The sequence below is a fragment of the Chromobacterium sp. LK11 genome (assembly GCF_001043705.1).
Taxonomy (GTDB): domain Bacteria; phylum Pseudomonadota; class Gammaproteobacteria; order Burkholderiales; family Chromobacteriaceae; genus Chromobacterium; species Chromobacterium alkanivorans.
On the sequence record NZ_LDUR01000006.1, the window covers coordinates 1 to 56742 of the forward strand.

Annotated in this window: 55 protein-coding genes (1 of these 55 only partly in view); 22 read left to right on the forward strand and 33 right to left on the reverse strand. The window is 65.1% G+C overall.

All coding sequences use genetic code 11. The features are described 5' to 3' along the window. Positions 1-208 precede the first annotated feature (208 nt). On the reverse strand, positions 209-1501 hold the full coding sequence (locus VK98_RS03265) for an MFS transporter (RefSeq protein WP_048412677.1): 1293 nt from the start codon (positions 1499-1501) through the stop codon (positions 209-211). After that, entirely contained in the window at positions 1498-2691 is a 1194-nt protein-coding gene (locus tag VK98_RS03270) for a M20 aminoacylase family protein (RefSeq protein WP_048412678.1), read from the reverse strand. Before VK98_RS03270 ends, VK98_RS03265 begins: the two co-directional genes overlap by 4 nt. Positions 2692-2846: 155 nt before the next feature. Between VK98_RS03270 and VK98_RS03275 the strand changes: the two genes are divergently transcribed. Next, positions 2847-3794: a LysR substrate-binding domain-containing protein gene (locus VK98_RS03275; protein WP_048412679.1), complete on the forward strand. Its 948-nt coding sequence runs from the start codon at positions 2847-2849 to the stop codon at positions 3792-3794. A gap of 162 nt (positions 3795-3956) precedes the next feature. Here VK98_RS03275 and VK98_RS03280 read toward each other — a convergent pair whose 3' ends face one another. The 10 genes from VK98_RS03280 to VK98_RS03325 form a co-directional block, all read right to left on the reverse strand. Further along, positions 3957-7769, reverse strand: a complete 3813-nt coding sequence (locus VK98_RS03280) for a translocation/assembly module TamB domain-containing protein (protein WP_048412680.1) — start codon at positions 7767-7769, stop codon at positions 3957-3959. Positions 7770-7782: 13 nt separating this feature from the next. Then, on the reverse strand, positions 7783-9525 hold the full coding sequence (locus VK98_RS03285; protein WP_048412681.1) for an autotransporter assembly complex family protein: 1743 nt from the start codon (positions 9523-9525) through the stop codon (positions 7783-7785). 315 nt (positions 9526-9840) lie between these two features. Continuing rightward, a complete protein-coding gene (gene lpdA / locus VK98_RS03290; protein WP_048412682.1) occupies positions 9841-11637 on the reverse strand; it encodes a dihydrolipoyl dehydrogenase in 1797 nt (598 codons plus the stop codon). Positions 11638-11751: 114 nt separating this feature from the next. After that, on the reverse strand, positions 11752-13398 hold the full coding sequence (gene aceF / locus VK98_RS03295) for a dihydrolipoyllysine-residue acetyltransferase (RefSeq protein ID WP_048412683.1): 1647 nt from the start codon (positions 13396-13398) through the stop codon (positions 11752-11754). A gap of 120 nt (positions 13399-13518) precedes the next feature. Continuing rightward, a complete protein-coding gene (gene aceE / locus VK98_RS03300; protein ID WP_048412684.1) occupies positions 13519-16182 on the reverse strand; it encodes a pyruvate dehydrogenase (acetyl-transferring), homodimeric type in 2664 nt (887 codons plus the stop codon). Between the two features lie 312 nt (positions 16183-16494). Continuing rightward, complete coding sequence (locus VK98_RS03305) at positions 16495-17931, reverse strand: M48 family metalloprotease (RefSeq protein WP_048412774.1); 1437 nt, start codon at positions 17929-17931, stop codon at positions 16495-16497. A 57-nt stretch (positions 17932-17988) separates the two neighbouring features. Then, positions 17989-19713, reverse strand: coding sequence for a SulP family inorganic anion transporter (locus tag VK98_RS03310; protein ID WP_048412685.1), 1725 nt, complete (start codon positions 19711-19713; stop codon positions 17989-17991). Further along, positions 19710-20138, reverse strand: coding sequence for a DUF6691 family protein (locus VK98_RS03315; protein ID WP_048412686.1), 429 nt, complete (start codon positions 20136-20138; stop codon positions 19710-19712). Before VK98_RS03315 ends, VK98_RS03310 begins: the two co-directional genes overlap by 4 nt. 2 nt (positions 20139-20140) lie before the next feature. After that, positions 20141-20572, reverse strand: coding sequence for a YeeE/YedE family protein (locus VK98_RS03320; protein ID WP_043589442.1), 432 nt, complete (start codon positions 20570-20572; stop codon positions 20141-20143). Next, positions 20572-20886: a helix-turn-helix transcriptional regulator gene (locus VK98_RS03325; RefSeq protein WP_043589439.1), complete on the reverse strand. Its 315-nt coding sequence runs from the start codon at positions 20884-20886 to the stop codon at positions 20572-20574. Before VK98_RS03325 ends, VK98_RS03320 begins: the two co-directional genes overlap by 1 nt. Positions 20887-21046: 160 nt before the next feature. Here VK98_RS03325 and VK98_RS03330 point away from each other — a divergent pair, with 160 nt between their 5' ends. The 5 genes from VK98_RS03330 (at position 21047) to rlmH (ending at position 24799) form a co-directional block, all read left to right on the forward strand. Next, on the forward strand, positions 21047-22084 hold the full coding sequence (locus VK98_RS03330) for a DUF2804 domain-containing protein (protein WP_231589196.1): 1038 nt from the start codon (positions 21047-21049) through the stop codon (positions 22082-22084). 262 nt (positions 22085-22346) lie between these two features. Beyond that, entirely contained in the window at positions 22347-22925 is a 579-nt protein-coding gene (locus VK98_RS03335; protein WP_048412687.1) for a carbonic anhydrase, read from the forward strand. 4 nt (positions 22926-22929) lie between these two features. Beyond that, positions 22930-23568, forward strand: a complete 639-nt coding sequence (gene nadD / locus VK98_RS03340) for a nicotinate-nucleotide adenylyltransferase (RefSeq protein ID WP_048412688.1) — start codon at positions 22930-22932, stop codon at positions 23566-23568. A gap of 174 nt (positions 23569-23742) precedes the next feature. Then, positions 23743-24111 carry a ribosome silencing factor gene (gene rsfS, locus VK98_RS03345; RefSeq protein WP_019101317.1) on the forward strand — a complete coding sequence of 123 codons (369 nt, stop codon included), beginning with the start codon at positions 23743-23745 and terminating at the stop codon, positions 24109-24111. Positions 24112-24328: 217 nt separating this feature from the next. After that, positions 24329-24799: a 23S rRNA (pseudouridine(1915)-N(3))-methyltransferase RlmH gene (gene rlmH / locus VK98_RS03350; protein ID WP_019101316.1), complete on the forward strand. Its 471-nt coding sequence runs from the start codon at positions 24329-24331 to the stop codon at positions 24797-24799. Between the two features lie 15 nt (positions 24800-24814). On the opposite strand, the gene VK98_RS24325 is transcribed toward rlmH, so the two are convergent. Next, positions 24815-24943 (reverse strand): hypothetical protein, encoded by a 129-nt coding sequence (locus VK98_RS24325; RefSeq protein WP_255360645.1) that lies wholly within the window; start codon positions 24941-24943, stop codon positions 24815-24817. 23 nt (positions 24944-24966) lie between these two features. Next, positions 24967-25263, reverse strand: coding sequence for a DUF2325 domain-containing protein (locus VK98_RS03355; protein WP_048412689.1), 297 nt, complete (start codon positions 25261-25263; stop codon positions 24967-24969). Positions 25264-25598: 335 nt separating this feature from the next. Here VK98_RS03355 and VK98_RS03360 point away from each other — a divergent pair, with 335 nt between their 5' ends. After that, positions 25599-26912, forward strand: a complete 1314-nt coding sequence (locus VK98_RS03360; RefSeq protein ID WP_048412690.1) for a Na+/H+ antiporter family protein — start codon at positions 25599-25601, stop codon at positions 26910-26912. A gap of 10 nt (positions 26913-26922) precedes the next feature. Beyond that, complete coding sequence (locus VK98_RS03365) at positions 26923-27144, forward strand: SlyX family protein (protein ID WP_048412776.1); 222 nt, start codon at positions 26923-26925, stop codon at positions 27142-27144. 13 nt (positions 27145-27157) lie between these two features. Here the strand turns inward: VK98_RS03365 and VK98_RS03370 are convergent, their stop codons facing one another. Then, positions 27158-27733, reverse strand: a complete 576-nt coding sequence (locus VK98_RS03370; RefSeq protein WP_048412691.1) for a GNAT family N-acetyltransferase — start codon at positions 27731-27733, stop codon at positions 27158-27160. Beyond that, complete coding sequence (locus VK98_RS03375) at positions 27730-28644, reverse strand: DMT family transporter (RefSeq protein ID WP_048412692.1); 915 nt, start codon at positions 28642-28644, stop codon at positions 27730-27732. The genes VK98_RS03370 and VK98_RS03375 overlap by 4 nt, the downstream gene beginning before the upstream one ends. Positions 28645-28692: 48 nt before the next feature. On the opposite strand from VK98_RS03375, the gene dapC reads away from it, so the two are divergent. The 9 genes from dapC to VK98_RS03420 all read left to right on the forward strand — a co-directional run bounded on the left by dapC (position 28693) and on the right by VK98_RS03420 (position 35463). After that, positions 28693-29895, forward strand: a complete 1203-nt coding sequence (dapC, locus tag VK98_RS03380; RefSeq protein WP_048412693.1) for a succinyldiaminopimelate transaminase — start codon at positions 28693-28695, stop codon at positions 29893-29895. Positions 29896-29980: 85 nt separating this feature from the next. Next, a complete protein-coding gene (dapD, locus tag VK98_RS03385) occupies positions 29981-30802 on the forward strand; it encodes a 2,3,4,5-tetrahydropyridine-2,6-dicarboxylate N-succinyltransferase (RefSeq protein WP_048412777.1) in 822 nt (273 codons plus the stop codon). Positions 30803-31135: 333 nt separating this feature from the next. After that, positions 31136-31954, forward strand: coding sequence for an ABC transporter ATP-binding protein (locus tag VK98_RS03390; protein ID WP_048412694.1), 819 nt, complete (start codon positions 31136-31138; stop codon positions 31952-31954). Beyond that, positions 31947-32732 carry a lipid asymmetry maintenance ABC transporter permease subunit MlaE gene (gene mlaE / locus VK98_RS03395; protein WP_048412695.1) on the forward strand — a complete coding sequence of 262 codons (786 nt, stop codon included), beginning with the start codon at positions 31947-31949 and terminating at the stop codon, positions 32730-32732. The genes VK98_RS03390 and mlaE overlap by 8 nt, the downstream gene beginning before the upstream one ends. Before the next feature lie 11 nt (positions 32733-32743). Then, the gene (mlaD, locus tag VK98_RS03400) at positions 32744-33217 is read left to right on the forward strand and encodes an outer membrane lipid asymmetry maintenance protein MlaD (RefSeq protein ID WP_048412696.1); all 474 of its coding nucleotides are present in this window, start codon (positions 32744-32746) and stop codon (positions 33215-33217) included. Between the two features lie 89 nt (positions 33218-33306). Further along, positions 33307-33936 carry a phospholipid-binding protein MlaC gene (locus VK98_RS03405; RefSeq protein WP_048412697.1) on the forward strand — a complete coding sequence of 210 codons (630 nt, stop codon included), beginning with the start codon at positions 33307-33309 and terminating at the stop codon, positions 33934-33936. Further along, positions 33936-34229, forward strand: coding sequence for an STAS domain-containing protein (locus VK98_RS03410; RefSeq protein ID WP_048412698.1), 294 nt, complete (start codon positions 33936-33938; stop codon positions 34227-34229). Before VK98_RS03405 ends, VK98_RS03410 begins: the two co-directional genes overlap by 1 nt. A gap of 16 nt (positions 34230-34245) precedes the next feature. Further along, positions 34246-35055 carry a VacJ family lipoprotein gene (locus tag VK98_RS03415; protein WP_048412699.1) on the forward strand — a complete coding sequence of 270 codons (810 nt, stop codon included), beginning with the start codon at positions 34246-34248 and terminating at the stop codon, positions 35053-35055. Positions 35056-35127: 72 nt separating this feature from the next. Further along, on the forward strand, positions 35128-35463 hold the full coding sequence (locus VK98_RS03420) for a zinc ribbon domain-containing protein YjdM (protein WP_048412700.1): 336 nt from the start codon (positions 35128-35130) through the stop codon (positions 35461-35463). Between the two features lie 71 nt (positions 35464-35534). Here the strand turns inward: VK98_RS03420 and murA are convergent, their stop codons facing one another. The 5 genes from murA to VK98_RS03445 form a co-directional block, all read right to left on the reverse strand. Then, positions 35535-36788 carry a UDP-N-acetylglucosamine 1-carboxyvinyltransferase gene (gene murA / locus VK98_RS03425; RefSeq protein WP_048412701.1) on the reverse strand — a complete coding sequence of 418 codons (1254 nt, stop codon included), beginning with the start codon at positions 36786-36788 and terminating at the stop codon, positions 35535-35537. 6 nt (positions 36789-36794) lie between these two features. Then, entirely contained in the window at positions 36795-37043 is a 249-nt protein-coding gene (locus tag VK98_RS03430) for a BolA family protein (protein ID WP_048407933.1), read from the reverse strand. Positions 37044-37063: 20 nt separating this feature from the next. Next, the gene (locus VK98_RS03435; protein WP_048412702.1) at positions 37064-37819 is read right to left on the reverse strand and encodes an ABC transporter permease; all 756 of its coding nucleotides are present in this window, start codon (positions 37817-37819) and stop codon (positions 37064-37066) included. Beyond that, a complete protein-coding gene (locus VK98_RS03440; RefSeq protein ID WP_048412703.1) occupies positions 37816-38721 on the reverse strand; it encodes an ABC transporter ATP-binding protein in 906 nt (301 codons plus the stop codon). The genes VK98_RS03435 and VK98_RS03440 overlap by 4 nt, the downstream gene beginning before the upstream one ends. Positions 38722-38807: 86 nt before the next feature. After that, positions 38808-39455, reverse strand: a complete 648-nt coding sequence (locus VK98_RS03445) for a TetR family transcriptional regulator (protein ID WP_048412778.1) — start codon at positions 39453-39455, stop codon at positions 38808-38810. A 196-nt stretch (positions 39456-39651) separates the two neighbouring features. Here VK98_RS03445 and VK98_RS03450 point away from each other — a divergent pair, with 196 nt between their 5' ends. Genes VK98_RS03450 through VK98_RS03460 form a run of 3 tightly spaced genes read left to right on the forward strand, consistent with a single transcriptional unit; the run spans position 39652 to position 45401 of the window. Continuing rightward, positions 39652-40842, forward strand: coding sequence for an efflux RND transporter periplasmic adaptor subunit (locus tag VK98_RS03450; protein WP_231589197.1), 1191 nt, complete (start codon positions 39652-39654; stop codon positions 40840-40842). Between the two features lie 19 nt (positions 40843-40861). Next, positions 40862-44008 (forward strand): efflux RND transporter permease subunit, encoded by a 3147-nt coding sequence (locus tag VK98_RS03455; RefSeq protein ID WP_048412704.1) that lies wholly within the window; start codon positions 40862-40864, stop codon positions 44006-44008. After that, entirely contained in the window at positions 44001-45401 is a 1401-nt protein-coding gene (locus VK98_RS03460) for an efflux transporter outer membrane subunit (protein ID WP_048412705.1), read from the forward strand. The genes VK98_RS03455 and VK98_RS03460 overlap by 8 nt, the downstream gene beginning before the upstream one ends. Positions 45402-45453: 52 nt before the next feature. On the opposite strand, the gene VK98_RS22640 is transcribed toward VK98_RS03460, so the two are convergent. The 11 genes from VK98_RS22640 to VK98_RS03510 all read right to left on the reverse strand — a co-directional run bounded on the left by VK98_RS22640 (position 45454) and on the right by VK98_RS03510 (position 54459). Beyond that, on the reverse strand, positions 45454-45747 hold the full coding sequence (locus VK98_RS22640) for a tail fiber assembly protein (RefSeq protein ID WP_053077194.1): 294 nt from the start codon (positions 45745-45747) through the stop codon (positions 45454-45456). 15 nt (positions 45748-45762) lie between these two features. Further along, complete coding sequence (locus VK98_RS03470; protein ID WP_048412706.1) at positions 45763-46506, reverse strand: hypothetical protein; 744 nt, start codon at positions 46504-46506, stop codon at positions 45763-45765. Positions 46507-46708: 202 nt separating this feature from the next. Beyond that, positions 46709-47008 (reverse strand): hypothetical protein, encoded by a 300-nt coding sequence (locus VK98_RS03475; protein WP_048412707.1) that lies wholly within the window; start codon positions 47006-47008, stop codon positions 46709-46711. Between the two features lie 11 nt (positions 47009-47019). Then, the gene (locus VK98_RS23590; RefSeq protein ID WP_156187745.1) at positions 47020-48243 is read right to left on the reverse strand and encodes a right-handed parallel beta-helix repeat-containing protein; all 1224 of its coding nucleotides are present in this window, start codon (positions 48241-48243) and stop codon (positions 47020-47022) included. A 311-nt stretch (positions 48244-48554) separates the two neighbouring features. Next, complete coding sequence (locus VK98_RS03480; protein WP_048412708.1) at positions 48555-49241, reverse strand: phage tail protein; 687 nt, start codon at positions 49239-49241, stop codon at positions 48555-48557. Continuing rightward, entirely contained in the window at positions 49238-49894 is a 657-nt protein-coding gene (locus VK98_RS03485) for a phage tail protein I (RefSeq protein ID WP_053077195.1), read from the reverse strand. The genes VK98_RS03480 and VK98_RS03485 overlap by 4 nt, the downstream gene beginning before the upstream one ends. Then, on the reverse strand, positions 49887-51032 hold the full coding sequence (locus VK98_RS03490) for a baseplate J/gp47 family protein (protein ID WP_048412709.1): 1146 nt from the start codon (positions 51030-51032) through the stop codon (positions 49887-49889). The genes VK98_RS03485 and VK98_RS03490 overlap by 8 nt, the downstream gene beginning before the upstream one ends. Before the next feature lie 113 nt (positions 51033-51145). Next, positions 51146-51739 (reverse strand): hypothetical protein, encoded by a 594-nt coding sequence (locus VK98_RS03495; protein WP_156187746.1) that lies wholly within the window; start codon positions 51737-51739, stop codon positions 51146-51148. A 22-nt stretch (positions 51740-51761) separates the two neighbouring features. Continuing rightward, on the reverse strand, positions 51762-53318 hold the full coding sequence (locus tag VK98_RS22645) for a phage tail protein (RefSeq protein WP_053077197.1): 1557 nt from the start codon (positions 53316-53318) through the stop codon (positions 51762-51764). A gap of 98 nt (positions 53319-53416) precedes the next feature. Continuing rightward, a complete protein-coding gene (locus VK98_RS03505; RefSeq protein WP_082158733.1) occupies positions 53417-54079 on the reverse strand; it encodes a phage tail protein I in 663 nt (220 codons plus the stop codon). Next, positions 54076-54459 (reverse strand): GPW/gp25 family protein, encoded by a 384-nt coding sequence (locus tag VK98_RS03510; RefSeq protein WP_048412710.1) that lies wholly within the window; start codon positions 54457-54459, stop codon positions 54076-54078. The genes VK98_RS03505 and VK98_RS03510 overlap by 4 nt, the downstream gene beginning before the upstream one ends. Before the next feature lie 396 nt (positions 54460-54855). On the opposite strand from VK98_RS03510, the gene VK98_RS03515 reads away from it, so the two are divergent. Further along, complete coding sequence (locus tag VK98_RS03515; RefSeq protein ID WP_048412711.1) at positions 54856-55305, forward strand: hypothetical protein; 450 nt, start codon at positions 54856-54858, stop codon at positions 55303-55305. Between the two features lie 228 nt (positions 55306-55533). Here VK98_RS03515 and VK98_RS03520 read toward each other — a convergent pair whose 3' ends face one another. Then, complete coding sequence (locus VK98_RS03520) at positions 55534-56346, reverse strand: nucleotidyltransferase domain-containing protein (RefSeq protein ID WP_048412712.1); 813 nt, start codon at positions 56344-56346, stop codon at positions 55534-55536. Positions 56347-56563: 217 nt separating this feature from the next. Here VK98_RS03520 and VK98_RS03525 point away from each other — a divergent pair, with 217 nt between their 5' ends. Next, on the forward strand, positions 56564-56742 hold the beginning of the coding sequence (locus VK98_RS03525) for a methyl-accepting chemotaxis protein (RefSeq protein WP_053077198.1). It continues 1804 nt past the right edge of the window; the window shows 179 of its 1983 coding nt (coding positions 1-179); its start codon is at positions 56564-56566; the stop codon falls past the right edge of the window.

Consider the following 56742-nt stretch of genomic DNA (forward strand, 5'->3'; position numbering starts at 1 on the left):
GCTCAAAATGCTCATGCACCACTAGTACACGCCGCTTTTTCGCTAGTTTTCGCCTTGTCTCGCCCTTGCTCGCGAGACTTTGAACAGGCTCTCAGACTCGCTAAGCAAACCCCCGATCCTGCGTCAGCGCGCCTTGGCTCCGCTTCTCTGCGCGGTGTTGTTGGCGGTTCCAAGCCCGGCCATGCAAGGCCGGGCCCGCCTTCCCAGCTCAGTCCAGCGGCCGGTTCGCCGTCTCCGGCACCATCGCCAGCCCTATCAGCGACACCAGGATGCACAGCGCCGCGTACAAGGCCGGCGCGTTGGGGTCGCCGGTCAGCCGGATCAGGCCGGCGGCGAAGAACTGGGCGAAGCCGCCGAAGATCATCACGCCGACGCAGTAAACAATGGACATGCCGCTGGCGCGGATGCGGCGCGGAAACAACTCCGGCAGCAAGGCGATGCTGGGCACCGAGGTATACACCAGCGGAACCGTCAAGGCCGCCACCACCAAGAGCAGCACCGGCCAGCCGGGCACCGCGTTGACCAGCATGAAACCCGGATAGATCAGCAGCAACAACACCAGCCTCGGCCACAGCAGCGACTTGCGCCGGCCTACGCGATCGCTCCAGCGTCCGGCCGGCACCGCCAACAGCACTTGCAGCAGGGCCGAGGTCGACGCCGCCCAGATCGCCACCGCCAGCGGCATGCCCAGCACCGTCACCGCGTGATTGGCCAGGTAGTGGGCGACGATGAAGGTGGGCGCGGTGCCGCCTATGGTCAGCAACACCCCGGCCAATAGCTGCCGTCCGTGCCGGCGCAGCAAGGAAGCGGCCGGCTCCGCCGCCGCCTGCGGCGCCAGCGCCGACGCCGCGGTTTCGTCCAGCTGGCTGCGGATGTACTCGCCCACCGGAATCGCCAGCACGCCGATGGCGAACACCAGCCGCCAGCCCCAGGCCTCCATCGCCGCCGCCGGCAACAGCGCGCTCAAGGCGCTCACCGTCAGCGTGCCGGCCAACACCCCCAGCCCCTGGCTGAACAACTGCCAGCTGCAGTAATAGCCGCGCGAGCGGTCGTCGGCATACTCCATCAGCATCGAGGTGGCCGCGCCCACCTGGCCGCCGACGGCGAAACCCTGCACCAAGCGGCCCAGCACCACCAGCGCCGGCCCTAGCAAGCCAGCCTGGGCATAGGTGGGCGCCACCACGAACAGCATCGAGCCTATCGCCATCAGCCACAGACTCAGCCGCAGCGCCGGCTTGCGGCCGCAACGGTCCGCGTACAGGCCGATGACGATGCCGCCTATCGGCCGGCTGACGAAGCCGGTGCCGAACACCGCGAACGACAGCATCAGCTGCAGCAGCGGCTCGTCGCTGAACGGGAAGAACAAGCGCCCCATCAGAGTGGCCAGCGCGCTGTAGACGATGAAATCGTAGAACTCCAGCGCATTGCCCACGGTGATGGCGGTGATCGCGCGCCGGCTGGGCGCGGCCGGCCGCGCCGCCGACAACTGGGCGGCCGTCATTGCCCGCCCCCGGCCGCGCCGCCCAGGTAACGCTCCACCAGCTTGACCCAGTAGCTGGCGCCCACCGGCAAGGCCTGGTCGTTGAAGTCGTAACCGGGGTTGTGCACCATGCAGCCGCCCTCGCCGTCGCCGTTGCCTATGATCAGATAACAGCCCGGCACCTGTTCCAGCCAGAAGGCGAAATCCTCGCTGCCGGTCAAGGGCTGCATCTCCGTCACCACCCCGTCCTCGCCCAGCCAGTCCAGCGCCACCTGCCGCGCCAGCGCGGTGGCCGCCGCGTCGTTGACCAGCATCGGGTAGCCGTACTGGTAATCCACCTCGGCGCGCGCGCCGAAACCGGCGGCCTGCGCCTCGGCCAGCGTTTCGATGCGCCGTTGCAGCAGCTCGCGCACCTCGGGCCGCAGCGCGCGTATGCTCAAGCGCATTTCCGCGCTTTCCGGGATCACGTTCGGCGCCTCTCCGGCCAGAATCGCCCCCACCGTCACCACCGCGGTCTCCAGCGGCGGCACATTGCGCGCCACCACGCTTTGCAGCGCCATCACCAGCGAGGCCGCCACCACCACCGGGTCCACCGCCTTGTGCGGCATCGCGCCGTGACCGCCGGTGGCGTGGATGCGGATCACCGCGGTGTCGGTGGACGCCATGAAGGGGCCGGAGAGAAACCCCAGCTTGCCCACCGGGAAGCCCGGCATATTGTGCATCGCGAAGATGGCGTCGCAGGGGAAGAGCCGGAACAGGCCGTCGTCCAGCATGCGCTTGGCGCCGGAACCGCCGTGCCCCTCCTCGGCCGGCTGGAAGAACAGATGCACGGTGCCGCGGAAGCTGTCGCGCCGCGCCAGCTCGCAAGCCGCCGCCAGCAACATCGCGGTATGGCCGTCGTGACCGCAGGCGTGCATTTTCCCGTCGATGCGGCTGGCCCAAGGCAGGCCGGTGTTTTCCTGAATCGGCAGCGCGTCCATGTCGGCGCGCAGGCCTATGCTCGGCCCCGCGCCGCGGCGCAGGGTGCCGACCACCCCGGTCACGCCCAGTCCTTCATGAATCTCGTAGCCCCAGTCGCGCAGACAACGGATCACATGACGGCGGGTCTCCTCCTCTTCGAAGCCCAATTCGGGATGGGCGTGGATCTCGTGGCGCAGCGCAATCATCGCCGAAGCGATGTCGCGGATGCCGGGCAGTATGCGCGTGTTCATGCTCTAGTCTCCTTTGTCTGCGCGCGCCGCTTGGCGCACACTATCGTCGGCCGCGAAGACCGCGGCGGCGATAACAGACTAGCGGCAATAGTTAATAAGTGAATAGCCGCGGGAAAGTGATCGAGAACACTTCTGGTTGTCTACTTGGAGCACAGATGAAACTGCAGCAACTGCAAGCGCTGATCGCGCTGGCCGACGGCGGCGGCATTCGCGCCGCCGCGCGCATGTTGGAGCTGTCGCAGGCCGCGGTCAGCAAGACGCTGCGCGAACTGGAGGAAGAACAGCGGCTGCCGCTGCTGCAGCGGCACGCCAGCGGCGCGCGGCTGACCGAGGCGGGTCAGGCCTTGCTGATCCACGCGCGCCAGGTGGCGATGCAGCTGGAGCGCGCCCACGGCGAGATGGAGGCGCTGCGCGGCCAGCGCGACGCCAGGCTGTGCATAGGCGTCACGCCCTGGTTGGTGCCCACGCTGTTGCCGGAGGTGGTGCTGCGTTTCCGCCAACGGCTGCCGGCGATCCGGCTGGAATTGTTCGAAGGCCTGCTGGCGGTGGCGCTGCCGCGGCTGCGCGACGGCCAGATGGATTTCGCCATCGCCCCGCTGTTCGAGCCGCTGGCCCAGGAATTCCATTGCCAGCCTCTGTTCAGCCACGGCGGTCGGGTGTTCGCCCGCAACGGCCATCCGGCGCTGAGCGCGACGTCCTTGTCCGCGCTGCTGGAACAGGACTGGGTGGTCAATTACAGCCCGGCCAGTTACCGCCACGTGCTGGACCGGCTGTTCAACCGCCACGGCCTGGCCATCGCGCCGGAACGGCTGATCTGCGCGCAGTCCATGGCCTTGCTGGCCGGCCTGGTGCAGGCCGGCATGCTCAGCTACGGGCCGGAGCCCTTGCTGCTGTGTCCGGAATTCGCCGGCAAGGCCCAGGCCTTGTCGCTGCGGGAAGAGATGGAAGAGATCGTCATCGGCGTCATCAGCCTGCAGGGCCAGGCCCACGGCTACGCCGCGCGCTGCTTCATCGACTGCCTGCGGCAGACGCTGCGCCAGCGCCTGCGCTCGGCCCGACCGGAGGACCGGGCCTTGGCGCGGATGCTGACGCTGCGGTTTTAGACGCTGTTCAAAGTCCGCTGCGCTTGGCGACAGCTATCACGGCGGCTACTCCCTCGAAATGCTCGCGCACCACGCGCGCACTCCGCGTTTTCGGCCGTTTTCGCCTTGCCCCGCCCTAGCTCGCGCGACTTTGAACAAGCGCTGGGAAACGCGGTGTCGCGCTCAGTCGAAACGCAAGGTGTAGCGCGACTCCACCGAGGCGTCGGTGCCGGCCCGCAACACCATGGACCAGCCCTTGCTCAGCTGATAAGCCAGCTTCACCGCCTGATTGGCGCTGGTCACGCCGTACTCGTAGCCCAGATACAGTTCGCGGGTCAGCTGACGGCCCACCGTCACCACCTGCTCCGCCGGGCTCACCGTGCCGTTGGCCAGGGTTTTTTCCTTGCGGCTGGACACGCCCAGGTCGTCGAACAGGCCGATCTGGTCGTTGAGCGAGCCGGCCAGCATCATGCCGGCGGAGGCCGCCAGATCGTTGTCGTCGCGCTCGCCGCTCGCCGCCCGGCCCAACACCAGCCAGGCCAGCTTGTCCTTTTCCGACATCGGCTCGTCGGCGACCAGCCTCACCTTGGGCATGGACACCGAACCGCTGACCTCCACGCCGGCGCCCACCGGCGACAAGCGACGCTTGGCGCGCACGTTCAGCAGCGGATTGTCCAGCGGGCCGTTGAAGGTGATGGCGCCGTACTCGATGTCCAGATCCTGGCCGTAGGCCTTGTAGCGGCCCTTGACCACGCGCACCTGACCCTTGGCGCCCGGCGCTTCGCCCGGGTTGGCGCTGACGCGCACCGAACCGGTCAGATCCACGTTCAGACCCTGGCCGGAGAAGCGGAAGCGGTCGCCCAGGTCCAGATCCAGCGCCACCGTCAGCGGCATGCTGGCGAAGGCCGACGGTTCCGGCTCCGGCCGGCCCTTGACCAGCACATCGTCGCTCAGGCTGGGCGCGCCGAACTTGGGCAGGCCGATGCGGCCCTGGTCGGCTCGGATATGGCCGGTCAGCGACAATTTGCCGGCCACCATCGCCAGTTCGGTGCGGCCGGACACCACCAGGCGGCGGTTGGGACGATCGAACACGCCGAACTTGCGCAATTCCACCGCCACCCTCGCGTCCGGGGTGTCGCCGCTCAGATCCAGCGCGCCGCTGGCCGCCACCTCGCCTTCGCCGCCGGCGAAGCGCAAGCGGTCCAGCACCAGCTTGCGGCCGTCCAGCCGCGCCAGCAGGCTGCCGTCGCCCAGGCGGATGCCGGTGCGGCGGTCGGCCAACAGCAATTTGTCGCCGCGTATCGTCCCTTGCGCCATAGGCTGGCTCAAGGCGCCGGTCAGCGCCAGATTGGCGCCGATCTGGCCGCCCAGCTCCAGCGAAGGGCCGGCGAAGCTGGCCAGCGTCGCCAGCGAGGGCACGCTGGCGCTGACGGTGGCGTTGAGCGGGGTCTTGGCGTCGATGGCGCCGCCGTTCCACGGCAGCGAGCCCTTGCCTTGCAGCTGGGCGTAGCGGCTATCCAGATTCAGATCGAACAAGACGCGACCGCCGTCCAGGGTCAGCGTGGCGGCGGCGGTCTTCAAGCCCAGCGCCGCGTCCTTGCCCTTGTCGCCCGGCAGCAGCACGTCGCCGCCGGCGCGCCGCAGCACGAATTGGCCCTTGGCGTTGGCTGCCAGGTTCAGATTCCAGTCGGAGTCGAAGCTCAGGTCCTGCTTCACCGGCAGGCTGAGCAAGGGCCCCAGCTCCGCCAGGCGCAGGCCGCGCGCGGAGCCGCGGGTGCTGAGCGCGCCGTTGGCGCCGCGATTGAGTTCGGCCAGGGTGATGCTGCCGCCCAGCGCCGCCAGCCGGGCGTTGCCCACCTTGATCTGCTCGCCCAGCTCCAGCGCCACCGGCGCCAGCAGGCTGAGGCCGGGACGGCCGCTCAGTTCCAGCTTGTTCAAGGTGCCGGCCCAGGGCCCGGCCTCGCCGCGCAGGCCGCCGTTGGCCGCCAATTGCAACGCGTAGGGGTGATCGGCCAGGCGGAAGCGGCCGTCCAGCTGCAGGCCGTGGCGCGCGCGGGTGCCGCTGGCGCTGGCGCGCAGCTGCTCGGCGCGGAAGCCGCCGGCCTGCAAAGCGGCCACATCCAGCTTGAGCTGGAACGGGCTGTTCTGATCGGCCTTGACGTTGCCGCTGAACTGCATGCTTTGCACCGCGATATTGCCCGGCAGCTTCAGGCGGTCGGCCTGCAGATTGGCGCTGATCAGCGGCGCCTTGGGCGTGCCGGCCAGTTCGCCCTGCCCTTTGACCACGCCGGAGAAACCGGGGCCGATCAGGCCGAGATTGGGCGCGTCGATCAAGAGTTTGAGCTTGTCGCCGGCGGCGCCGTAAGCGCCGTTGGCTTGCAGCCGGTTCTGCGCCAGCCTCAGATCGGCGCTCAGCGATTTCAGCCGTTCGCCCTGCAGCTGCAGGTCGGCGGCGCCGCTGAGCGGCGCGCCGGACAATTTGCTGGGCGCGAATTGCAGCTTGGCCGCCACGCTCAGCGGGCTGGCCAGCTGGCCCTTGGCCTGCAGACTGGCGTTGAGGTCGCCGCTGGGCAGGCCGGGCTTGAGTCTGGACGGATCGGCGCGATTGAGCTTGCCGCTGAAATCGAACAGCTGCTTGCCGTCCAGGCCCAGCTGGCCGGCCAAGGCCAGGGTGCCGACGCCGGCGGTCAACTCCGCCTGCCGAATCAGCAGCGCCGGACGCGGCGCCGGCGCGAAGCCGACGTCGGCCTTGGCCTGCAGGGTTTTGCCCTTGAGCTGGGCGAGGATGTTGGGCCCGCTCAGCGGGCCGTCCAGCATCACCCGGCCGTCCAGGCTGTCGTCCGGCGCGTCGGCGTGCAACTGCCGCAGGCCCAGCTTGGAAATGTCCAGCGCCAGCTTGAGCCGGTCCGGCCGCACCTGGCCGGCCAGGCCGATCTCGCCGCCGGCGATCCGGGCGTGGGTGTTGAACAGCTCCAGCGCCTTGTCGTCGGCGCGGAACTCGCCGGCCAGCAAGGACAGCGGCAGCCGCTGCTCGGACAGGGGGCCGGCCTGCTCGTTGAGCAGGGTCAGCCCGCCCTTGACGCGCTGGCCGGCGTCCGGCTCGGCGAACACCGCCAGGCTGAGCTTGGCGCGCGGCCATTCCGGCAGGATGGCTTGCGGATTGATGCCGGCCATGCGCGCGTCCAGCCGGGTGAAACTGTTGAACGGATTGCTGGCGAAGGGCAGCAGGCCGCCCTTGACGTCGGCCACCAAGTCCTTGCCGGACAGTTCGCCGTCGAAGCTCAGTTGCAACAGGCTGCCGCCCAGCGCCAGCCGCGCCTGATAGGGAATCTTGTCCAGCTCGCCGTCGGCGCTGAGCTTGCCCTGCAGCGCGAAGGGCTTGGCGTCGGCCAATTGCAGCGCCGCGGCCGCCTCGCCCCAGGGCGAGCCCAAACGCTTGAGCTTGAGATCGTGGCGCCGGCCGTCGTAGACGTAGCCGGCTTCCAGGCCGTAAAGCCGCAGCTTGGCCGGCTCCAGCGTCACGCTGGCCACGCTGAGACGGTCCAGACGAATGCTCAGCGGCAAGGCCAGCGATTCCGGCGCGCCGCTAGAAGGAGTGTCCGGCGTCGGCTTGAGCGCCACCTTGACGTGGCCCACCGCCAATTGGCGCAGCCACAGCTGGCGCTGCCACAGCGCGCTCGGCTGCCAATCCAACTTCACGGATTCGATGTCCACGTCGCTGCCGGCGCTGCGCACGCGCACATCGCTCAGCTTGAAGCCGTCCCACAGCGTGCCTTCGGCCTGCTTGACGCTGACGGCGTTGCCGCTGAGGCCGCCCAGCGACTGCATCAGCCAGGCGAAGCCGGCGCGGCTGCCGGTCAGCCAGGCGCTGGCGGCCAACAGCGCGGCGATCAGCAACAGCGGCAGCCACAGCAGCCAGCGCCAGCGACGGCGCTTGGGCTTGGCCGGCGGCGGCGGGGCGGTGTCGGGGACGGGGGAGGTGTCGGTTTCGCTCATGAATGCATTCGGGTCAGAAAGCCAGGCCCAGGCTGAGGTTCCAGCGGATCTTGCCGTCGCGCTCCGCCTTGGCGAAGTCGAAGGCCAGCGGCGCCACCGGACTCATCCAGCGCACGCCCACGCCGTTGGCGCGCTCCACTTGGAAGCCCTTCCAGCTCTGGCTGGCGTTGCCGGCGTCGGTGAACAGCGCCAGATACCAGTCCGGCTTGATCGGGATTTGATACTCCAGGCTGCCGGTGGCCACCACGCGGCCGCCCAGCACCGAGCCGTTGGGGCCCGCCAGGCCCAGGCTCTGGTAATCGTAGCCGCGCACGCTGTTGGCCCCGCCGGCGCGGAACAGGATGGAGGACGGCACCGCGTCCTGATCGTTGGCCCACACCTGGCCCAGCTCCAGCCGGCCGACGAAGGTGCCGTACTTGGGGAACGGCGACCAGTAGCCGACGGTGCGGGCGTAGCCGCGCACATAGGAGGTGGAAGACAAGGCGCTGCCGACGGTGCCGGACAGCTGGAAGTCCAGCAACACGCCGGAGCGCGGCCGCATCAGGTCGTCCACCGCGCGCTGGGTCCAGCCGTAGACCAGTTGCAAGGCGCGGGTGTCCTTATTGGACACGCCGCCGGCCTCTTCGCTTTCCATCAGGTATTGCAGACCGAGGCGCGCCTCGATATTGCCGCGGGTGCGGGTGCGCCAGCCGCCGACGTCGCTGCTGCGGGTTTTCAGGCCCTGCACGTCGTCGGTCTTGAAAGCGCTGGTGATGGAGTGGGAATAGCCGTCGGACTGGCGCGGAAAGCCCAGACCCAGCGACAGCGATTGCTGGTTCTTCTTCCAGTTGGTCACCAGCGAGCCGGTGTAGCCGCGGCGGAAGATATTGTAATGGTCGTAGCCGACGCGCACGCCGGGGCCGTCGCTGGAGTCGTAGATCAGGCCCAGCTCCAGCTTCTGGCGCGGCATCTCGGTGACGTCCACCTCCACCGGCACCCGATGGCTGTCCGGGTCGATATGGGCCATGTCGGCGCTGACCACCACATTGGAGAAATGCGGCGCCTGCTCCAGCGCGGACTGGTAATCGAAAATCTTCTGCAAGCGGTAGGCGGTACCGGGGGAGAAATCGGCCAGGCCGGTGGCGATCTTTTCCGGATAGCGCTTCATGCCCTTGACGGTGATGTCGCCGAACAGGATCACCGGCCCGCTGTCGATGTCCACCACCAGCTGCGCGCGGCGGGTGGCCGGGTCGATTTCCGCCGCGCTCTTGCTGATTTGCGCCTTGGGGAAACGGTCGGCGGTGATCAAGCGCATCACCGCGCGCTTGCTGCTGTCCCAGTCTGACTGACGGTAAGGCGCGCCCATGGGCAGCGACCAGGCCTCCAGCACCGCGGCGAAGCGTTGCTGGAAATCGCCTTCCTCGCGTATCGGTCCGGCGAGGCGGATGGTGACGTCGTCGATCAGCGTGGGTTCGCCGGGCTTGACCTCGATCACGTACTGCCGGGCACCTTCTTCGCGCACATTGACGCGCGCGTCGAAATAGCCCTCGGTCTCCAGCAGCTTGCGCGCGTCCTCCGGGGTGCTGCGCACCAGTTCGGCCAGCAGCGTTTCGTCCATTTCCTCTTCCAGACGGCTGGTGACCAATTCCAGATTGTCTTGCAGCAAGCCGGCCAGACCGGAAGGCGCGTCGACGCGCACGCTGTAATCGAGCTTGGCCCAGACGGGCGTCGCCGACAGCAATAAGATCAATGAAATAAGCAGGCGGGAGCTTGGCATGGTCCGATTCGTTTGGTGTCGAGGCCATGGTAACGAAACTTGCGGCGGCTGGCGAGAAGCGGCTGGGCGGCTTCAAAATCGCGGGAACAGACCGGCGTTTTCTTAAACCAAAAGCTTAATTTATATTCAACTGCAATTCAGGACATGCTGCGGAGGCATCAGTTTTGCTCATCGCAGCCCGGCAATGCGCGTCATGGCGGCGCAAGGCGGTGAGACCGGCCGCGCCGGCAATAGTTTTGCCGCCCCGTCATTTAAGACGATGCGCATAAAAAAGGCGAACCCTTTGGGCTCGCCTTTGTCCTCGCCGTGCCGCGCTTACTTCTTGCGCTGCGGCGGCAAATCGGTGCAAGTGCCGTGCGCCACTTCCGCCGCCATGCCGATGGACTCGCCCATGGTCGGGTGCGGGTGGATGGTCTTGCCGATGTCGGTGGCGTCGCAGCCCATTTCGATGGCCAGGCAGACTTCGCCTATCATGTCGCCCGCGTGCGGGCCGACGATGCCGCCGCCGATGATCTGGTGGCTTTCGGCGTCGAAGATCAGCTTGGTGAAGCCTTCGTCGCGGCCGTTGGCGATGGCGCGGCCGGAGGCGGCCCACGGGAACACGCCCTTCTCTATCTTCAGGCCCTGCTTCTTGGCCTCGTCCTCGGTGACGCCGACCCAAGCCACTTCCGGATCGGTGTAGGCCACGCCTGGGATCACGCGCGCGTCGAAGTAGGATTTCTGACCAGCGCAGTTTTCCGCCGCCACATGGCCTTCATGCACGCCCTTGTGCGCCAGCATCGGCTGGCCGACGATGTCGCCGATGGCGAAGATGTGCGGCACATTGGTGCGCTGCTGCTTGTCCACCGGGATGAAGCCGCGGTCGGTCACAGCGATGCCGGCGTTCTCGGCGCCCAGCAGCTTGCCGTTGGGCGCGCGGCCGGTGGCGTACAGCACCAGATCGTAGCGTTGCGGTTCTTTCGGCGCTTGCTCGCCCTCGAAAGTCACCCATACGCCGTCGTCCTTGGGCTCAACGGCCACGGTCTTGGTGTTCAGCATGATGTTGTCGAAACGGTGGGCGTTCCACTTCTGCCACACCTTGACCAGGTCGCGGTCCGCGCCCTGCATCAGGCCGTCCATCATTTCCACCACGTCCAGGCGCGCGCCCAGCGTGGAGTAGACGGTGCCCATTTCCAGGCCGATGATGCCGCCGCCGATGATCAGCATGCGGTTGGCCACGCCCTTCAGCTCCAGCGCGCCGGTGGAGTCCACCACGCGCGGATCGTCCGGAATGAACGGCAGCTTCACCACGCGGGAGCCGGCGGCGATGATGGCGTTCTTGAACTTGACGATCTTCTTCTCGCCGCTCTCTTCGCGGCCCTTGCCGGTGGTGGCGGCCACTTCGATGTGATGCGGATCGATGAAACGGCCGTTGCCGCGCACGATCTCCACCTTGCGCGCCTTGGCCATGCCGGCGAGGCCGCCGGTCAGCTTGGCGATGACCTTTTCCTTGTAGCCGCGCAGCATGTCGATATCCACTTCCGGCTTGCCGAACTTGATGCCGTTGGCGGCCAGGTGGCTGACTTCGTCGATCACCGCCGCATTGTGCAGCAGCGCCTTGGACGGGATGCAGCCCACGTTCAGGCAGACGCCGCCCAGGGTGGAGTAACGCTCGACGATGACCACTTTCAGGCCCAGATCGGCCGCGCGGAAGGCGGCGGAATAACCGCCGGGACCGCCGCCCAACACCATCACGTCGCACTCGATGTCGGCGCCGCCGCTATGGCTGGCGGCCACCGGAGCGGCTTGCGGCGCGAAGCCGGCCTGGGTGGTGGCGGAGGCGACGCCGGTGGTTTCCACCGGCTTGGGCGCGGCCGGAGCCGCGGCGGCGCCGGCGGCTTCGATGACCACGATCAGATCGCCTTCGGACACTTTGCTGCCGACGGCGACTTTAACTTCCTTGACCACGCCGGCGGCTTCCGCCGGCACTTCCATCGTGGCCTTGTCGGTTTCCAGCGTGATCAGGCTGGCTTCTTTGGCGATCACGTCGCCCGGCTTGACGAAGACTTCGATCACGTCCACGTTGCCGTGGCCGCCGATGTCCGGGACTTTCAATTCAATCAGATTGCTCATGGTTTTCCATCCGCAACGTAGGGCGGAAGCCCGGGGGCCTCCGCCGATATTCAGCAGAATCGTTCGCTTGGGCGACGCGCTCCGGCCAGGCCGGGGCGGCCGCCCGGCTGGCGATTACAGAATCAGGCGGCGCACATCGGACAGCAGTTTGCCCAGATGCACGGTGAAGCGCGCGGCGGCGGCGCCGTCGATCACGCGGTGATCGAAGGACAGCGACAGCGGGCACATCAGGCGCGGCGCGAATTCCTTGCCGTTCCACACCGGCTTGATCTGCGATTTGCAGACGCCGAGGATGGCCACTTCCGGCGCGTTCACGATGGGCGTGAAGCTGGTGCCGCCAATGCCGCCCAGGCTGGAGATGGTGAAGGTGGCGCCCTGCATGTCGGTGGGCTTGAGCTTGCCTTCGCGGGCCAGCTTGGACAGATCGGTCAGTTCCTGAGCGATCTGGCGCAGGCCTTTCTTGTCGGCGTCCTTGATCACCGGCACCACCAGGCCGTTAGGCGTGTCGGCGGCGAAGCCGATGTGGTAGTACTGCTTCAGCACCAGGTTGTCGCCGTCCAGCGAGCTGTTGAAGGCCGGGAAGGCTTTCAGCGCCTCGGCGGCGGCCTTGATGATGAAGGCCAGCGGGCTGATCTTCAGACCGGACTTTTCCCACTCCTTGCCCACGGTCTTGCGGAAGTCTTCCAGCTCGGTGATGTCGCACTCGTCGTTGAACGTCACGTGCGGAATCATCACCCAGTTGCGCGACAGATTGGCGCCGGAGATCTTCTGGATGCGGGACAGCGGCTTGGTTTCGATCGGGCCGAACTTGGCGAAATCGACTTTCGGCCACGGCAGCAGGTCCAGACCGCCGCCGGAGGAAGCCGCGGCGGCCGGAGCCAGCGCCGCCGGGTTCTGCATCACGCCCTTGACGAAGGCTTTGACGTCGGCGTCGGTGATGCGGCCCTTGCGGCCGTTGCCCTTGACCTTGCCCAGGTCCACGCCCAGTTCGCGCGCCAGACGGCGCACCGACGGACCGGCGTGGGCCTTGGAGAAGGAGGTTTCGTCGATGGCTGCGGCTGCGGCCGGCGCCGGAGCGGCGACGGGCGCTGCGGCTACCGGGGCCGGAGCGGCCGGGGCCGCGACCGGAGCCGAGGCGGCTGCTGCGGCCGGAGCGGCGGCGGCGACAGCGCCTTCCACCACCACGATCAGATCGCCTTCGCTGACCTTGTCGCCCACTTTCACTTTAACTTCCACCACGCGGCCGGCGGCGGAGGCCGGCACTTCCATCGTGGCCTTGTCGGTTTCCAGCGTGATCAGGCTGTCGTCGACGGCGATGTCGTCGCCAACCTTGACGGTGACTTCGATCACGTCGACGCCGTTGTGGCCGCCGATGTCAGGCACGCGGATTTCGCTGCGGCCGGAGGCCGCGGGCGCTGCAGGCGCGGCGGCCGGGGCGGCAGCGACCGGAGCCGGAGCAGCGGCCGGGGCGGCTGCGGGAGCCGGCGCGGCGGCCGCCGGGGCCGGAGCGGACGCGGCGGCGCCCACTTCCAGGATGGCGATCACGTCGCCTTCGGAAATCTTGCCGCCGACGACGGCTTTGACTTCCTTGATCACGCCCGCGGTTTCCGCCGGCACTTCCATGGTGGCCTTGTCGGTTTCCAGCGTGATCAGGGAATCGTCCACGGACACGGTCTGGCCCGGGACGATGAATACTTCGATGATGTCTACATTGCTGTGACCGCCGATGTCGGGCACTTTCAATTCGATCAGATTGCTCATGAGCTTTCCATTCGTAAGGCGGAAGCCCCTGTCGGGGCTTGCCGCCGGATATCCGCTACAGATTCGCTTGCCGTGCAAAGGCGGAAGGCCCCGGCCTGGACCGGGGCTTCCGCCCTGCGATTACACCTTCCAGCTCGGCAGCTTGTCGGTCTTGATGCCGTACTTGGCGATCGCCTCGGCCACCTTGGACGCTTCGATCTTGCCGTCGCGCGCCAGCGCGGACAAGGCCGCCAGCGCCACGTGGTAGCGATCCACCTCGAAGAAGGAACGCAGATTGGCGCGGCTGTCGGAGCGGCCGAAGCCGTCGGTGCCCAGCACCACGTAACGGCCCGGAACGTATTCGCGGATCTGGTCGGCGTAGTTGCGGATGTAGTCGGTCGCGGCCACCACCGGACCCTGACGGCCGGCCAGTTGCTGCGCCACGTAGGAGGCGCGCGCTTCGGCGGCGGGGTTCAGCAGGTTGTGGCGCTCGGCTTCCATGCCGTCGCGACGCAGCTGATTGAAGGAGGTCACGCTCCAGATGTCGGCGCCGATGCCGAAGTCCGCCTTCAGCAGGTCGGCCGCGGCCATCACTTCGCGCAGAATGGTGCCGGAGCCCATCAGCTGCACTTTCACCTGGGCGTCGCCGCCGTCCTGCAGCAGATACATGCCCTTCAGGATGCCTTCTTCCGCGCCCGCCGGCATCGCCGGGTGAACGTAGTTTTCGTTCATCAGGGTCAGGTAGTAGAAGACGTCTTCCTGCTCGGCGTACATGCGGCGCAGACCGTCCTGCACGATCACCGCCAGTTCATAGGCGAAGGTCGGGTCGTAGCTGATGCAGTTCGGGATCAGGCCGGCCTGGATGTGGCTGTGGCCGTCTTCGTGCTGCAGGCCTTCGCCGTTCAGCGTGGTGCGGCCGGCGGTGCCGCCCAGCAGGAAACCGCGGGCGCGCATGTCGCCGGCGGCCCAGGCCAGGTCGCCGATGCGCTGGAAGCCGAACATCGAGTAGTAGATGTAGAACGGAATCATCGGCTGGCTGCTGTTGGCGTAGCTGGTCGCCGCGGCGATCCAGTCGGCCATCGCGCCCGGCTCGTTGATGCCTTCCTGCAGGATCTGGCCGTCCTTGGATTCCTTGTAGAACATCAGCTGGTCATGATCCTGCGGCACGTAGTTCTGACCCTGGGTGGACCAGATGCCGTACTGGCGGAACATGCCTTCCATGCCGAAGGTCCGGGACTCGTCCGGCACGATCGGAACCACGCGCTGACCGATGTTCTTGTCCTTCATGATGGTGCCCAGCATGCGGACGAAGGCCATCGTGGTGGAGAACTCGCGGTCGCCGGACGCTTGCAGCTGCGCGTCGAACACGGACAGTTCCGGGGTTTGCAGCGCGGTGGTCACCGGCTTGCGCGCCGGCAGGTAGCCGCCCAGCGCGGCGCGGCGTTCGCGCATGTACTTCATTTCCGGGCTGTCTTCGGCCGGCAGGTAGTACGGCACGTTCGGCAGGTCGGCGTCGGACACCGGAATGCCGAAGCGGTCGCGGAAGTTGCGCAGCGAATCCAGGTCCATTTTCTTGGCCTGGTGCGCGATGTTCTTGGCTTCGCCGGACGCGCCCATGCCGTAACCCTTGATGGTCTTGGCCAGGATCACGGTCGGACGGCCGTTGGCGTTGTTGGACGCCTCGTGGTAGGCGGCGTACACCTTGTGCGGGTCATGGCCGCCGCGGTTCAGCGCCCAGATCTCGTCGTCGGACATATTGGCGACCATTTCGCGCAGCTCCGGGTATTTGCCGAAGAAGTGTTCGCGAACGTAAGCGCCGTCCTTGGACTTGAAGGTCTGGTAATCGCCGTCCACGCACTCGTCCATGCGCTTCTTCAGCAGGCCCTTGCTGTCCATCGCCAGCAGCGGGTCCCAACGCGAGCCCCAGATCACTTTCAGCACGTTCCAGCCGGAACCGCGGAAGTCGCCTTCCAGTTCCTGGATGATCTTGCCGTTGCCGCGCACCGGGCCGTCCAGACGCTGCAGATTGCAGTTGATCACGAAGATCAGGTTGTCCAGACCTTCGCGGGACGCCATCGAGATCGCGCCCAGGGATTCCGGCTCGTCCATCTCGCCGTCGCCGCAGAAACACCACACTTTGCGGCCCGGAGTCTTGGCCAGACCGCGGCTTTCCAGATACTTGAGGAAGCGAGCCTGATAGATGGCCATCAAGGGGCCCAGGCCCATCGACACGGTCGGGAACTGCCAGAAGTCCTTCATCAGCCACGGGTGCGGGTAGGAGGACAGGCCGTTGCCGTCCACTTCCTGGCGGAAGCTGTCCAGCTGCTCGGCGGACAGGCGGCCTTCCATGAAGGCGCGCGCGTACACGCCCGGGGAAATGTGGCCCTGGAAGTAGATCAGATCGCCGTCTTGCTCATCGTTCTGGGCGCGCCAGAAGTGGTTGAAGCCGACGTCGTACAGGGTGGCGGAGGATTGGAAGGAGGCGATGTGGCCGCCCAGCTCCAGATCCTTCTTACCGGCGCGCAGCACCAAGGCGGCGGCGTTCCAGCGATTGATCGAGCGGATGCGATGCTCCATCTCGTGGTTGCCCGGCGACTTCACTTCTTTGCCGAGCGGAATGCTGTTCTGGTATGCGGTGGTGGCGTCAAACGGCAGATGGGCGCCGCGGCGGCGGGTGCGCTCGACCAGTTTCTCCAACAGGTAATGCGCGCGTTCCGGGCCTTCGGCGTCCAGCACCGACTCCAGCGCTTCAGTCCATTCCTGGGTTTCCAACGGATCGATATCGTCAGGGAAAGTTGCAGCCATCTCTGGTCCTCACAGCAAGGTGGATCGGGGGCCGTATGTAGCACTGCGCGGCCCCGCGTTATTGCAATCGGCTCGAATTCGAACCTATTTATTAGCTTCAGATTATAAACGAACGCAATCGCAAATAAAAATGTTCATTTGCGAAAAGAGCGCCGTATCTTGAGCAAGTGTACGTCTTCCGGCTTTCACAAAGGAATAGGTCAAGCGTACTAACGCTTGTTTCGGGGCGGAAAACAGCGGTTATTGCGCCGCACCATGTTGTTTTTTTGCGATTTGCTGTCGCAAATTGAAACATTCGTTTCAGTTGCGCGCTTACTTCTTCCTCTCCTCGCGAACCAGGCGGTCCAGTTCGCGGATGCGCGCTTCGATTGAGGAGCGCAGGTAGAAATCGTCGCCCTTGGCCTTGCTGGCCAGCTGGAACTGCTCCATCGCCGGCTGGTAGCGCTGCTCATGATAGAAGGCGTTGCCCAGCGCCGCGTGGTAGCGCAGCGGATCGCGGTCGGCGTACAAGCTGGCCTGCCGCCGATACAGCCCCGGATTGTCCGGATGGCGGTTCAACTGAGTCTTGATCAGGCTCAGCGCGCCCTGGCTGTCGCCGCTGGCGACGGCGACGTCGATATCCAGCAGTTGCAGCGACAGGCTTTGCGGAAAACGGGCCAGCCCGGCGCGCGCCGCGTTGCGGGCGGCGGCCCAGTCCTTGCGTTCGCGTTCTATCGCCACGTCCAAACCCCACAGCATCGGGTGGTCCGGCAGCTTGGCCCGCGCCTTGGCCAGCGCCTGGCGCGCGCCGGCGACGTCGCGCTGACGCAGCTTGATCTGAGCCAGGCCATACCATTGCGCGCCCTCGTTCAGGTACAGGCCGCGGTCCAGCGCCGCCTCGTAATAGCGCTGCCCCTCGTCCGGCGTCAGCGTCGAGGCGCGCAGTTTCTCGCGCACCAGCAGATAATCGACGCTGTCGGCGCGCATCTTCACCGGATAGTCCAGCGCGCGGTTCTCCGCTTCGCTGATGCGCTCCAGCGTCACCGGGTGGGTGCGCAGAAAGGCCAGCGCCGCGTTGTCGCTGTAGCGCTCGTTCTGCTGCAAGCGCTGGAAGAAGGCCGGCATGCTGCGCACGTCGAAGCCGGCCTGGCTCATATACTGCATGCCGACGCGGTCGGCCTCGCGTTCGAAATCGCGCGAAAACGCCAATTGATTGGAAATCGACAGGCCCATGCCGGCGGAGACCACCCCCATCGCGCCCTGGCCGCTGCCGGCCTTGGCCGCCAGCGCGGCGGCAATGATGGTGCCCAGCAGCAACAAGGGGCTGGTGGCGCTGCTGGCCGCCTTCATCCGCGCGATGTGGCGCTGGGCGACGTGGGCGGTTTCGTGGCCCAGCACCGAGGCGAGCTCGCCCTCGCTCTGGGTCGCCAGCAGCAGGCCGATATTGATGCCGATGTAGCCGCCGGGCATGGCGAAGGCGTTGATGCCGCGATCGTTGACGCAGAAATAGGTGAAGCCGACGCCGGGCAGTTTGACGCCGCTGGACAGGCGGCCGCCGATATCGTTGAGGTAATCGTTGACCTCCTGGTCGTCGACGATGTCGCCGGCCTCCAGCATCGCGCGCCAAGCCTGGCGGCCGATGCGATTCTCGTCCGCCAGCGTCAGCGAGGCGTCCGACACCTCGCCCAGATCGGGCAAATCGGCGTAACTGACGGACGGGTGCAACAAGCTCAGCGCCAGCACGCCGGCCAGCAGGGTCTGTTTGGTCATCCGGCTATGATAGCCATGATCGGCCACAAGTTGCATGAGGCGGCGCAACATCAACTGTCAAAGAGTATGAGCTTCCCCGCCGTCCGGCGGCGTCGCGGCCAGCGCCTCCCACGCCGCCTGCGCGCTCAGGTGCACGCGCCCGGCGAAACCGGCCAGCAGACCGCCGCCCTCCATCCGCTGCGCCACCGGCCCCTTGATCTCGGCCAGGTGCAGCGTCACCCCGCGCGCCGTCAGTTCCGCGTCCAGCCGCGTCAGCATCAGCAAGGCGCTGGTATCCACGCGGTTGACCGCGCTCATGATCAACACCAGCCGCGTGATTCCGTCCTGGGCGGCCAGCCGGCGCAGCGCCTCGCCGCGCACCTGGCGGGCGTTGCCGAAGAACAGGCTCTCGTCGACGCGCAGAAACAACGCGCCGGGCAGGCGCTCCACCGCGAAGCGCAGCCGGTTGCGGAAATGATGACTGCCCGGCAAGCGGCCCAGTTCGGCGATGTGCGGCCGGCTGCTGCGCCACAGCATCGCGGCCAGCGACATCAGCACGCCGGCGACGATGCCGGAATCCACCCCCAGCCACAGCACCAGCATGAAAGTCAGCGCGAAGGCCGCCGCGTCGGCGCGGTCGACGCGCCAGGCCAGCCTCAGGCTGTCGAAACGTATCATGGCGCTGACCGAGGCGATGATCATCGCCGCCAGCACCGCCAGCGGCAGCAAGGCCAGCGCGCCGGCGGCGAAGCTGGCCAGCAGCATGATGCCCAGGGCGGCGACCACCGAGGCCAGCTGAGTCTGGGCGCCGGCTTCGGCGTTGACCATGGAGCGGGTCAGGCCGCCGGTGACCGGAAAGCCGCCGGACAGGCCGGCGCCGATATTGCACAGGCCCAGCGCCAGCAGCTCCCGGTCCGGATCCACCTCGTCGCCGCGGTCTTGCGCCAGCGCCTGGGCCACCGCCAGGCTTTGCACGTAATTGATCAAGGCGATGAAAAAGGCCGGCAGCGCCAACTGCGACCACTGCTCCAGACTCAGGCCCGGCCAGGTCGGCGTCGGCAGACCCGGCGGAATTTCGCCCACCACCGGCAAGGCGGCGCGCAGACCCAGGCCGGCCACCAGCGCCATGCCCAGCAGCACCGCCAGCAACGGCGCCAGACGCAGCCACAGTTGCCGCGTCGGCGCGCGCAGGCCGCAGCGGCGCAACAGCGGATCGCCCAACCAGCGCGCCAGCAGCAGCAAGACCAGCGCCGTCGCGCCGAACAACAACGCCGCCGGATTGAGCCCGCCGGCCGCCCGCCACAGACCGGCCAGCAGCTGCGGCAAGGACGCGCCGCCGGCCTGCACGCCCAGCAAGGGCCCCAGCTGCGACAGCACGATCAGCAAGGCCGACGCCGAGGTGAAGGCCGCCAGCACCGGTTCGGACAAGAGATCGGCGACGAAACCCAGCCGTAGCAGGCCGAGCGCCGCCAGCATCGCGCCGGACAGCAGCGCCAGGCCGATGGCCAACGCCAGATAATCGCCCGAGCCCGGCTCGGCCAAGCGCGCCAGCGTGGCCGCCACCAATAAGGACGTCATCGCCATCGGCCCCACCGACTGCGCGTGACTGCGCCCGGCCAGCGCGTAAATCAGCAAGGGCGCGATGCTGGCGTACAAGCCCGCCTGCGCCGGCAGGCCGGCCACCAGCGCGTAAGCCAGCCCTTGCGGCGCCAGCAGCAAGGTCACCACCAGGCCCGCGCCCAGATCGCCCGGCAAATACGCGCGCCGGTAGTCGCGCAACCAGGCCGGCAGCCAGAGCCTCATCCGCGCCGCTCCCATCGTCCGGCCAGCCACAGGCCGGCCGCCATCGCCGGCAAAAACCATAGGCTCAGCGGCGACGCCATGCCGCCCAGCAGCAAGGCCGGCCCCGGACAGAGGCCGGCCAGGCCCCAACCTGCGCCGAACAGCAGAGCGCCGCCGATCAGCCGGCGCGTCAGCGGCGTCTTGGCCGGCCACCGCGCCGGCTCGCCCAGGAACGCGCGCGGGCGGCGCTCGGCCAGACGGAAGGCCGGCCAGGCCGCGGCGACGGCTCCGGCCATCACCAGCGCCAGGCTGGGATCCCAGGCGCCGCCCAGGTCAAGAAAGGCCAGCACCTTGGCCGGATTGGCCATGCCGGACAGCAACAAGCCCAGGCCGAACAACAGGCCCGCGCCCGCCATCGACAACAAGCGTTTCCACTCCGCCGCCATCTTCACGCCCCCCAATGTCGAACCGCGGCCACGGTGACGAAGCCGGCAAACATGAAGGCCGCCGTCGCCGCCAGCGAGCGCGGCGATAAACGCGCCAGGCCGCAGACGCCGTGGCCGCTGGTGCAGCCGGAACCCAGACCCGCGCCGACGCCCACCAGCAGGCCGGCGGCCAGCAAGCGCAAGCCGCCGGCCTCGATCTTGACGACGGGCAATTCGCCCGCCGCCAGCCACCACCAAGCCGGCGCCGCCGTCAGGCCCAGGAGAAAGGCCAAGCGCGCGCGCCAGTCCGCCCGCCGCTCCAACAAGCCGCCCAGCATGCCGCTGATGCCGGCGACGCGACCATGCAACAGAGCCAGCCAAGCCGCCGCCGCGCCGATCAACGCCCCGCCCGCCAAGGCGGGCCACGGCGTGAACGCCGCCCAATCCGCGGCCATCACGCCGCTCCCGCCGGCTGGTCGGCGCAGAACAAGGCGTGCAAGGCGTTCAGCAAGGCCAGGGCGTCGGCGCTGGCCACGCTGTAATACACCCATTTGCCTTCGCGCCGCGTCGCCACCAGGCCTTCATTGCGCAACACGCCCAGCTGCTGCGACAAAGAGGGCTGGCGAATGCCGGTCAAACGCTCCAGCTCAGACACCGACTTCTCGCCGTCCACCAGCTGGCACAGCAGCAGCAGCCTGTCCTCATTGGCCAGGCCCTTCAACAACAAGGCGGCGCGGCCGGCATTGGCGCGCAGCATGTTCAAATCCATATTCGTTCTCCCGCGCCGGCTTTCCGGCGGCGCAAACATTATGTTTTACAATATAATGTAAATCAACTAACTGTTACCGCCGCGCCACAGTAGTCCGCCCGCCGCCACATGGCCTATCAGTCACCATCGCGCCGGGAAAAACTGTTGTAGACTCAAGGCCATGAACCTATTTTCAGCCGCGGCGCCGACCCGGCCCAGCACCGCCATGGCCTCCACCCTCCTCCCGCCCGCCCCCAGGCAGTTGGTGCACGAACGCGGCATCCCCGCCTTCGGCGTATATCAGGGCATCATCGACCGGCTGGACTGGCGCGCGCTGAAAACCACGCCCTATCAACGGCTGACGCGCCGGCTGCATCACAAGCGCTGGCAGTACGCGGCCATCGCCCACCCGGCCTTTTTCATCGGCGTCGCCATTGTCGACGTCGGCTGGACCGGCACCGCTTTCGCCTATCTGTTCGACCGCAAGAGCGGCGAAGTCATCGCCGCCGCCAGCGCCAACGGCCTGCCCGGCCTGTCCACCCGGATAGAGGACCGCGCCTTCGGCGACGCCTCCTTCCAGGCCGGCCGCTGCCGGCTGAGTTTCCGCCGCGACGGCGAGCGGCTGGAACTGGCGGTGGACTCGCCGCAGTTGAAAGTGGCCGCGCATATCCAGTTGACGGACATGCCGCCGGTGCTGGCGGTGATCGCGCCGGCCAACTGGCTGGCCCACTCCACCCATAAGAGCGGCGGCCTCCGGATCAGCGGCTTCGCCGACTGCCAGGACCGGCGCTATTCGCTGGACGGCGCGGTGGCGGCGCTGGACTACTCCAACGGCCTGCTGGCGAGGGAAACCCGCTGGCGCTGGGCCAGCGCGCATTCGCTGGAACTGGGCTTCAATCTGCAGCAAGGCTATATGGGCGATACCGAAAACGCCGCCTGGCTGCGCGGCAAGCTGATCCGGCTGGGGCCGGTCAGCTTCGACTACCAGCCGGACGATCCGCTGCAGGGCTGGCGCATGCGCAGCGACAACGGCCTGCTGGACCTGAGCTTCGCGCCGGAAGGCGCGCGGCGCGAAGACAAGAATCTGCTGATCGCCGCCAGCCGCTACGTACAGCCCATCGGCCGTTTCAACGGCCGGATTCGCGACCCGGACGGCGGCGCCGACCATGTGGTCAGCGATTTGCTGGGCGTGACCGAGGACCATCTGTCGCGTTGGTGAACGTAGCCCGCTCGATGTCGCAAGCCAACGACCATTCGCCGCCATTGTCTGAAGTTCATCGCAATTCCCTGCTGTAGCCAGGGAAATCCCCGTTTTGCGAAAACACAAGACCGGCGGGAACAACAGTGGTAGGATGCGCCCGCAACCGAGTATTCTCTCTAAACGCCCAAACCTGACAAACCGTCCAGAGCCTGTCCATGATCCTTTTGCCGCCGCCGCGTCAGAACGCTGATGAACAGACTCTCAGTAGGAGATTGCCATCATGGATAGATTAAGCGCTCTGCTCGAACACAATCGCCACTTCGTGGAAAACCGCGAATACGAGCAATTCAAGACCGACAAATTCCCCGGCAAGGGCCTGGCCGTGCTGGCCTGTATGGACGCGCGGCTGGTGGAACTGCTGCCCAAGGCCATGGGCCTGAAGAACGGCGACGCCAAGCTGATCAAGAACGCCGGCGCGCTGATCACCCACCCGTGGGGTTCGGTGATGCGCAGCCTGATCATGGCGGTGTACGAACTGCGCGCCGACGAAATCTGCGTGGTCGCCCACCGCGACTGCGGCATGCGCGCGGTCGATCCGCAGCGCGTGCTGGACCACGCGATGGAACGCGGCGTGTCGGAAGACACCATCGCCACCTTGCGCGCCGCCGGCATCGATCTGGACGGCTGGCTGAAGGGCTTCGACAACGTGTCCGACAGCGTGCGCCACACCGTGCACACCATCCGCAACCACCCGCTGATGCCCAAGGACGTGCCGGTGCACGGCATGGTGATCCATCCGTCCACCGGCCGGCTGGAAGTCATCGTCGACGGCTACCAGAACGACGACGCGCTGGAGTAAGCCCTTGCGCCTGGGCCTGTTCGGCGGCACCTTCGACCCCATCCACAACGCCCACCTGCGCATGGCCGACGCCTTCGCCGCGGAGCTGGCGCTGGACCAGGTCAGGCTGATTCCGGCCGGCCGGCCCTATCACCGCAGCCAGGGCCCGCACGCCGCGCCGGCGCAACGGCTGGCCATGGCAAAGCTGGCGGCGGCGGATCGGCCGCTGCTGACGGTGGACGAACGCGAAGTGCGCCGCCCCGGCGCCGCCTACACCATAGACACCCTGGAAGAGCTGCGCGCCGAACTGGGCGCGGACGCCGAACTGTGGTTTTTGATCGGCGGCGACTCGCTGGCCGGGCTGCATACCTGGAAGCGCTGGGACGAACTGTTGCGTTTCGCCAACCTGGCCGTGGCCTTGCGTCCCGGCTTCGATCCGGCCTCGCTGCCGGCGCCGGTGCAAGCCTTGTGGCGCGCCCGGCAAGTCTCTGATTTTTCAAATCGAACCGCATCCGGTACAATCCGCCCCTTGGCCTTGCCGCCGGTGGACATCGCGGCCACCGACATCCGCCAGCGCCTGGCGCGCGGCGACGCGGTGGACGATGTGCTGCCGCCCGCGGTGCTGGCCTATATCCGCCAACACCGGCTATACCAGACAGTGTAGCCGCCGTGTCCGGCCACTTTCCGCCAGGCCGCCCGCAGTCGGCCGGCAGCGATTCACTTTAAAAGCAATACGGCAGGCCTGCCGCCGCGCTGCGCGCGCCGGCCCCGCCCGCCATTTTGCGGCAGCTTTGCGTCGGCCCCGGCCGCCGCGGACCCCGCACAGGAAAAGGACATTATGGAAGTGCAAGACATTGCCAAGCTGGCGATCGAAGCCCTGGAAGACGTCAAGGGCAAAGACATCATCGAACTGGACACCAGCAAACTGACCTCGCTGTTCCAATGCATGATCGTGGCCACCGGCGACTCCAACCGCCAGGTCAAGGCGCTGGCCAACAGCGTGCACGTCAAGTTGAAGGAAGCCGGCGTGGACATCGTCGGCAGCGAAGGCCACGAAAGCGGCGAATGGGTGCTGGTGGACGCGGGCGACGTGGTGGTGCACGTGATGCTGCCCGCGGTGCGCGACTACTACGACATCGAGGCGCTGTGGGGCGGCCAGAAGCCCAGCTTCCTGCCGGCCGGCGGCCGTCCGTGGTCGGCGACCTGATCCGGCTGCGCTAAGAACGTGTTTACGGTCTCGCGAGCAAGAGCGAGACAAGGCGAAAACGGCTGTGAAAGCGGAATGTACAAGTGGTACATGAGCATTTCGAGGACGGTTTCAACGCCGTATCGCCAACGCGTAGCAGATCGTAAACAGGTTCTAAGCCGCTCATCGAAACGGGGACGCAAGTCCCCGTTTGCGTTTATTCCCTGGCTCATTCACGATGAAAATCACTATTCTCGCCGTCGGCACCAAGATGCCGCGCTGGGTCGATGAGGCCTACGGCGATTACGCCAAGCGCTTCGGCCGCGACATCACGCTGGAACTGAAGGAAATCAAACCGGAGAAACGCGGCGGCGGCGTCACCGCCGAAAAAGGCATTGCCGCCGAGCACGAGCGGCTGCTCGCCGCCATTCCGCCGCGCGCGCGACTGGTGGTGATGGACGAACGCGGCAAGAACTGGACTTCGGTGCGGCTGGCGGAAGGCCTGAAGGAATGGATGGCCGGCGGCGACGACGTGGCCTTCATCATCGGCGGCGCCGACGGCCTGGCCGCGGAATTGAAGCAGCGCGCCGACGTGCTGCTGCAGCTGTCGGCGATGACCCTGCCCCACGGCATGGTGCGGGTGATGCTGGCCGAGCAGATCTACCGCGCCTACTCCATCCTCAACAACCACCCCTACCACCGCGAATAGACGGACGCCGGCGGATCACGCCGGCTGCGACGGCTGCGCCGCCGCCTGCGGCAAGGGCTGCGGCGCCAGCCTGGCCCACTCCACCGCCACCGTGTCGTCGCGCAAGGGCAGCGCCGAATCCTCGGCGCGCGCCAAGCTACCCAACCAATTCTCATTGCCCGAAAAAATCATGGCAGCTTCCTCCAGCCTTCATGTTGCAAACGCCGCTCCACCGCGGTGGCGGAACGGCGGCAGGCCACCACCGGGATGCCCAGCGCGTGGGCGCGGTCCCGGTAATTGCGCATCACATTGTGTCCCAGAAAATCGGTGAGCAGGATCAGCAGATCCGGCTTGCCCGGCAGCGGCGCCCTGCGCTGATGCGCGACGTTGCGCCCGCAGATGTGGCGGGCGATCCGGATATCGTAGCTTTGCAGAACCGCCGGAATGTTCCCCAAGCTGTCCGCGCCTATCAACAGGGCGTTCATCGGCCACCTCCTCTCTGCGCGGCGCGGGACGCGCCTCGACATGCCCTCACTCTAAGCCGGCGTAATAGCACAGTAAAGATATATAAAATTAGTTTTTTATTTCCAACAAGTATATAAATGCCGCAACGGCCCCGTCGCGCCCGCTTCCACGGCGTCAAGCCGGCAAGTCTTTGAAATCGCAAAGCAAAGCAAGATCCCGCTTCCGCCGCCGCGGTCGGCTCCCTACCGCGCCGCTTCGTGCCGCGTTCCAAGCAAAACTATCGACAGAAAAACCGAAACCCGCTACGCTGCGCGCCCTCGGCGTCTTCGTCCAACCTATTGATCTGTATATACAAATGAACGCAGTTCTTCTGGCCGTCATCGTCATGCTCGGGCTGGCGCTGTTGCGCACCCACGTCGTCATCAGCCTGCTGCTCGGCGCCTTGATCGGCGGCCTCTGCGGCGGTCTGTCCCTGTCCCGCACGCTGGAAGCCTTCAACAACGGCATCACCGGCGGCGCCTCGGTGGCCCTGTCCTACGCCCTGCTGGGCGCCTTCGCGCTGGCCATCGCCAAATCCGGCCTGCCGCACGCGATGGCGGATCTGGCGGTCAAGCGGCTGGAACGCGACAGCGGCCAGAGCCGGCTGAAATGGGCGTTGATCCTGCTGCTGGCCGCGGTCAGCGTCGCCAGCCAGAACCTGGTGCCCATCCACATCGCCTTCATCCCCTTGCTGGTGCCGCCGCTGCTTTATGTGATGGCGCGGCTGCATCTGGACCGCCGCCTGGTCGCCTGCGTGATCACCTTCGGCCTGGTCACGCCCTATATGGTGTTTCCGGTGGGCTTCGGCGACATCTTTCTGAAACAGATCCTGCTCGGCAACATCGCCAAATCCGGCATGGACGTGCGCGGCCTCAATGTGATGCACGCGATGGCGATCCCGGCGCTGGGCATGGTGGCCGGCCTGTTGTGGGCGGTGCTGGTCAGCTACCGCAAGCCGCGCCAGTACGCCTTGGGCAAGATAGAAAACGCCGAGCGCACCCGCGCCAAGGTCAGCCGCAAATCGCTGGCCACCGCGCTGCTGGCGATCGCGCTGGCCTTCGCGGTGCAGCTGTACACCGATTCGATGATCATGGGCGCGCTGGCGGGCTTTCTGCTGTTCCTCGCCACCGGCGTGGTGAAATGGAAGGACGCGGACGGTCTGTTCAACGAGGGCATGAAGATGATGGCGATGATAGGCTTCACCATGATCACCGCCCAAGGCTTCGCCGAGGTGCTGAAGGCCACCGGCCAGGTGGGCGCTCTGGTGACCGCCAGCGCCGGCCTGTTCGCCGGCAACCAGGGCGTGGCCGCCTTCGCCATGCTGCTGGTGGGCCTGGTGGTGACCCTGGGCATAGGCTCGTCCTTCTCCACCGTGCCCATCCTCACCGCCATCTACGTGCCGCTGTGCATGCACCTGGGCTTTTCGCCGCTGGCCACGGTGGCCATCATCGGCACCGCCGGCGCGCTGGGCGACGCCGGCTCGCCGGCGTCGGACTCCACGCTGGGGCCGACTTCGGGCCTGAACGTGGACGGCCAGCACGACCATATCCGCGACACCGTGCTGCCCACCTTCCTGCACTACAACCTGCCGGTGCTGGCGGCCGGCTGGATTGCGGCGATGGTGTTGTAGAATGGCCGGCATGGATGATCAAATCGATGCCCGCCTGGCCGAAATGGAAGTGAAGCTCGCCTTCCAGGACGAACTCTTGGACGCGCTGAACGCCACCGTGGCGCGCCAGCAAAAAGACATGGAGCTGCTGCAACAGCAAATGCGTCTGCTCTACCAGCAATTCCGTCAAGCCCAGCCGGACGACGCCGCGTCCGGCCTCAGCCCGCGCGACGAGATTCCGCCGCATTATTGATGCCGACGACGGCTTAGCGGTGGCCTCTGCGCCGCGACACCGTCGCCTCGATATTCTTGCGGCCGATCAGCGGCGCCGGCTCCGGCATCTCCGGCGCGGCGTCGCCCAGCCATTTGTACATCACCAGGCAGTCCACCAGGCCCAGCCGCGCGTGGCGGTAAGCGCGCGGCAAACGGCCCACCGGCTCGAACCCCAGCTTGCTCCACAAGGCCACCGCCACCTCGTTGCTGGCCACCACCGAGTTGAACTGCATCGCCAGGAAGCCGCTGTCCCGCGCCAATTGCTGCGAGTGCTCGCACATCAGCCGCGCCACGCCCTTGCCGCGCGCCGCCTCGGCCACCATATAACCGCAATTGCAGACATGGCCGCCCGGACCGGCGGCGTTGGGCTTGAGAAAATACGAGCCCAGCAGCGCGCCGTCCTCCTCCGCCACCAGGGTGTGCAAGGGCAGCCGCAGCCACAACTCGCGCGCCTGCTCCCGTGTCAGCTCCGGATCGAAGGCATAGGTCTCCCGGGCCGCCACCACCGCCTGGAACACCGGCCAGAAGCGTTCGAAATCGCTGTCGTTCATCGCTCGGATCGTAATCATGCTGTCTCCTGTTTCCATTGCGCCGTCCCCGGCTTCCTGCTCATGCGTCCCGACAACAGGCTGGCGCTGGCGATCAAGGCGCCGCCCAGCCATTCGCGCGGCGTCATCGCCTCGCCGGCCAGCAGATAGGCCGACGCCGCCGCGAACAACAGCTCCATCAGCATCAGCGTCATCGTCTGCGTCGCCGGCAAAATGGACACGCCGTGCTGCGAGATCACGCTGGTGCACAACAGGGTGACGCCCAGAATGCCCAGCACCAGCCAACTTTGCGGCGGAATCTGCAGAATGCCGCCCAATTGCCCGGCCAGCGCCAGCTTGATCGCGCCGATGGACGCCACGCCGAACCAGATCGACGCCGACTTGACCGGCACCGGGATGGACTGGGCGCCGCGGCTGAGCACATTGCCCAGCGCGAAGGCCATGCCGCCGGACAGGGCCAGCCACTCGTAACGATGGCTGAGCGGCAGCTCGCCGGCGAACAGGCCCGGCCGGTAGATGAAGATGAAGCAGCCGAGCAGCGACAAGGCCACCACCAGCCAGCCGCTGCGGGTCAGCCGCTCCTTCAGGATCAAGCGCGACAGGAACACCGTCCACAGCGGCGACAGGTAGAACAGCAGCAAGACCCGCATCACCTGGCCCTCGGACACCGCCCAGGTATAGCTGTAGTTGCACCAGCCGAACACCGCGGTCAGCACCAGCAACACCGGCTGCAGCCGGAACTGGCGGCGGTAGACGTCGAAAAAGGTGATCACGCCCAGAGTGATGGCCACCAGATAGACCACCAGCGAGGTCATCGCCACGCTGACGCCGCTTTGATTGAGGCTGCGAAACGGGTACCACATCAAGCCCCAGACCAGAGCGGTGGTGAGAATGCCGCAGACGGCGAGAAATTTTTGTTTTACAGGTGTCATCGCTTGTTCTTAAGATATTCGTTTGCTTGCGCCCGCTTTGGAGACACCGTGAACCCCCGCCTGGCCCAATTGCAGCCCTATCCCTTCCAGCGCCTGCGCGCGCTGCTTGCCGGCCTGACGCCGCCGGCGGACAAAACGCACATCAATCTGTCGATAGGCGAACCCAAACATCCAACCCCGGAGCTGGTCGAACAGGCTCTGATCGACAACCTAGGCGGGCTGTCGCAATACCCGGCCACGCTGGGCAGCGAGGCGCTGCGCCAAGCCTGCGCCGGCTGGATGCGACGGCGCTATGATCTGGAACTGGATGCGCAAAGCGAGATACTGCCGGTCAACGGCAGCCGTGAAGCCTTGTTTGCTTTTGTGCAGACGGTGATCGACGCCAGCGCCGGGCAGACGCCCATCGTGATATCCCCCAACCCTTTTTACCAGATTTACGAAGGCGCGGCACTGTTGGCCGGCGCCGAACCCTACTATGTCAACTGTCTGGCCGAACAGCGCTTCCAGCCGGACTGGAGCCAGGTGCCGGAAGCGGTGTGGCAACGCACCCAGCTGGTGATCGTGTGCAGCCCCGGCAACCCCACCGGTGCGGTGATGTCGCTGGCGGACTGGGAGACGCTGTTCCAGCTGTCCGAGCGCTACGGCTTCGTCATCGCCAGCGACGAATGCTATTCCGAAATCCACTTCGGCCGGCCGCCGCTGGGCGGGCTGGAGGCGGCGCGCAAGCTGGGCCGCGGCTTCGAGCGGCTGGCGATGTTCACCAGCCTGTCCAAGCGCTCCAATGTGCCCGGCATGCGCTCGGGCTTCGTCGCCGGCGACGCCGCGCTGCTGGCCAAGTTCCTGCTCTACCGCACCTACCACGGCAGCGCGATGAGCCTGGCGATACAGGCGGCCAGCGTGGCGGCCTGGAACGACGAGGACCACGTCGAGTCCAACCGGGCCCAATACATCGCCAAGTTCGACGCGGTCACCCCGCGGCTGGCGATGGGGCTGGAGGTGCGGCGCCCGGACGCCAGCTTCTACCTGTGGGCCAAGGTGCCGGACGGGAATGATGTAGACTTCGCCAAGGCGCTGTTCGCCGAGGAACACGTCACCGTGCTGCCGGGCAGCTACCTGGCGCGCGACGCCCACGGCGTCAATCCCGGCGCCGGCTATGTCCGCGTCGCGCTGGTGGCCACGCTGGAAGAATGCGTGGCCGGCGTCGAGCGCATCGTCGCCTTCGCCGAACGCCGGCAACGCCAGACCCCATGAATCCCCGCGGCCCCGCCTCCGGCGCGGCCGCCTGAAAGCGAATTGAATGACCACTTCCATCCACATTGCCAAAGGACTGAACACCATGCATCCGATCCAGACCCTGATCGAAGAAGCCTTCGAACAACGCGCCGACATCACCCCGGCCACCGTTTCCGCCGAGCTCAAGGCCGCCATCGGCCAGGTGATCGCCGAGCTGGACGCCGGCCGCCTGCGCGTGGCGGAAAAACAGGGCGCGGACTGGGTGGTGAACCAATGGGTGAAGAAGGCGGTGCTGCTGTCCTTCCGCATCCGCGACAATGAGCTTTCCGACGACGGCGTCAACCGCTACTTCGACAAAGTGGACACCAAGTTCGCCGACTGGAACCCGGCCCGCTTCCAGGAAGCCGGCTTCCGCGTGGTGCCGGGCGCGGTGGCGCGCAAGGGCAGCTTCATCGCCAAGAACACCGTGCTGATGCCGTCCTACGTCAATATCGGCGCCTACGTCGACGAAGGCGCGATGGTGGACACCTGGGCCACCGTCGGCTCCTGCGCTCAGATCGGCAAGAACGTGCACTTGTCCGGCGGCGTCGGCATCGGCGGCGTACTGGAGCCGCTGCAGGCCAACCCCACCATCATCGAGGACAACTGCTTCATCGGCGCGCGTTCGGAAATCGTCGAAGGCGTGATCGTCGGCGAAGGCTCGGTGATCTCCATGGGCGTCTACATCGGCCAGTCCACCAAGATCTACGACCGCGAAACCGGCGAGATCAGCTACGGCCGCGTGCCGCCCGGCTCGGTGGTGGTGTCCGGCAACCTGCCGAGCAAGGACGGCAGCCACAGCCTGTACTGCGCGGTGATCGTTAAGAAAGTGGACGCTCAGACTCGCAGCAAGACCAGCATCAACGAACTGCTGCGCGGCGTGTAAGCCCCTTCCGTCCGCCGGCTCGGGCGGACAGTCGGCACGCCCGCTGTCCGCCTCTCCCCGCCTCCTCCGCGCCGCCGGCCGCATTGCAATGCAGCATATTTGCATCGCGAACACCGTTGAAATTTGGCTAGTTCACGACAAGTCTATAAAATCTCCAGTTCGAAAAGAATCGGCAAAAAAGCGGCCGCTCTCCAAGAACCGCTCATCCAAGGCAAAGCTTGGGTGACAGGCTTCAAGAGCCGCTTTGCCTGAACGGCCCGCCATCGCACCGCTCCGGGTCCGCCGTTTCAACCGAGGCCGTCCGCGGCTTCACGCATGCTATCTGGAAACTTTGTGTCTTCTGACAATTTCATCGAGTTCAGGAACGTCAGCTTCGCCTATGGCGAGCGGCCCATTCTGAAAAACCTCAACCTCGCCATTCCGCGCGGCAAGCTGGTGGCCGTCATGGGCGGCAGCGGCAGCGGCAAAACCACGCTGCTGCGGCTGATCTCCGGCCAGAACCGCCCGCAGGCCGGCGAAGTGCTGGTTGACGGCAAGAGCGTCGCCAAGATGAGCGCCGCCGAACTTTATCAACACCGCCGCCGCATGGGCATGCTGTTCCAGTTCGGCGCGCTGTTCACCGACCTGTCGGTGTTCGACAACGTCGCCTTCCCCATTCGCGAGCACACCAAGCTGCCGGACAGCATGATCCGCGACCTGGTGACCATGAAGCTGGAGTCCGTCGGCCTGCGCGGCACCCAGCAGCTGATGCCGGCGGAACTGTCCGGCGGCATGGCGCGCCGGGTGGCGCTGGCGCGCGCCATCGCGTTGGACCCGCAACTGATGCTCTACGACGAGCCCTTCACCGGCCTGGACCCGATCTCGCTGGGCGTGATCGCCCACCTGATCAAGAAGCTCAACCACGCGCTGGGCACCACCGCGGTGATGGTCACCCACGACGTGCACAAATCGCTGGAGATCGTCGACCACGTGCTCTTCGTCGCCGGCGGCGAGATCGTCGCCCAGGGCACGCCGGACCAGGTGCGCAATTCGGATTCGCCATGGGTGCACCAGTTCATCTGGGGCGAGGCCGACGGCCCGGTGCACTACGCCTACCCGGCGGAGCGCTCGCTCGCCGACGACCTGGGACTCAACGGAGGCCGCCATGCTTGATTTGATCGCCGCGCCCTTGCGCAAGCTCGGCCACCTCACCATCAACGCCGTCTGGCGGCTGGGCTTCGCCTGCCGCTTCCTGGTGGCCATCCTGCGCGGCAGCGGCCAGAGCCTGTTGCGGCCGCAGCTGACCATACGCGAGGTCTATTTCGCCGGCGTGATGTCCTTGATCATCATCCTGGTGTCCGGCCTCTTCGTCGGCATGGTGCTGGGCCTGCAAGGCTACAGCACCCTCGCCAAATTCGGCTCCGCCGACGCGCTGGGCGCGGTGGTGGCGCTGGCGCTGTTGCGCGAGCTGGGCCCGGTGCTGGCCGCGCTCTTGTTCGCCAGTCGCGCCGGCAGCGCGATGACGGCCGAAATCGGCCTGATGAAAACCACCGAGCAACTGGACGCGATGAGCGTGATGGCGGTCGACCCGATCGCCCGCGTGGTGGCGCCCCGCTTCTGGGCCGGCGTGATCTCCATGCCCATCCTGGCCGCGCTGTTCAACGTGGTCGGCATCTTCGGCGGCTACCTGGTGGGCGTGGTGATGATAGGCCTGGACGTCGGCACCTTCTGGTCGCAGATGCAGGCCAACGTCGACCTGCATTTCGACGTGGTCAACGGCCTGATCAAGAGCCTGTGCTTCGGCGTCGCCGTCACCCTGATCGCCGTGTTCGAAGGTTATGACGCCACTCCGACGGCCAGCGGCATTTCCGCCGCCACCACCCGGACCGTGGTCACCTCCGCATTGGTCATTCTGGCGCTGGATTTCATCCTGACCGCCTTCATGTTCTAGGAAAAACCCGAATGAAACGCTCTACTATTGATTTGTGGGTAGGCATCTTTGTGGCGCTGGGCATCGCCGCCGTCGCCTTCCTGTCGCTGAAAGTGGCCAATCTGGTCCCGCAAAGCGCCAACCAGACCTATGTGCTGTACGCCGACTTCGACAACGTCGGCGGACTGAAGGTCAAAGCGCCGGTCAAGGAGGCCGGCGTGGTGATCGGGCGCGTGGCCGACATCCAGCTCAACCCGAAAACTTATCGCGCCCGCGTGACTCTGAATATTGACAAGACCTATCAGATCAGCGACGACGCCAGCGCGTCCATCCTGACCGCCGGCCTGCTGGGCGAACAATATATCGGCATGCTGCAGGGAGGCTCGGAAACCAATCTGACCCCGGGCGGCACCATCACCATCACCTCCTCGGCCATGGTGCTGGAACAATTGATCGGCAAGTTCATGACGGGCTTTACCGATAGCAACAAGAGCGCTGACAAATAGCGCGGCACAAAGACGGGGCACCCCGCAACAAACTGCCGGCCGGCGCGCTACCCGCGCCGCCGGCTCACTCGCAATCGATTGGAAAAACGATGAAAAAACTGCTCGCATTCTGCTGTCTGCTGTTCGGCTTGTCCGCCGCGGCCCAAGCCGCCGGCGACACCCCCACCGACGTGATCAAGGACGCTTCCCGCCAGGTGCTGGAAGTGCTGAAACAAGACAACGGCAAGAACACCAAGCAAATCCGCCTGCAGGCGGAAGCCGTGGCGGTGCCGATGTTCGACTTCCCGCGCATGACCGCCCTGGCCGTGGGCCTGGGCTGGCGCCAGGCCAGCGCCGAGCAGCGCGCCCAGCTGACCCAGCAGTTCCAGACCCTGCTGGTGCGCACCTATTCCGCGACCATGACTCGCTTCAAAACCGCTCAGGTCGACGTCAAGCCCAACCCGCTGATGAGCAACGGCGACCGCGACGCCACGGTGAAAACCACGGTCAGCCTGCCGGGCAACGCCAACCCGGTGGCGGTGGACTACTCGCTGAACAAGGGCGCGCAAGGCTGGAAGATCTACAACGTCAGCGTGGAAGGCGCCAGCCTGGTCACCGTCTACCGCAACTCCTTCAATGAAGAAGTGCGCAAGAGCGGCGTGGACGGCCTGATCAAGCTGCTGCAGAACAAGAACGCCGCGCCGGTGGCCGCGGCGCCCGCCGCCAAGGGCAACGGCTGATGCTGGAGCACACCGCCCCCGGCCAGGCGCGGCTCAGCGGCCAGCTGAACATGGACAGCTGCGGCGCCTTGGCCGCGCCGCTGGCCAAGCTCGCCGGCGAAGGGCCCTTGCGTCTGGATCTGTCCGGCATCGCCGGCGCCGATTCCGCCGCGCTGGCCCTGCTGCTCGGCGCGCGCCGCGCCGCCGACGCCGGCGGTCACGCCCTGTCCCTGGAAAACTGGCCAAGCGGGCTCGGCGCCCTGCTGGACCTTTACTCGCTGGCGGAACTGTTGTCCGCCCCGGCGGCGGACTGATATGCGGAGAGGATTTATGTCGCCCCTGAAACCCGCGCTGACCGGCCTGGCGCTATCGCTGACCCTGGCCGGCTGCGCCAGCAATCCGACGGTGCCTTACGACCGCTTCGAGCCTTACAACCGCGCCATGTACCAGGTCAACGACACTGCCGACCGCTACCTGATCAAACCGGTGGCCGAGGGCTACAAGGCCATCACGCCGTCGCCGGTGCGCACCGGCGTCGGCAATTTCTTCGACAACCTCAAGGATGTCTACAGCGCGCTGTCCAACGCCTTGCGCGCCGAGCCGGAGAAAGCGCTGAACGACGTGATGCGGGTGGCGATGAACACCGGCTTCGGCCTGTTCGGCCTGATCGACATCGCCAGCCAGGCCGGTTTGAAGAACAACAAGAACACCCTGGGCGACACTTTCGCCGCCTGGGGCTGGCACGACAGCAACTATCTGGTGCTGCCCTTCTTCGGCCCGTCCACCGTGCGCGACGGCGCCGGCCTGACCGCCTCGCTGGGCGGTCCCGGCCCGGAGAAGATGTTCTACGACACCACCTGGCAAGCGGTGGGCTTCTACGGCCTGTACGGCGTGAACACCCGCGCCCGCTACCTGGGCATGGAAACCATGCTCAGCGCCGCGGCGCTGGACCCGTACAGCTACACCCGCGACGCCTATATGCAGTTGCGCGCGCAGCAGCTGGGCCTGCCCAACCCGACCCAGATTAGCGACAATTTCAATCTCGACGAGCTGGTCGACTCTCCGGCCGGCAAGCCGGACAGTTCGGCGCCGGCCGCCGCCGTCCCCGGCGCCAAGGTCGCGGCTTCCGCCGCGCAGTAAACCCGCACCCTCCGCTGCCGGCCGTCCCGACGCGCCGGCAGCGTTCTTTTCCACTTCTCAACAGGAAACGCCATGAGCAATCTGCCAGCCTGTCCGCAATGCAAATCCGAATACACCTATCAGGATGGCGCGATGTATGTCTGCCCGGAGTGCGCGCACGAATGGAGCGAGCAGGCCGCCCCCGCCGAAGAGGCCCGCGTGATCAAGGACGCCAACGGCAATGTGCTGCAGGACGGCGACAGCGTCACCGTGATCAAGGACCTGAAAGTCAAAGGCTCCTCGCTGGTGGTGAAAGTGGGCACCAAGGTGAAGAACATCCGCCTGGTCGACGGCGACCACGACATCGATTGCAAGATCGACGGCATCGGCGCGATGAGCTTGAAGTCCGAGTTCGTCAAAAAAGCGTAAGACCCGCGCCGCAAAGCAAAACGCCACGGCCTGAGCCGTGGCGTTTTTCATTGCCGGAGCAAAGCTTGCGCTTAGCTGACGCGTTCGATCAGCGCGCCTACCGCGCCCAGCTTCTTCTCGATGTACTCGTAGCCGCGATCCAGATGGTAGATGCGGTCGACGATGGTTTCGCCCTCGGCCACCAGGCCGGCGATCACCAGGCTGGCCGACGCGCGCAGATCGGTGGCCATCACCGTGGCGCCGGACAGCTTCTCCACGCCTTTGACGATGGCGGTATTGCCTTCCACCTCGATGTTGGCGCCCATGCGGTTCAGCTCGGGCACGTGCATGAAGCGGTTTTCGAAAATGGTTTCGGTCACCACGCCGGCGCCCTCCGCCACGCAGTTCAGCGTCATCAGCTGGGCCTGCATGTCGGTGGGGAAGGCCGGGTAGGGCAAGGTGCGGAAGTTCACCGCCTGCGGGCGGCGCTTCATGTCCAGCGAGATCCAGTCGTCGCCGCACTCCACCACCGCGCCGGTTTCCGCCAGCTTGTCCAGCACCGCCTCCATGCTCTTGGGCGCGGCATTGCGCAGCACGATATGGCCGCGCGTCATCGCGCCGGCCACCAGGAAGGTGCCGGCCTCGATGCGGTCCGGCATCACCGCGTAATCGGCGCCGTGCAGGCGCTCCACGCCCTCGATCACCAGACGGTCGGTGCCGATGCCGCTGATCTTGGCGCCCATCGCCACCAGACAGTTGGCCAGATCGGTCACTTCCGGTTCGCGCGCGGCGTTTTCCAGCACCGTGGTGCCTTCGGCCAGCGTCGCCGCCATCAGCAGGTTCTCGGTGCCGCCCACGGTTACCATGTCCATGATGATGCGCGCGCCGCGCAGGCGGCGGGCCTTGGCCTTGACGTAGCCGTGCTCAATGCTGACCTCGGCGCCCATCGCCACCAGGCCCTTGATGTGCTGGTCCACCGGCCGGCTGCCGATGGCGCAACCGCCCGGAAGCGACACCGTGGCCTCGCCGAAGCGCGCCAGCGTCGGGCCCAGCACCAGGATGGACGCGCGCATGGTCTTCACCAGATCGTACGGCGCCACCAGGCTGTCCAGATGACCGGCGGTGATTTCCATCTCGTGCACATTGTCGGTCATCACCCGCACCCCCATGCCTTGCAGCAGCTTCTGGGTGGTGGCGATGTCGCGCAACATCGGCACATTGGTGAAGCGCATGGTGTCGCCGGTCAACAGACTGGCGCACAGAATGGGCAGGGCGGCGTTCTTGGCGCCGGAAACGCGGATCTCGCCGTTGATCGGACCGTTGCCGATGATTTTCAGTTTATCCATGACGGATCAGCCTTGCAGTTTTTGCCATTCGTCCGGCGTAGCGGCCTTGACGATGGACAGAGCGTGAATTTCATTGCTGGCCAGGCGGGTGGCGATCACCTCCTTGACCAGGCGGTGGCGGTCGATCAGGCGCTTGCCCTCGAAAGCCGCCGACACGATGGTGGCGTAGAAGTGGTGGCCGTCGCCCTCCACTTCCAGATGAGTACAGGCCAGGCCGGCCTCGATGTATTGTTTGACTTGTTGCGGAGTAATCATGAGAAATCCCGTGGGTGCGCTCAATGGCGCAGTTTATAGCCAGATTTGATCAGCCACAGCGTCAGCCCCGCCAAGACGGCGAAGCTGCCGCCCACCACCCCGGCCGACAGCCAGGGGCTGACGTCGGCCTGGCCGAAGAAGCCGTAGCGGAAGCCGTCTATCATGTAGAACACCGGGTTGAGGTGGGACGCGGCGTACCAGAACGGCGGCAGGCTGTTGATCGAATAGAACACGCCTGACAGGAAAGTCAGCGGCATGATCAGAAAGTTCTGGAAAGCGGCCAGCTGGTCGAACTTTTCCGCCCAGATGCCGGCCAGAATGCCCAGCGCGCCCAGCACGCCGCAGCCGAGCACGGCGAAGACCAGCGCCCACAGCGGCTGAGCCGGCAGCGGCAGGCCGAACCAGCCGGTGACCAGCAAGACCCCGGCGCCGACGGCCAGGCCGCGCACCACGGAGGCCAGCAGATAGGCGCCGAAGAACTCCAGCGCGGTCAGCGGCGGCAGCAGCAGGAACACGATGTTGCCGGTGATCTTGGACTGGATCAGGCTGCTGGAGCTGTTGGCGAAGGCGTTCTGCGCCATCGACATCATCGCCAGGCCCGGAATCAGGAAGGCGGTGTAGCTGATGCCGGGATAGGCCTCGACATGGCGCGACAGCACATGGGCGAAGATCAGCTGATACATCAGCGCGGTCAACACCGGCGCGGCCACGGTCTGGAACGCCACTTTCCAGAAGCGCACCAGTTCTTTCTTGAACAGGGTCATGAAGCCGGTCATGGCTGCGGCCCTCCATTCATCATCTTGACGAACACGCTTTCCAGATCCGTCTCCACCACGTTCAGTTCGCGCACCTCCACCGCCGCCTCGCGCAGCGCGGCCAGCACCGCTTCCAGCTGGCCCAAATGCTCCAGCTGCAACACCACGCGGCGGTCTTCGTCGCGCAGCTTCATCGGCAGCAAAGCCGCCGGCAACTCGCCGGACAACAACAGCGCCACTTCGCGGCGCGCGCTGTGCGCCAGCAGCTTGTCCTTGCTCTCCAGCGCCAGCAAGCGCCCCTTCTTCAGCATGGCGATGCGCGAGCACAAGGCTTCCGCTTCTTCCAGATAATGCGTGGTCAGCACGATGGTGTGGCCGGCTCGGTTCAGCTCCTGCACGAACACCCACAGGCTCTGGCGCAGTTCCACGTCCACGCCTGCGGTGGGCTCGTCCAGCACGATGACCGGCGGGCGGTGCACCAGCGCCTGGGCCACCATCACCCGGCGCTTCATGCCGCCGGACAGCGCGCGCATATTGCTGTGCGCCTTGTCGGCCAGACCCAGCTTGAACAGCAACTCGTCGATCCAGTCGTCGTTGCGGCCCAGGCCGAAGTAGCCGGACTGAAAGCGCAGCGTTTCGCACACCGACAGGAAGGGATCGAACACCAGCTCCTGCGGCACCACGCCCAGCGCCTTGCGCGCGGCGCGGAAATCGCCGACCACGTCGTGGCCCATGATGCGGATGGAGCCGCTGTCCGGCCGCGACAAGCCGGCCATGGCGGAAATCAGCGTGGTCTTGCCGGCCCCGTTGGGACCGAGCAGGGCGAAGAATTCGCCGGGGGCGACGGAGAAGCCGACCTGGTCCAGCGCCTGCAGCTGGCCGTAGCGCTTGCTCACCGCCTGAATTTCAATAGCCTGGGGCATGAGAGAGGTAACACCGACAACGCCGCGCGGCCGGGGCCGCCGACGGCGCTAATGGTTTGACAAAAAAGGTCAATTATAGCGCTGGGCTACGCTTGAGGGGAGAGTTCTTCCATCACTTCCGGCAGGAATATTCCACGGTAGACATATTGCAACAGTTGCGTGGCATTCTGGCCCAGATTGGTCTGGCTGCCGTCCGCCAGCCAACGATTGATCAGGCCGTGGTGCATCGATTGCAACACCTCGGCCACCGTTTCCGGATTCACGTAGGGCAGGGTCTGGCCGGCATCCACCGCCATCTGCACCACCAGGGTCAATTGCTCGCGAGTTTCTTGCATATGCGCAACACACTCGTCATGAATGGGGGCCAGTTCACCGACATGCTCGCTCCGCATAAACAGAATGAGTAAAATACGACGAACCTGTGGGTTATCCCCTATCATGGTCAGCAGCCGGTGGCTATGGTTCCACAAGGCCAGTGCCGGACTCGAGTGTGCCGTTCTCAACAATTGCTCACAGATGTCATCAAACTGCCCGCCCATCCTGTCCAGCATCGCCCGGTACAAATCCAGCTTGTTCTGGAAGTGCCAATACACCGCGCCGCGCGTCAAGCCCGCGGCGCTGGCGATGTCCGCCAGTGTCGTTTTGGAGACACCCTTCTCGCTAAAAAGCTGCTCCGCCGTATCCAGCAGCAAATGCCGCGTTTGTTCGGCTTCTTCCCGGGTTTTGCGTGCCATGTTGAACGTATCGCTGATCAAAGGGTCTGTCGGAAGCCCGCACCATAACACAATGCGTCGCTGGAAGCATTTTACATACGTACACGCATGTATGTAAAATGTCGCGACTAGAGATCGATCAATTTCCACTATCAAAGAAAAACTGCAGTACCTTTTACTTATAACACTCATATCCCCATATTCCTGAGGACATCCCATGAAGATGCAAGGAAACACCTTCGCCCAGAAAGGCGGGCAATGGCTGTTGCTCACCGCCCTGGCCGCCAGCCTGATGGCCTGCGGTCAAAAAAACGACCAGCACGCCGGCGCCATGCCGCCGGTGCCGGTAGGCGTGATTGAGATCGCTCCCACCGATGTGCCGGTCTCCTTCGAATTCGTCGGCCAGGCCGCCGGTTCGCGCGAAGTGGAAGTACGCGCCCGTGTGGGCGGCATTCTGCTCAAACGCGCCTATACCGAAGGCAAGCCGGTGAAACAGGGCGACCTGCTGTTCCAGATCGATCCGGAGCCGTTGAAGGCGACGCTGGACCAGGCGCAGGGCAATCTGCAGGTGCAGCAGGCTCAGTTGGTGCGCACCAAGCAAGACTACGACCGCATCACCCCGCTGTTCAAAGAGAACGCGGTCAGCCAGAAAGACCGCGACGACGCGGTCAGCGCTTATGAAGCCGCCAAGGCCTCGGTCGCCGCCGCCCAGGCTCAGGTGCAGCAGGCCAAGATCAATCTGGGCTACGCCCGCGTCACCGCGCCGATCTCCGGCATGACCAGCCAGGAAACCCGCTCCGAAGGCAGCCTGGTGTCCACCACCGCAGACGGCAGCCTGCTGACCAAGGTGTCCCAGCTGGACCCGGTCTACGTCAACTTCAGCATGTCCGACAGCGATATGATGAGTCTGCGCAAGATGCAGGACTCCGGCCAACTGAAGCTGGCCGCCAACGGCCACTTCAATGTGCAGCTGAAGCTGACCGACGGCTCCACCTACGGCAAGAGCGGCCGGCTGAACTTCACCGACAGCCTGGTCGACGCCAGCACCGGCACCATCCGCTCGCGGGCCACCTTCGCCAACCCGGACGGCAGCATCCTGCCCGGCCAGTTCGTGCGCGTGATCCTGCAAGGCGCTCAGCGCAGCAACGCCATCGCCGTACCGCAGCGCGCGGTGCTGACCTCGCAGCAGGGCAAGATGGTATGGGTCGTCGGCGCCGACAACAAGGTGCAGCCGCGTCCCATCACCGTGTCTCAGGACGTGGGCCTGAACGTGCTGGTGGAAAGCGGCCTGAAAGCCGGCGACAAAGTGGTGGTGGACAACATCATCAAGCTGCGCCCGGGCGCCGACGTGAAACCGCATCCGTTCAAGGCCGACGCCAGCGCGCCCGCCGCCGCGCCCAAACAATAAGGCAAAGGGGTAACCATTCATGTTTTCCGCCTTTTTCATCAGGCGGCCCATCTTCGCCAGCGTGATCTCCATCGTGATCACACTGGCGGGCCTGGCCGCCCTCAAGGCATTGCCCATTGAGCAGTACCCGGAAATCGTGCCGCCGATGATCTCGGTGAGCGCGAGCTACCCGGGCGCCTCCGCCGAGGTGATCGCCAACACCGTCGCCTCGCCGCTGGAACAGGCGATCAACGGCGTGGACGACATGCTCTACGTGCAGTCCACCAGTTCCTCCAGCGGCAAGCTGTCGCTGAGCGTGACCTTCAAGATCGGCACCGACGCCGACCAGGCCACCATCAACGTCAACAACCGCGTGCAGTCGGTGCTGTCGCAGCTGCCGGAAGAAGTGCGCCGGCAGGGCGTCAACGTGACCAAGAAGTCCTCGGCCTTCCTGCAGGTGATTTCGCTGTTCTCGCCGGACAAGACCTACGACACCCTGTTCATCAGCAACTACGCGCTGCTGAACGTGGTGGACGAGCTGAAGCGGGTGCCGGGCGTGGGCGACGTGATCAACTTCGCCGGCCAGGACTACTCGATGCGCGTCTGGCTGAAACCCGACCGCCTGGCCCAGCTCAAGCTGACGCCCAGCGACGTGGCCGCCGCCATCCGCGAGCAGAACGCGCAGTTCGCCGCCGGCAAGGTGGGCGCGGAGCCGGTCAAGGGCAAGCAGGACTTCACCTACACCGTGACCACCCAGGGCCGCCTGTCCGAACCGGAAGAGTTCGAGAACATCATCGTGCGCTCCAATCCGGACGGTTCCGCCGTGCGGCTGAAGGACGTGGCGCGCGTGGAGCTGGGCGCCCTGTCCTATGACTTCACCGGCACGCACAACGGCCGGCCCACCATCCCGATCGGCATCTTCCTGGCGCCGGGCGCCAACCAGCTGGCCACCGCGCAAGCCGTGGAGCAGACGATGCAGAAGCTGGCGGTGGGCTTCCCCAAAGGCCTGAACTACGCCATCCCCTACGACACCACCAAGTTCGTGGAAGTGTCGATCAAGGAGGTGTACTCCACGCTGGGCGAAGCCATGGTGCTGGTATTCCTGGTGGTGTTCCTGTTCCTGCAGAACTGGCGCGCAACCCTGATTCCCTGCCTGGCGGTGCCCGTCTCCATCATCGGCACCTTCGCCGGCATGTACGCCTTCGGCTTCACCATCAACACCCTGACGCTGTTCGGCCTGGTGCTGGCCATCGGCATCGTGGTGGACGACGCCATCGTGGTGCTGGAAAACGTCGAACGTCTGATGACGCAGGAAAAGCTGTCGCCGCTGCAAGCCAGCTTCAAGGCGATGGACGAAGTGTCCGGCGCTCTGGTGGCCATCGTGCTGGTGCTGTGCTCGGTGTTCATCCCGGTGGCCTTCCTCGGCGGCATCGCCGGCCAGATGTACAAGCAGTTCGCCATCACCATCGCGGTGTCGGTGTCGATTTCCGGCCTGGTGGCCCTGACCCTGACTCCGGCGCTGTGCGCGCTGCTGTTGAAGGAAGGCCATCAGCATCCGGCCCGCTTCTTCGTCTGGTTCAACAACTGGTTCGACCGTCTGACCCAGGGCTATTCCCGCGGCGTGGTGTTCCTGATCAAGCGCAGCGCGGTGGGCATCCTGCTGTTCGCCGGTCTGATCGCCATCTGCGTCGGCCTGTTCCGCATCATCCCGTCCAGCCTGGCGCCGGACGAGGACCAGGGCTACATCATCGCCGCCGCCTTCCTGCCGGACGGCGCGTCGATGCAGCGCACCTCGGCCACCATGACCAAGCTGGACGCGATGACCAGCAAGAACCCGGCGGTTCAGGACGTGATGAGCTTCGCCGGCTTCGACATCCTGACCGGCGGCAACAAGACCAACGCCGGCGTGTCCTTCATCACCCTGAAGCCGTGGGATGAGCGCAAGGCGCCCAATCTGTCGTCGCAGGCGGTGGTGGGCGACACCTTCGCCAAGGGCATGATGGGCATCACTGACGGCATCGTGCTGGCCTTCAACCCGCCGCCGATCTCCGGCATGTCCAACACCGGCGGTTTCGAGGCCTATGTGCAAAGCCGCGGCGGCGCCAGCTCGGTGGAGCTGGGCGAAGTCACCAAGAAACTGGTGGCCGCAGCCGCCAAACGCCCGGAACTGAAGGGGGTGCAAACCACCTTCTCCGCCAGCGTGCCGCAGATCTACGTCAAGCTGGACCGGGCCAAGGCCAAGTCCCTGGGCGTGCCGGTGAACACCGTGTTCGACACCATGCAGAGCACCTTCGGCGCACTGTACGTCAACGACTTCAACAAGTTCGGCCGCACCTTCCGCGTGCAGCTGCAATCGGAAGCGGATTTCCGCACCCGGGTTGAAGACCTGCGCAACATCTACGTGCGTTCGCAGGACGGCAATATGATCCCGCTGACGGCACTGGTCACCATCAAGCAAACCACCGGTCCGGAAAGCCTGGAGCGCTTCAACATCTTCCCGGCGGCCAAGCTGGTGGGCGGTCCCGCCCCCGGCTTCAGCTCCGGCGAGGCGTTGAACGTGCTGGAAGCCGTGGCCAAGGAAACCTTGCCTGATGGCTACACCCTGGCGTGGACCGGCTCCGCCTTCCAGGAGAAATCCACCAGCGGCTCGTCCGCCGTGGTGTTCGGCTTCGGCATGATCATGGTGTTCCTGATCCTTGCGGCGCAGTACGAACGCTGGAGCCTGCCGATCAGCGTGCTGATGGCGGTGCCCTTCGCCATGTTCGGCGCGCTGATGGCCAACTGGATGCGCGGCCTCGCCAACGACGTCTACTTCCAGGTGGCGCTGGTGACGCTGATCGGCCTGTCGGCCAAGAACGCGATCCTGATCGTGGAGTTCGCCGTCCAGCAGATGGAAGAAGAAGGACTGAGCGTGGTCGAAGCGGCCATCGCCGCCGCCAAGCTGCGCTTCCGCCCCATCGTGATGACTTCGCTGGCCTTCGTGCTGGGTTGCATGCCGCTGGCCATCTCCAGCGGCGCCGGCTCCGCCAGCCGCCACTCGATCGGCACCGGCGTAGTAGGCGGCATGTTGGCCGCCACCTTCATCGCCACCTTCTTCATCCCGATGTTCTTCATGCTCATCATGAAGTTCAGCAAACCGAAACAGCCTCAGCCCGCGGCCGAGGCAGGAGACAAGGCCGATGCTTAAACGCGCCCTGATTCCCTCATTGGTGGCGCTGGCGCTGACCGCTTGCGCGGTCGGCCCCGACTACAGCCGCCCCAAACTGGAGCTGCCCGCCAGCGCCCAGGCTCAAAGCCCGGCCATCGCCATGGACTGGTGGAAGCAATTCCACGATCCGGTGCTGGACCAGCTGATCGCCGAAGCGCTGCAGCACAACCAGGACCTGGCCGTCGCCGCCGCCCGCGTCGACGAAGCCGCCGCCCAGGCCGGTATCGCCCGCGCCCAGTTGCTGCCGGCGCTGAACGCCAACGCCGGCTACCAGCGCGGCCGCACCTCGACCGCGACGACGACGCCTGGCGCGCCGCTGGTCAGCGACGTGCGCAACGCCAACCTCACCGCGTCCTGGGAACTGGACCTGTGGGGCAAGCTGCGCCGCGGCAACGAGGCGGCGCGCGCCGACTTCGCCGCCAGCCGCTTCGCCCGCGACAGCTCCACGCTGGCGATCGCCGCGCAGACCGCGCAAACCTATTTCCAGTTGCGCGCCTACGACGCCCAGCTGGACATCGCCAAGCGCACGCTGCAAAGCCGCGAGGAGTCGCTGAAGCTGCAGACCAAGCGCTTCAAAGGCGGGCTGATCTCCGAGCTGGACCAGCAGCAGGCCGAGGCCGAAGCGGCCTCCGCCCGCGCCAAGGTGCCGCAGATCGCCAGCGCGCTGGAACAGACCGAAAGCGCGCTGGGCGTGCTGCTCGGCCACTCGCCCAAGCAGCTGGTGGCCGGCGGCATCCAGCGCGGCCAAAGCCTGGACGCGCTGTCCGCGCCGCCGGAAGTGCCGGCCGGCCTGTCCTCCAGCCTGCTGGAGCGGCGCCCGGACATCGCCGCCAGCGAGCAGCAGCTGATCGCGGCCAACGCCCGCATCGGCGTGGCGCGCGCGGCCTACTTCCCCAGCATCAGCCTGAGCGGGGCGCTGGGTTCGCAAAGCTTGTCGCTGGACACGCTGTTCACCGGCCCGACGCGGACCTGGAGCTTCGTCGGCAACCTGGCGGCGCCGGTGTTCAACTTCGGCCAGACCGGCTACGCGGTGGACGCGGCCAGCGCACGGCAGAAGCAGGCGCTGGCGCAGTACCAGAAGACGGTGCAGAGCGCGTTCAAGGACGCGCTGGACGCCTTGTCCGGCTACGGCGCGGCGCGGGAGATCCAGGCGGCGCAAACCACGCAGTTCCAGGCCTTGAACAAATCGCTGCGGCTGGCCAATCTGCGTTACGACAACGGCTACGCCAGCTATCTGGACGTACTGGACGCGCAGCGCAACAGCTTCCAGGCGGAACTGGGCCTGGTCAGCGCCAAGCTGGACCAGCTGAATGCGGTGGTGGGCCTGTACAAGGCGCTGGGCGGCGGCTGGGAAGCGCCGGCCAAATCCTGATCCGCGGCAGCAAACGACAAACCCCGCCGGATGGCGGGGTTTTTTTATGGCCTTAGGCCGGACAATGCGGCCATGCTACGTGATCGATGTCGGCCACGGATTCGGGCATGTCCCGCAGTTGCTTGCGATAGGCCTGCCAAGCCACGCGCTGCTCGGCATTGTACGGCGCGTCCGGCAGCTGGGTCTTGTCGGAGGCCGCCAGCAAGCGGTCGCGCTCAACGCGCAGTTGCGCCAGCTTGGCCTCGCGAATCAAGCGGCCTGCGGTAGCCGCGTCGACGCCCAGTTCGGCCAGTTGGTCGGCGGGCACATTGATCATGCCGTTAGGCAGTTTGGCAATCATCAGCATCGGAGTCTCCTGGAGTTAAGCGGTCGGCGCGTCGACGAAAGCGTTCAGGGTTTGCGGCGGCGCGACGCGGCTAGCCAGTGCAATAGGGCTGGCTACCCAGCGGGTATTGACATGTTCATAACGCGCCAACTCCCTCTCCTCCCCTTTCCCATCATGAAAGCCAAAGTCCAGCGGCAGATTGGAAATCACACGATAGTTCAAACCGCCGCCACGCAGATAGGCTCCGCTCAACACCATATTGCAGGCGGCCAGAGTTCCCTCCGGGATGCTGTTGTACGCCGGCTTGTTCACATCAATCCGATATTGCTTGCAATACATCGCATGGGCGACATGCGACACTGTCGGATTATAGGTTTCGTTGAAGCGCTTGATTTCGAGGAACTTGGCATCCCCGCCCCAAGCCACGTCGCTGCCTTCCATCTCCAGCAACAATCCAGCCTGGTGCACGCTGCTCGCGTTCAATGGCCGCTCGCTCTCCCCGCCGTTCCACGCATAATTACGGACGATGGACACTTGATGCGTCCCACTTTCCCCCGCAGCGCGCAAACGCCACCACACCGGATAAAAGAAATCCTTGCTGCCGCCAATGGTGAAATCGATGACGATGCGGCGTTTCGGCGTATTTTCCTTACGCCAATCCTCCATTTGCTGAACCTTGACATCTACGCGCCGGTCAATATCGGCGATCTTGCCGTTGACCGTACCAGTCAGCGCGTTCGACGCCTGCACCAATTCCGCGATATTGCTTTCCAAGCTCATCATGCTCTCCAATGGTTCATCACAGAGTTTGGCCGGGACCTGAGGCCCGACCATGCTTTTCGTTCACAGCAATAAGTAAGTGAACGACCTCGAGACTGACAAGGAGGCATTCTGGCACTGGCAAAATGCGCTGTATCTTAAAACATTTTAAAAAAGCAAAGGAAGCCACCTCCCCAAGTGGCTTCTTACTCACCGCGTCAAATCAGGGTTGAATTTTCTCCAACTCGTCAAAGTCTGGGTTAGCACCACTTCTCCAGGCCAGAACCGCATCGATAAACTTACCCATGGCTTCAACCTCCTCTTTTTTCCCTCTACGCACGATATTCAATTGCTGCTGAATGGTATAGGCGCTGAGAATTTTTCCTTCAGCCGCCGCCCGTAGATAACTATCAGAGTCGACTTCTGGCACCTCAGTGCCTTCGGCGTAATCAAACCAGGCGCTATCCAGACCCAGGTCAGGCATTTCTTCATCAAATTCATTAACATTTTCAATATGGCCCATGATATTTCTCCTTAACTAAAAACGATGGTCGCGTTGGCATTACCTGCCGCGCCGCTACTCGCCGGGGAGTACTTGACTTTGTTTTCTATTGATTTGGCTGAGCTGCCGGTCGCATCAATGAATCCCCCCTTGATCGCCTCGTAAGCAACGACTGAGCAATAGCTGGCAGAGCAACTCTCAACATGAGCAAGACCGGCCATATCAGCGTAGATACCCTTCTCGACATTTTTAATAGAAAGATTGCCACCAAACACAGCGCCTTGGTACCGCGCACCAATACCCACCTTGCAATCCTTGATATTTGAAGTCACTCCGGAGTTAGGGTGAATCTGCACTTTTGAACCAGAGCTGCTATAGATGCCATAGTTGGCACAATCACTGACCTGTGCTCCATAGGCAAATACAATGCTATTGTTTCGGGCAAGGCAACCTGTATCACTGCATTGACTAATACTGGCTCGATTTGCCGTCACACAAGACTGATAGTCTACTTTAATCCCAATGGATATTACTTTGGCACCATCAGGCCTGATACTTAAAAATTGCTTTCCCTTTCCTATCAAAGTTACACCATCAATAATCGTTCGAGAAAAGTCATGCACCAGCACGCCATTACCGCTAAAGCCAGTCACCTTTAAGCCAGGACAAGAATAAAGGCTGCCATAAATCAACTCAACGCCATTGTGAGACCCTTCTATTCGTATAGAATCAGTATCGGAGTGCACATAAGCGCCTCTTTGCAAAGCAATACCACGCCAAGTGAAGTTTTTATCGGCATCGCTCTCTCCAATAATTTTAAACCCACTAAAATTGACCCCCCGCACTCCGTTAAAAATCACCCCATGAGAAAGCTTGGCGCTATCCGGCACGAACTTAAGCACGCATGCTTCCGGATTCTTGATATTGCCTTCAATTCTTATCCGATGCGCATAGGGCTGTCCTGAAAAATGAATTGAAGAACTGGCGTGCACTCCATCACTCACTTTTATTTTCACATCATGCCGCAACACCTTGCCATTCAAGGATGCCCACGCCTCAGAAATAGTCTTAAATGGCTTGCCTGGTCCTACTTCCAGAATCTGGCTGGTTGTGGTTCCCCAATTAGCCATCGTGCTGTCCATTTTTGCAACTTGGACATCCACTCTCTTATCAATAGCGGCGATCTTGCCATTGACAACTCCGGTCAGCGCATTCGCTGACTTGACCAGATCTGCAACATTGCTTTCCAAGCTCATCTCTTTCTCCTTAAAGTCAAACCACAACACACAGCCATTTCGGCTGACATCCAAACCACCTTTGCCAATACGACTCAGCAACAGACCTTCAATTACTTAATATTTAAATTAACAAATTCAACAATGCCGAACTCATACCGGGGATACGCGTGTTCATGAGATAAGGCGGGGAAGCCCTACAGCAAACGCTGGATGCGGTCTCTGTTGCCCCATGCAATGCCCCAGCGACATCAACACATCTCGCCTCAGCGGCTAAAAACGGTTTCCTTCCCAGCGCTTGACCGCCCGCTTTCCCCTCGTGATCTGCCAGCTCAAGCACCTAGACGCTGTTTCACAAACCAATGCTGAAGGCTGACAATCGCCGCTGCATTGGCGGTAGCCACTTCCAAACCGGCGCGCTTGTCAGCGGCATGCTCCTGCTCCAACACCCGGTTTTGGCTTTGCAGCGCAGCGACTTGCGGTTCCAGCGCCTGCTGCTTGTCCTCCTGTGCGCGGATGCGATCATCGCGCTCCAGACCGCGGGTGGCCTCGCTGATCTGGGCGGCGGCCACAGCCGCCAACTCGCTGGCCAGGCTCAGATTGAGATCGGCGCCGCTGGACTGGATGGTGACGCTGTCCGGCGGCAGCGCGTTCAAGGCCAGGTCATAGGCCAGCAGCAGCTGCACGTCGGCGGCCTTGTAGGCCAGCGCCGCCTTGGGATCGGACCAGACCGCCAACAAGGTGCCGTCCGCCAGCATGAAACCGATCTCGCGCACCCAGAACGCCTTGGCGTCGTCGGCGATGGCGGTCAGGTGGATCTGGGTATTGCCCAAGCGTTTGCCGCCGGCGATCGGATAGCGCGCCTGCTCGCTGCGCAGCGCGGTCTGGCTCTGTGTCGGCGCGTAAGCGCCGTCGCCCAGAGCGATGTGGCTGATCTGCGCGGACACGCCGTCATTACTGGCGCGCCAGATTGCGGCCAGACCGGCCGCGGTGATGAGAGGTGTCAAAGGGGTGCTCACAACAATGCCTCCATGCTGAGGTGGACCACGCCATAGATCTGCGCGGCGGAAGAAAGGGTCAGCGGCTGCTGCGGCGCCAGCCGCATCGGCGCGGCTTCGGCGCGGCGGCGGATCAGCGCGCGCGCCTGGGCGGCGGAAGCCAGGCCCAGGCGGCCGTTGAAGCGCGCGCCCAGCTTGAAGCGGTAGGTGCTTCGCGCCGGCTTGGCCAGCTCCACCATGCGTCGCAGCCGGCGGTAAAGCTCTGGATTCAACAAGGCCTGGCCGGGCAACAGATTGTCGTTGGCCCAGGCTGTCAGTTCGAAGGTGTAGGGCGCGGCCGGCGGCCGGCGCTGCCACCACTCCTCCAATTCCACCGTCACGCCGAGAATGCGGAACACTTCGCGCAGCGCCCAGGGCGTGCCCTTGTGGCGGTGCAACTCGATGCTCTGCTTGATCAGATCGCGGCGCTGCCGCTCGGTCTGGGTCAAGCGCCAGCCCTCGTCGCCGTCGATGTGGAACTGTTCGGCCAGCAAGGGCAGCAAATCCGGCTTCACCTCATCCACTAGGTAGACCAGCAGACCGCCGGGATCGATGTCGCCGAGGCGCTCGCTGAGCCGGGCCAGCGGGCCGAAGCGCTCGTCGCGCGCCAACAGATTGGGAGTCACGTCAGCCATCCTGACCTCCGGTCATTTCCAGTTGGATGCCGGTGCAGTGCGACCAGCCCTGCGGCGGCACCACCCGGGTGGCGGCCGGCTCCAATAAAGTCACCTGGTAAACGCCGGGCACCGACAAGGTGGCGATCAGCTGCGACGGCACGATGTCGCGGCCCAACCGTTCCGCCTGCGCCTGCACGAAAGCGCCGACGGCGGCCTGCGCCTGTTGCTGCACCGTTTTGGGATCGATGTCGCGATACGGCGTCAACCGCGCGCGCACCTGGTAGCCGTAATCCTCCGGGGCCAGTACTTCCACCAGATCGGTTAGCGGCCGCACCCGGTCGGCGCTGCAGGCGGCGGCCACCACATTGAGCAGGCTGCCCGACGGCATGCCGGTCTTGGTCAGCGGGTAGAGCCGCACCACGCCGGGCGGCACCTGGTTCGCGCTTTGCAGCTCGCCGCTCTGCTGCTGCAGGCTGGCGCTGATCACCGCCACATCGGCAATGTCCTGATGCGCGCGCAGCGCGTGGTGGCGGTAGGAGGCGGCGCTGCCGGCCACGCTGAACGATTCCGGCGCCAGCCGGATGCGCGCGCGCAAGCGCTCGTCGTCCTCGGCGTCGGCGCCGCCGGCGCTGGTATCGATATTGACCACGCTGGCGTCCACCTCCAGCTCATCCACCAGAGCGTTGATCTGGCCCGGCACGAAGCCGTTGCCGGCGGCGCCGGCCTCCACCGCGCTGACCGGCACGTCGACGCTGGCGCTGCCTGCCGGCGCGATCTGACTGGCCAGCGACTGGAACTGCACGCCGCCGCCGGCCACCAGGGTCTGCGCCGGAATCACCTGCGCCAATGCCAGTGGCTGGGCGAAGACGATGCGCACCGTGCAGCGCGCATGCTGGGCCGGCAGCCGGCTGACGCCGACCAGCTCGCCCAGGTAATCCAGCATCGGCGCGCGGGCGAAAGCCACCAGGTTCTGGCGGCCGGCGTCGTTGAAAGCGGCGCGGGCCACGCTTTCGCGATAGGCGATCAAGTCGATCAACAAGCGCTCCACCTGGCCGGGATAGAGTGTCTTGCCGCTCATTTTCTGATAGGCGTCGATCAACTCGGCGGTGACGGTATGCGGATCGTCGTCGATGAACTTGGGCAAATCTGGGGTCATGGGAGAACGTCCTTGAGTGGAGCGCCGCGACCGGCGGCCAGCTACGGCCGGCGCGGCGGCCTAAAGAAGCGGCGGATGAGGACATGATCTATCATCACGCCGCCGGCTGGCTTTTAAAGCCGTTTGGAAAAGAACTTGAACAGGTTGCCGGCGCGCCCGGCTTCGGTTTCCGACGCGGCGGCGAAGTCGCCGGCGGCCAGTTGCTGTAGCCGGGACACCGCTTCGTCGGCCGCCGCGCGCGCCGCCGCCTCGTCCGCGGCCTGACGCACCGCCTCCTTGCCCTTCAAGCGCGCGTCGCGGATCGCGTACAGCGCCTGCTCGCAGGCGGCCGCCTTGGCCAGGATGCTGTCCGCCGCCTGCCGGCCGTCCCAGCCCTTGGCCTCGGCCCAGGAACGCACCGCCGGCGGCGCCTCGCCCTTGTAGCCGGCGTCCTTGAACGCCTGCGCCTCGGCGGCGGCGCGCTGGTATTCGGCCAGACGCGGCTCACTACCGAAAATTGCGCTGCGGGTGGTCTCGGTGGCGGCATCAATATCTCGTAGCCACTGTTCTTGTAACTCCGACAGCAAGAACTGCGGCTCCGGTTGATTACCTTGTTGCAACCAGAGCTCATACTCATCCCACCAGCGATGTCCTTTAGGGATATAAGCTCCATCAACAGATCTAATCACCCCATCTGCTTGGTTAGTTAAACGATACATGGCATTCACTCTCACTCTCCCTGTCAATTAATTAAATCTCAGCATCAGCAACCCAATGACATGCAATCCAATTAATACTTGGACTAACAGGGGGAATCATATTTACAAATTTGGTAGAGCACGATTTATTTACTGGAATGACGCCATTTCCATTATTTGTGGTCATTCTATCTACCGCGCCCAAGCCGTCATAAATCACAATAGCCGGCTCAATACGCTTCTCCACCATAAATGGGATAGTCATATTAATTTGCCTATCACCAACAACCCCAACATTCAAATGGAACATTTTGCCGACGATAGCCGGTGCAGAGGTAGAACCTGCGCCATAATTCTTGGAAGGAAAATCACTTAGCGGATAACTTTTTTCAAAGTACCGCTGGCACAAAGCCAGTTCTTCACCAAAACTGCGGTACTCGAACGGCGTCGCCACCGGACTCTCCTCCAACTGCACCTGGGCAATGTCGAAAGTGCCGGTTTGCGCGCCGGTAATCGCATTCAAGGCCGGGTAGGCATCGCTGTAGGACACCCCAAGAAAAACCGCTAAAGACGCCTCGCTTCCCGGTTCACGGCCCTGCAAGCTGGGCGAGGAAAAAGAGAAGACAAAGCGTTGCCAGCGGGTCGTCAGTTCCACCGAGCTTGCCTCCAGCGCCCTGATCTTGTCGGATGCGGCTGGCGGTCTCTTCAGCCACTGCTCGACATAGGCCACCATCTTGCGTGGCTGATCCGCCTTAGCCCAGAAACTCAAGGTCAGACGCTTGCCAGCAAAACGACGCAGGTTTTCCACCGGCTGACACACCTGGCAGTACTCGTTGACCTTGCTGGTCGGCGGCTTGCTCAGCGTCAGACGCATGAAGCTCGTCGTCGCCCCCAAGATTTCGGCCTCGGCAATGCTCGCATCCATCCGCGACAAGGTCGCGCCGCCAAGCGGGCCGCCCCCCAGATCCAAAAGCCAACGGTCCACCGAGCCATAACCGCTCGCGGTCTGACTGGCGCCGCGCTGCCACACGTCAAAACCTCCATTGATCAGCACATTGCGGCGGTAGGCCTGAGCCGGAAAGGTTTGCAGCGGATGGAAATCCCGCGGCTTGGCATCCCGCTTCGCCAGCTCCTCGGCGATGCGCTGCTCCACCGCCGAGCGCGTGGCCAGCACCACGCTGGGGTCCACCAACAGCGTCACCGCCGCGGTGTTGGACACCTCCAGAATCATCCGCACATAGAGCTGCTTGTTGGAGCCGGCCGCCAGCAGCGGCTTGTAGCTCTCCGGGAATTTGCCGACGGCGATCAGATCTCCGCGGCTGTCGAACAGGCCCACCTCGCGGATGTAAAAACCGCCCACGGTGTCCGGCAACACCGCCTCCGCCACCACCCAGTGGGGATTGTTCGGGTCCACCGCCAGGTGGTTGAGCGCGCCGCGCCAGGTTTCGTGCTTGAGCGCGGTCTGGCTCTCGCTGGGCGTGTAATACCCGCCGTTGTCGCCGTCGCCCACCGCCATCTGGCTGATCTGCAGCGGCGCGCCGTTGGCTTGCGCCGCCGCCAGCTTGGCCTTGCCGCTGGCGGTGAGAAGCGTGAAAAACTCATTGGCCATCGATTGCTCCTGGGAAGGGTTCAAAGGTTTTATGCTGCGGGATAAAGCGTGACCGTCTCGACGCTGACATAGGCCAGATCCAGCATTGCCGGTGCCTGCTAGCGCAGCGCTGCGCGCTGAAATGGATAGACGGTGGCGGTTTCCACGCAGTCGAGCGCCAGCGCGACGCTCAAGCTTGCGCCTTGCTCCAGCGACTCCGGCTGGAAGGGATAGACCGTGGCCAGCTCGCCGGCCTGGGTGGCCAGCGCCAGCACCGGCACGGCGCTACGATTGCTCAACACCAGCGCCAGCCGCTCCAGCACCGAGCGGGCGTTCTTGTACTCGTTGATCATCGCTTCCAGCGCCGCCAGCGTGGCGGCGTCGATGCCGCGCGCGGCCAGGTCGATCTGGATCTTGAAGTGATAAGGCTTGCCGGCGTATTCGAACCATTCGCTGATCTGGCCGGACAAGGCCAGCGTGGCCAGCACCTGCTGCAAGGACCAGCGCGTGCCCTTGCTGCGGTGCAAGTGGATGGACTGCTTGATCAGTTCGCGCCGCTGGCGCTCGCCCTGGCTCAAGCGCCAGCCCTCGTCGCCGGCGACATGGAACTGCTCGGCCAGCGCCGGCAGCCAGCCGGCGTCCACCTGATCCACCAGATAAACCAGCAAGGTGCTCAGATCGGCGTCGCCCAGCCGGGTAGTGAGCTGTGCCAGGTGGCCGAAACGCTCGTCCTTGGCCAGGATATTGGGCGCCGTCCCCTTGCTTGCCGCCACCGCGCTCATAGCCGCAACTCGGTTTCGCGGATCACGCCGTCGGCCAGCCGCCACTGCACGGTAAGCCGCGCGTCGCCGTTGCCGCCAACGCTGTAGAGCACTCGCGCCACCGTGACGCGCGGTTCGCCGTACAGCGGATGGCTGATCGCCTCCACCGCCTCGCGCACCACATGCGGCCGCGCACGGTCCACCGGGTAGTCCAGGTAATGGAACAAATCGCTGCCAAACTCCGGCCGCAGCGGATCGCTGCCCTTGGGCGTGCCCAGGATGATGCGCAAGGCCTGATGGATGTCGTCGAGGTTCTCGACGATGTCAGCGGGAGATGCCTGATCGCGGGCCTGCAAGGCCGGCTGCCAATGCAAGGAGGAGATGTCGGATATGCGGGTCATGGCTACATGATGCCGCACGGCCCGCCGCGGGGCTTTTAAAGCCGGTTAGGGAAACAATTGAATTACAAGGAAAATTTCGCCGGCATCGCCGTGGCTGGCGCAAGCCTTGCCTCCACGCCTTGACCCTCCGCACCCGGTCGGCAACAATCCCCCCGTTGCCGCCCACATGCGGCACCCGGGATTGGCGTCCCGGCACATCTCCATTTTGTAGCCTACGCAGCATGCTGCGCGGGCTGCTTTACCATGGCCGCGCCATCTGGCAGGCGCATGGTGGGGGAGTGCCATGCACTCGCCGGTTTGGAGACAGTCCGGTACGCCAATCCTGCCACGCGCCTGCCTAATACCTCAGCCTTGCCCGGCAGGTGGTTTATCTTGTGTCACAGCAGGAGAAACACCATGCATCACGCTCAAACCTTTCCCCGTCGTCGTCGCTACAAATTGCGCTCGCTGGAACAGCAGGAAGCGCTGCTCCCCTTCGTCCGCTTCTGCCCCGGCCGCACCTATGCGCATTACTGGCAAATGCCCGCGCCCAGCAAGGATGCTCCCGCCGATGCCGCTTATGGCCGCGAATGCGCGGCTCACCTGCTGCAATGGCTGAAGGACAACCGCGAATACGTCGGCAAGGGCCTGCTCAGCCGTGTCGCCCGCGACATCGACTTTGACGATCGCGGCGGGCGCTACCAGTGGATGGGTTTCTTCAACTATCTGGAAATCATGATGTTGCTGGGCGCCGACCGGGTCCGGGTTTACCGCCATGTGGATAGCCAACACCAGCTCTACCTGGCGCTGGGGCAGCGGTTCAATCTGGAAGCGCGCTTCCGCCGCATCCGCCTGCGCAATCGCTGACCTCGGCTGGTGGGTATCGCTGCGCTCCACCCACCCTACGTGAGGGGGACTTGTAGGGTGGGAGGAGCCGTAGGCGATACCCACCAAGCCCCGCCGCCAAGGTCCAAGCATCAATCCCATCGCGTTTCCGCGTGGGTATCGCTATGCTCCACCCACCCTACGCCATACGGTTTGTCGAGCGGGTGGCCTCGCCAGCCACGGAGCATTGAAACCAAGGCCTCCGCCCATTCAAGCATCGCAAGCCAAGCGCACTTGCTCCAGCAAAGCGTCCGCCCGCGCCCAGTCGCTGTGGCGGCTTGGCCGCGCCATGGCTTCGTAAGCCTGCATCTCCCGCTCAATGTAGTCGTGCAGGCCCGGCGTGGCCGGGCCGTACTCCGGCGCGCCGCCGGCGACCTTCAAGGCCAGCAGGCCGGCCAGCTCCTCGCGCAAACGGGCGTCGTCCAAAGCCCCGCCGGCCAGTTCCTCCAGCCACAGCGGCGGCTGGCTACGCCAACGCCGCAGCCATTGCGCCGCCAGCAAGGGCCGCAGCACGTACAGGTATTTTTTCAGCCGCAACTGCTCCTCGCGCTTGCGGCCGCGGTAGTTCTTGCGCGCCGCCGACAGATAATGCCAGTAGGCCGCCTCGCCGGCGAAGTGCTCCGGCCCCAGACCACGCAACACGCGGCAGGCCGCCGGATGCTGGCGGTAGACCTGGGGCGAAACCAGCCACTCCAGCAGCGAGGCGTTGCCGCCCAGCGTCAGCCGCAACGCCTTGCGCAGCTCCCAGCCGCTGATGTCTAGGCCGTCGGCCAGCGGCAGCTCGATCACGTCGCGCCCGCCGCCAGTCTCGTACCACTCCGCCGGATGCAGGTAGACGAAGCGCACATCGTAATCGCTGTCCGGCGCGGCGTAGCCCCAGCAGCGGCTGCCGCCTTCGGCCGCGTAGAGGATGCGCACGCCGTGACGCGCCTCCACTTGCTCCAGCCGCGCCAGCACTCGCCGCCGCGCGGCCTCAGCCAGCGGCTCGGCGCGGTCCGGGCGGATGCGTGCTTCCGTCGACACTCTTCGCTTCTCCCTCGTATTGCCGCGGCGCGCCGGGATGCGGCCCGCCGATTGCAAAATTTCCCTTTACCCCATTTAAGCTATTTAATACAAATGGCGGCATGCCGTTGGAAACCGACGCCGCCGGCGGGCCCACACCATAATAACCGGGCCAGGAACCGGCGTCCGCTCGCAACGGCTTTTGGGGAAGAACACATATGAAGCGATGGGGACAACCATGATCACCACCATCAAGGGCAAGATTCTGGCCGGTTCCGGCCTGCTGATCCTGATCGGTTTTTGCGTACTGGCCGGCGTCAATATCTACGCCAGCTATCAAAGCGCGGAGAAGGCGGTGCTGGACAACGCCAAGCTGCTGGCCGAAAGCGAGGCCGGCCAGGTGCAGCGCTTGCTGGG

Bases quoted from the DNA above. Each gene is read 5' to 3' on its own strand.
- VK98_RS03265 (WP_048412677.1), bottom strand. From the start codon at position 1,501: ATGACGGCCGCCCAGTTGTCGGCGGCGCGGCCGGCCGCGCCCAGCCGG.
- VK98_RS03270 (WP_048412678.1), bottom strand. From the start codon at position 2,691: ATGAACACGCGCATACTGCCCGGCATCCGCGACATCGCTTCGGCGATG.
- VK98_RS03275 (WP_048412679.1), top strand. From the start codon at position 2,847: ATGAAACTGCAGCAACTGCAAGCGCTGATCGCGCTGGCCGACGGCGGC.
- VK98_RS03280 (WP_048412680.1), bottom strand. From the start codon at position 7,769: ATGAGCGAAACCGACACCTCCCCCGTCCCCGACACCGCCCCGCCGCCG.
- VK98_RS03285 (WP_048412681.1), bottom strand. From the start codon at position 9,525: ATGCCAAGCTCCCGCCTGCTTATTTCATTGATCTTATTGCTGTCGGCG.
- lpdA (WP_048412682.1), bottom strand. From the start codon at position 11,637: ATGAGCAATCTGATTGAATTGAAAGTCCCGGACATCGGCGGCCACGGC.
- aceF (WP_048412683.1), bottom strand. From the start codon at position 13,398: ATGAGCAATCTGATCGAATTGAAAGTGCCCGACATCGGCGGTCACAGC.
- aceE (WP_048412684.1), bottom strand. From the start codon at position 16,182: ATGGCTGCAACTTTCCCTGACGATATCGATCCGTTGGAAACCCAGGAA.
- VK98_RS03305 (WP_048412774.1), bottom strand. From the start codon at position 17,931: ATGACCAAACAGACCCTGCTGGCCGGCGTGCTGGCGCTGAGCTTGTTG.
- VK98_RS03310 (WP_048412685.1), bottom strand. From the start codon at position 19,713: ATGAGGCTCTGGCTGCCGGCCTGGTTGCGCGACTACCGGCGCGCGTAT.
- VK98_RS03315 (WP_048412686.1), bottom strand. From the start codon at position 20,138: ATGGCGGCGGAGTGGAAACGCTTGTTGTCGATGGCGGGCGCGGGCCTG.
- VK98_RS03320 (WP_043589442.1), bottom strand. From the start codon at position 20,572: ATGGCCGCGGATTGGGCGGCGTTCACGCCGTGGCCCGCCTTGGCGGGC.
- VK98_RS03325 (WP_043589439.1), bottom strand. From the start codon at position 20,886: ATGGATTTGAACATGCTGCGCGCCAATGCCGGCCGCGCCGCCTTGTTG.
- VK98_RS03330 (WP_231589196.1), top strand. From the start codon at position 21,047: ATGAACCTATTTTCAGCCGCGGCGCCGACCCGGCCCAGCACCGCCATG.
- VK98_RS03335 (WP_048412687.1), top strand. From the start codon at position 22,347: ATGGATAGATTAAGCGCTCTGCTCGAACACAATCGCCACTTCGTGGAA.
- rsfS (WP_019101317.1), top strand. From the start codon at position 23,743: ATGGAAGTGCAAGACATTGCCAAGCTGGCGATCGAAGCCCTGGAAGAC.
- rlmH (WP_019101316.1), top strand. From the start codon at position 24,329: ATGAAAATCACTATTCTCGCCGTCGGCACCAAGATGCCGCGCTGGGTC.
- VK98_RS03355 (WP_048412689.1), bottom strand. From the start codon at position 25,263: ATGAACGCCCTGTTGATAGGCGCGGACAGCTTGGGGAACATTCCGGCG.
- VK98_RS03360 (WP_048412690.1), top strand. From the start codon at position 25,599: ATGAACGCAGTTCTTCTGGCCGTCATCGTCATGCTCGGGCTGGCGCTG.
- VK98_RS03365 (WP_048412776.1), top strand. From the start codon at position 26,923: ATGGATGATCAAATCGATGCCCGCCTGGCCGAAATGGAAGTGAAGCTC.
- VK98_RS03370 (WP_048412691.1), bottom strand. From the start codon at position 27,733: ATGATTACGATCCGAGCGATGAACGACAGCGATTTCGAACGCTTCTGG.
- VK98_RS03375 (WP_048412692.1), bottom strand. From the start codon at position 28,644: ATGACACCTGTAAAACAAAAATTTCTCGCCGTCTGCGGCATTCTCACC.
- dapD (WP_048412777.1), top strand. From the start codon at position 29,981: ATGCATCCGATCCAGACCCTGATCGAAGAAGCCTTCGAACAACGCGCC.
- mlaE (WP_048412695.1), top strand. From the start codon at position 31,947: ATGCTTGATTTGATCGCCGCGCCCTTGCGCAAGCTCGGCCACCTCACC.
- mlaD (WP_048412696.1), top strand. From the start codon at position 32,744: ATGAAACGCTCTACTATTGATTTGTGGGTAGGCATCTTTGTGGCGCTG.
- VK98_RS03405 (WP_048412697.1), top strand. From the start codon at position 33,307: ATGAAAAAACTGCTCGCATTCTGCTGTCTGCTGTTCGGCTTGTCCGCC.
- VK98_RS03410 (WP_048412698.1), top strand. From the start codon at position 33,936: ATGCTGGAGCACACCGCCCCCGGCCAGGCGCGGCTCAGCGGCCAGCTG.
- VK98_RS03415 (WP_048412699.1), top strand. From the start codon at position 34,246: ATGTCGCCCCTGAAACCCGCGCTGACCGGCCTGGCGCTATCGCTGACC.
- VK98_RS03420 (WP_048412700.1), top strand. From the start codon at position 35,128: ATGAGCAATCTGCCAGCCTGTCCGCAATGCAAATCCGAATACACCTAT.
- murA (WP_048412701.1), bottom strand. From the start codon at position 36,788: ATGGATAAACTGAAAATCATCGGCAACGGTCCGATCAACGGCGAGATC.
- VK98_RS03430 (WP_048407933.1), bottom strand. From the start codon at position 37,043: ATGATTACTCCGCAACAAGTCAAACAATACATCGAGGCCGGCCTGGCC.
- VK98_RS03435 (WP_048412702.1), bottom strand. From the start codon at position 37,819: ATGACCGGCTTCATGACCCTGTTCAAGAAAGAACTGGTGCGCTTCTGG.
- VK98_RS03440 (WP_048412703.1), bottom strand. From the start codon at position 38,721: ATGCCCCAGGCTATTGAAATTCAGGCGGTGAGCAAGCGCTACGGCCAG.
- VK98_RS03445 (WP_048412778.1), bottom strand. From the start codon at position 39,455: ATGGCACGCAAAACCCGGGAAGAAGCCGAACAAACGCGGCATTTGCTG.
- VK98_RS03450 (WP_231589197.1), top strand. From the start codon at position 39,652: ATGAAGATGCAAGGAAACACCTTCGCCCAGAAAGGCGGGCAATGGCTG.
- VK98_RS03455 (WP_048412704.1), top strand. From the start codon at position 40,862: ATGTTTTCCGCCTTTTTCATCAGGCGGCCCATCTTCGCCAGCGTGATC.
- VK98_RS03460 (WP_048412705.1), top strand. From the start codon at position 44,001: ATGCTTAAACGCGCCCTGATTCCCTCATTGGTGGCGCTGGCGCTGACC.
- VK98_RS22640 (WP_053077194.1), bottom strand. From the start codon at position 45,747: ATGCTGATGATTGCCAAACTGCCTAACGGCATGATCAATGTGCCCGCC.
- VK98_RS03470 (WP_048412706.1), bottom strand. From the start codon at position 46,506: ATGAGCTTGGAAAGCAATATCGCGGAATTGGTGCAGGCGTCGAACGCG.
- VK98_RS03475 (WP_048412707.1), bottom strand. From the start codon at position 47,008: ATGGGCCATATTGAAAATGTTAATGAATTTGATGAAGAAATGCCTGAC.
- VK98_RS23590 (WP_156187745.1), bottom strand. From the start codon at position 48,243: ATGAGCTTGGAAAGCAATGTTGCAGATCTGGTCAAGTCAGCGAATGCG.
- VK98_RS03485 (WP_053077195.1), bottom strand. From the start codon at position 49,894: ATGGCTGACGTGACTCCCAATCTGTTGGCGCGCGACGAGCGCTTCGGC.
- VK98_RS03490 (WP_048412709.1), bottom strand. From the start codon at position 51,032: ATGACCCCAGATTTGCCCAAGTTCATCGACGACGATCCGCATACCGTC.
- VK98_RS22645 (WP_053077197.1), bottom strand. From the start codon at position 53,318: ATGGCCAATGAGTTTTTCACGCTTCTCACCGCCAGCGGCAAGGCCAAG.
- VK98_RS03505 (WP_082158733.1), bottom strand. From the start codon at position 54,079: ATGAGCGCGGTGGCGGCAAGCAAGGGGACGGCGCCCAATATCCTGGCC.
- VK98_RS03510 (WP_048412710.1), bottom strand. From the start codon at position 54,459: ATGACCCGCATATCCGACATCTCCTCCTTGCATTGGCAGCCGGCCTTG.
- VK98_RS03515 (WP_048412711.1), top strand. From the start codon at position 54,856: ATGCATCACGCTCAAACCTTTCCCCGTCGTCGTCGCTACAAATTGCGC.